A 57,344-nucleotide genomic window follows, 5' to 3' on the forward strand; every position below is an offset into this window, starting at 1 on the left:
AGACTCAGCAACACCAGGAATGGTTTTACCTTGCTTATCTTGAATGACCAGACCTTCAAACAGGTCTCGACCGAGATTAAAAGCGGGCTCTGCGGCTTGCTTGGTTGGATCAATAGAAGTAACTTCAGCTCCATTGTTTAGCGTAATTTCTTGTGTCTCATCGAGGGTCACACCTGCGGGATACGGCGCGGCATAGCTTGATGTTGCCAGTATTGGACTCATCATCGACGCTAATAAAAGCAACTTAGGTAATTTCATCCTTGTCTCACTCTTTTCATCCTGAAAGATGCCAAAAATGTATATTGTATAAATTGTCTACACAATCGAGTTTTAACATTACTGTAACAGGGTGTCAGGTGTTGAGCTGTCTGGTCTCAAAAAGTGAGCTAGGGGAATTTCTTTGAAGATCTGATATCAAGTTGGCATGACGGGAAGTAATTTTGCTTCGATACAAATTAAAATCCCCTTCAAACACAGGCTAGAAGGGGAAGATAGTCAGTCTCTCTTCAAAAGGCACGACGTTAACTGACTAGGAAATGTTTCACGAACTCAGTGATTTTGACCATATCACTTACCGCGATAAACTCTTCTGTCGTGTGTACTTTTGCCATGCCAGTTGAAAGGTTGACCGTTGTGAGACCTTTCTTGTTAAAGTTGTTGGCATCGCTACCGCCGCCAGTGCCTTTTGTGAAGGCGTCAATTCCCAACTCTGAAAACGCTGCTTTTATAGCGTTTACGTGTGGGTGGTTTTCTTCAATAACAAAAGCGTCGTAGGCTCGGCTAGATTCAATTTCGACTTCTGCACCGTGTTTTTTACAGACAGACTCTAATGTTGAGATCATATGATTGACCTGAGCATCTAGTTTATCGCCATTCAGGGAGCGTGCTTCTGCCACGATTTTTAATTCAGGCATAACAATGTTTGTGGCCTGACCGCCGTTAACCATACCGATGTTGGCTGTCGTTTCTTCGTCGATGCGCAGCAGCTTCATTTGGTTGATAGCATCAGCCGCCACCATGATCGCACTGATGCCTTCTTCTGGCGCAAGCCCTGCGTGTGCTGGTCGACCTTTGATTTTTGCCATGATCTTTTGCTGGCCTGGGGCTGCGGTCACAATGGTGCCAATAGGGCCACCCGTATCTAACACGATTGCTTCCGTTGAAGTGACGTGTGACATATCGAAGTATTGTGAACCGAATAAACCGCCTTCTTCATACACGGTGAAAGCAAGTTCTAACGTTTTGTGCTCACGGTTTTCCGCTTGAATACAACGAACGGCTTCCATGATGGCAGCAATACCAGATTTATCATCGCCACCGAGAATCGTATGGCCTTTTGAACGGATAATGCCGTCTTCGATGAGTGGCTCAATGCCAATACCTGGAGTGACCGTATCCATATGACAGCTCATTAGGATAGAGCCGTCTTTTTTGCCGTCTAAACGGGCGTACACGTTAAAACCGTTAGAAATGTGCTCAGGCACTGGAAGCTTGTGCACGGTAAAGCCTAGCTCGCCTAGCTGTTCTGCCAGTGTTTCTGCAATTTGTTTTTCGTTTTTTGATTCGCTGTCGATACGTACTAGTTGGCAAAAGTGTTTAACTAGGCGTTCTTGATTAATGTGTGTCATTAGATGTCTCTTTTTCTGATCGAGCGTGAAGCCTTGTGGCTCGGCTCGATAGGGAACAGAGCACCACTTATGGCACAGTTACTTTTGAATAAAACTGAGGTGAATCAATAAAGGGGTATCCATGACACGATTCTGACCGATGAGTCTTTCGAACTGTATGAAGCGTCACGAAACATTACTTTTGATGTTTTGTAGGACCAAATGAATGAAGCAGATAGAAATAGGGGGCAATAGGCTTTCTATCCCTCTTTTACTTTTTGAGCTACGTTGCCAAGATAAAATGCCAAGGTAACAACTTGTTTACATTTTTTGTGTTGGCGTAAAGCCGAAAATATCAATCTAATATATTGAAAATAAGCAGTTTGTTTGATGTTTACGAAAGTGGATTCGATGTGTCCTCTGTGTGTAACATATATTTTACAATTAGGCGTAAAAATCGCCAAGATAAAGATTTCTCCCCACGTATTCCAATTTCTCAAGACCTGCGCCAAGTTAGAAAAATAAGTCCAAACAAAAGCTACTGAGACAAGGAGAAAGTCATGGTTGATGCATACAACCCACTAGGAACAGACGGATTTGAGTTTGTTGAATATACCGCTGCAGACAACAAAGGCATTCAACAGCTTAAAGATCTGTTTATATCGTTAGGTTTTGCGGAAATCGCAAAGCATCGCTCAAAAGAAGCGTGGTTATATCGACAAGGTGACATTAGCTTTATTGTGAATGCGCAGCCGCATAGCCAAGCTGAGGGATTCGCCAAAGTTCACGGTCCGTCGGTTTGTGGCATGGCATTTCGTGTGAAAGACGCCACCGTTGCTCTGGCGCATGCGTTAGAGAATGGCGGTAAAGAATATAAAACGGAAATTGGGCCGATGGAGCTAAGCATTCCTGCTATTTATGGCATCGGTGAAAGCTTGCTTTATTTTGTCGATCGTTATGGAAAGCAGAGCATTTATGATGTCGATTTTCGTTTTTATGATGATGCTGATGAGCGTTTATCAAAAGCGAATGTTGGTCTTTACGAAATCGACCACTTAACGCACAACGTTAAGCAAGGCAACATGGATGTCTGGTCTGGTTTCTATGAGCGCATTGGTAACTTCCGCGAAATTCGTTATTTCGATATCGAAGGTAAGCTGACAGGTCTTGTCAGCCGTGCGATGACCGCACCTTGCGGCAAAATCCGAATTCCTATCAATGAGTCGTCAGATGATAAATCACAGATTGAAGAGTTTATCCGTGAATACAATGGCGAAGGTATTCAACACATCGCATTGACCACAGACGACATCTACGAAACGGTCAAAACCTTGCGTGAGCGAGGCATGGACTTTATGCCAACACCAGATACTTATTACGAGAAAGTCGATCAGCGTGTTGAAGGCCACGGTGAAGATGTAAGCAAGCTTCGTGATTTGCAGATTCTTATTGATGGTGCGCCAACGAAAGATGGCATCTTGCTACAAATCTTTACTCAAACCGTTATCGGCCCTGTGTTCTTCGAAATCATCCAACGTAAAGGCAATGAAGGCTTTGGCGAGGGTAACTTTAAAGCGTTGTTTGAATCGATAGAAGAAGACCAAATTCGCCGAGGAGTATTGAGCGATGCATAAATGGATCACATTCCCTCAACGGGAGGGAGTGTGCTCTAAACAAGCGCATGCTGACTTCCCGGAAGAGGCAATTTATGAACGTGAGGCAGGTCGAAGTGGCTTCTTCGGCCCCGCAACACATTTTCATCATCAACATGCCCCAACGGGGTGGTCTGAGTGGGAAGGCGAGCTACGTCCACGAGCATTTGATTTTAATCTAGTCGAGAAAGCCAGCCATATTACCCCTTGGGCAGTCCCGCATCTATTACACAACGCGAATTGTAAAGTTCGTGTTTGGCGTATGGATGAAAAAATGGACTTCTTGGTGAGAAACGCGGATGGCGACGAACTGCTATTCATCCACCAAGGTACGGCAGATCTCTACTGTGATTATGGTCATTTGAAAGTGAGCGAAGGGGATTATGTCATGATCCCGCGCTCAACGAGCTGGCGTTTAGAGCCAAGCGAGCCGATGTTCATTCTGATGATCGAAAATACCGATGCGGCTTATACATTGCCCGAAAAAGGCATGGTTGGAAACCACGCGGTGTTTGATCCAGCGGTTTTAGAAACGCCGTCGATCAACGATCAGTTCCGTGCTCAATATTCTGAGAATCAAACACAGGTTCAGGTGAAACGCCACGATAAAGTCAGTGTTATCACTTACCCATTCAACCCGCTGGATGCGATTGGCTGGCATGGTGATTTGGCGGTAGTAAAAGTGAACTGGCGTGATATTCGTCCACTTATGTCACATCGTTACCATTTACCGCCTTCTGCACATACTACATTTGTAGGAGCAGGATTTGTGGTGTGCACCTTCGTTCCTCGTCCAATTGAAAGTGATCCTGGAGCGCTCAAAGTACCGTTCTACCACAACAATGACGATTATGACGAAGTCTTGTTCTACCATGCAGGTGATTTCTTCAGCCGTGACAACATTGAAGCGGGTATGGTGACATTCCATCCAGCAGGATTTACACATGGCCCTCACCCAAAAGCTTTCAAAGCAGGGCGAGAGCATAAGAAGACTTTTACCGACGAAGTCGCGGTCATGATTGATACGCGTCACGCACTTCAGTTTTCGGATGAGCTGGAAAAAGTAGAAAACAAAGAATACGTCTATAGCTGGCAAGAGAAGTAAGAGGCAAGGATGAAATTAGCAACCAAGAAAAATGGCACTCGTGACGGTTTGTTGATGGTCGTGAGCAAAGACTTAACGCGCTGCGTACCTGCGACAGAAATTTTCCACCCTATGAACTTAGCACCGACGATGCAGGTGGCACTTGATAACTGGGATACGCTAGCACCACAACTGGAAGAGCTATACGTTGCACTGAACAATGGCACGGTTGCAGGGTATGAAGAGTTTGAAGCGCACTACTGTGAGTCGCCGCTTCCTCGCGCTTATCAGTGGGCTGATGGCAGTGCTTACGTAAACCACGTTGAGTTGGTTCGAAAAGCTCGCGGCGCTGAAATGCCAGAGAGTTTTTGGACGGACCCGTTGATGTACCAAGGAGGCTCTGATGCCTTTATTGGACCTTGTGACAACATCGAGTTTGCGAGTGATGAATGGGGTATTGATTTCGAAGGTGAAGTTGCTGTGGTAACTGGTGACGTACCAATGGGCGCGAGTGTTGCAGAGGCTCAGGAGTCGATTCGTTTGATCATGCTGGTGAATGATGTCTCACTGCGTGGTCTAATTCCGGCAGAGTTAGCTAAAGGGTTTGGTTTTTTCCAATCTAAACCTTCTTCTGCGTTTTCTCCTGTGGCAGTAACACCTGACGAACTAGGCGATGCGTGGTACGAAAACAAAGTGCATTTACCACTGGTCTCGACCTACAACCACAAGCCGTTTGGTCGCCCAAATGCGGGTATCGATATGACGTTTGATTTTGCAGACTTAATTGTTCATGCGACTAAAACGCGCCCGCTATCTGCTGGGGCAATTATAGGTTCTGGCACGGTATCTAATAAGCAAGGCACCGAACATGGCACTTCGATTGAGGAGGGTGGTGTTGGTTATTCATGTATCGCGGAAGTTCGCATGATTGAAACCATTCGTGATGGTAAGCCGTCGACTAACTTCATGTCGTTTGGAGATTCTATTAGATTGGAAATGTTCGATGCGGATGGCAACAACATATTCGGCTCGATTGACCAACAAGTTAGCCAATATCTCAAGCACTAACAGTGCTGGTTGGGAGACGATATGAGCGATAGCATGATTTTATACGGATACTGGCGATCATCGGCGGCATATCGTGTGCGTATTTGCTTGAATCTTAAAGAGTTATCGTATGATTCAAAATCGGTACACTTGGTGCGCAATGGTGGCGAACAACATAGTGACGAGTACCATGAGTTAAACGCTTCTGAACTGGTTCCTTTGCTGGTGGATGGGGAGGTTCAGTTAACCCAGTCACTGGCGATCATTCAATACTTAGAAGAACACTACCCGGATGTCACTGTGATCCCCGAGCAAACGCCGCTTCGATACCAAGCGCTAGCTTTGGCTCAGGATATTGCAATGGAGATTCATCCCCTGAATAACTTAAGAGTTCTACAGTATTTAGAGGGGGAGTTAGCTTGCGAGCCAGAGCGCAAAGTCGCTTGGATTCATCACTGGATCCACAAAGGTTTTACAGCATTAGAAGAGAAACTTCAGAAGCATCGTAAACTAAATGGTGATTGCAAGTTTAGCCTGACAAGCTCGCCATCTATTGTCGATATTTGTCTGGTACCACAATTTTATAACGCACAACGCTTTGGTGTAGATACTTCTCTTTATCCAACCATTAACGCTGTTGTGCAGTCATGCAATCAACTGCCAGCTTTTATTGATGCGATGCCAGAGAATCAGCCAGACGCTAATAGTTGATTCTTAGCATACATAATGTATTAACAAAATTTAAACGAGCCAATCCAAGTGTGTGATTGGCTCGTTTTTATTGGTGAGCAAAATTTTCTGTTTCTCGCTATCGTCGTGGCGCCTCAAAATTGCGAGGTTTTGTTGCTCTGCATAACATTTCCATTTACGCTTTGAGCAACGAGTTGTTTTGGATGCACTTTATTTATGACCAACATTTTTATCATTGTTGTTCTTCTGGTTTTATTCTTCTTTGTTATTCAAAAGTACGTGATTAAGCACGATGACACGCGTGATTATCCTTATCGCTCGAAAGGCCCTCTGCTCAGAGGTCAAGAGGGTGCGTTCTATAATGCGTTAAGAGCGGCGGTCGGGGAGCATGCCGTAGTATTCGCGAAAGTAAACATGTCCAGTTTGGTTACGCCAAAAGAAATCAAAAATAAGAAGCAGTTTTTTGTCGCGAACAATCGTATATCTCGAAGCTATTTTGATTACGTTATTTGTGACCCAAGGACACTAGAGCCGCGCGTTATCGTTGAATTGGATAATGGGCAGGAGCTAAACAAGGGTAAGATAGAAAGACAAAAGTTATTGATTCATGTTTGTAAGACGGCCAACCTGCCTTTAATCGGCGCTTCGATAAAGCACAGTTATCAAGTTGGGCGATTACGTCGTTTGCTTGCGGCACACATTGATTTGATTGAGCCCGATAAAGAAGTGCGCTTTTGCAAAAAATGCGGCAGTCCGATGATCATTAAAACCGCAAGCCAAGGTGAGTTCAAAGGGAGACGTTTCTTTACTTGTAGCCGTCAGCCGAATTGTACATACACCGAAAATTATAACGTTGTGTTTGAGGCGGACGACTAAACACGACAATTAACCTGCAGAAATAAGGGGCTTTGATTAGAGATGATCAAAGCCTTTTTTGTATCTGTCCTCAAGGCAAGACCTATACTTTGAAAAAGAGTGCAGAATAGGGCAGCCATATGCGATACGGATGGATTTTGTCAGCATTGTTCATCGCATCTAATGTTAGTGCGATACCTAATTTGAAACCACTGGAGTGTGAATTGACAGAGACACCCCAAGATCATTTCTTGTTTTACCGAGAGCAAATGATTTACCACAGTGAGCAGTTTGTCATATTTCAAAACTTCAAAGGCAGGGTGAGCACTCAAGTGGACGTCAAAACAGGAGAGTTGATTCGTACAACCTATATCGGCGAACCATTTAAACCTAAATATCAGATTTTGTTCGGCACTTGCCCTAAGGTATCGCAAACCTTACAGATTTGGATGCTCAGTGAAGTGCCTTACGACAATTAAGTGAGATAATAAAAGTTATATAGATCACACTTTTAAACCCTGCAGGCTCAGTCCTTGTCGATAAAATCATCTGAAAACGCGTGTTGAGTTTACATTTTCGCCAAACGGTTCAAAGTTGGTAAATTTGTGCTTGCACCGTCGTTCGCTTATAGCTAATATCCTCGTCGTTCCAGAGAAATGCGTCCGTAGCTCAGCTGGTTAGAGTATCGCCTTGACATGGCGGGGGTCGGTGGTTCGAGTCCACTCGGACGCACCATTCTGAATTGAATGGTTAGGAACATAAAAATTTGGGTCCGTAGCTCAGTTGGTTAGAGTACTACCTTGACATGGTAGGGGTCGGCGATTCGAGTTCGCCCGGACCCACCAAATTTTAGAAAAGCCCACCTTTTGGTGGGCTTTTTTGTGTCTGTAATTCATTAATACTCAAATAAAACTACTTCTTTTCTTGTCCTTGTTTTTGCTCTGCGTTAGCCCCTTGTTAAAGATAAAAGCGCACTACCTGATCCGCAACACAACCTCAAAACCCTAAATGCCAATGCATAAGGTGCATACGCTTCAAACCCACTAGAGCCGTCTATAAATTGTGTTGCGTGCCACTTGCTGTGGCACTAGAGACACTGACTACTAATCTAAATTATCTGGCGTGTGAAGATTAGTGCCGCATATTGTACATTTGTAGTCACCAGTCGCTTCGCCTTCCATTAATGAGCCAATTATTGCTGCAAATAGACCAGAGAAGAAACCTTTAGCTTTTTTCTCGGTCTTTTCCTGTGCTTTAGAGAAGCTTTCGTACCGATGTAGCGTTACTTCTTTACAATTACAGCAAAACGCTCTTGTCTCTTCAGAACCGTACATTTTTACCAATTGATTTACTCCCTGTAAGTTAATTTCCCCAAGTGGCGTTATGTTCAAGGGTAAGTCACACAAGACTGGTGTGTGACTTACCCTAAACACTAAAACTAACGTAATGTAAAACACCACATGTTATGAATGATTATTTAACGCCTTGTTATCCGAGCTTGCTAACTCTGCTGATTGAATAGTTGTGGCAATAAGCTCTTCAAACAGCTCTAATTGCCCAGCAGGTATCAATTGATTTTGTATAGCTTTTCGTTTGTTTGAGTCAAATAGCCGCTCTGTTAACCAACCAATTAGATACATCAGTGAAAGGCAGCCACCGGCCGTCGCTACATTACCGTCTATAACGAGAGGCAGATCCTGAACATCTCCTCCCATACTTTGTAGAACAGCCTTTGCATCTGGGTTTGTTGTTAATCGCTTGCCTTCTAGTAAACCGAGTTCATGGAGGATGAATGATCCCGCACAAATCGAACCTATTAGCTGCCTATTTGGATCAAGATTCAACGCTGACATAAATTCAGCATCTTTTAAAGCGGCTGGAATACCCCGTTTGCCGCTTGTAATAAGAACGACATCTTGATTCGTCACCTCAGAAAGGTGTCCGTCTGTTTTAACTTTCATACCGAGGTGGGAATGATGTTCAGATTTAGTTCCAAGTATACTTACTGTCCAACTGTCGGTTGTGCGCCCTAGCAAGTCATACATAAGAAAGAAATCGACATCCGTGAAATCATCAAATAAAACAACGCCGATTTTATACATAACATTTATCCTTTTGGACTTACTCGTAAGTCGCAAAATGTGTAGTAGGAGGGGAGGGGCATTCAATACGCAAGCTTCTGCTGAGCACCTTAAACACCAAAGGCGGTGCAAACTAACAATGCCATGTGTACCAAATCCCTATTATAAAACTTTGTTATGTTTGTTTTATGAGCCCGCCCAGAAAAACTCAACCCTAATACCACTTGGGTCGTAACACATTAAATGTTTTGCGGGTCCTGTTTTAACAAGCTCGGGACCAAACTCAATTTCGATTCCCGACGCCATAAATTGATCACGCAACTCATAGAGTTGCTTCTCAGTCTCTACGAGTAAAGCTAAGTGATGCAAACCAATATTCGTTTTTCTGTCAAATGGAGTGGCGGCATCAGCCTTAGCCGCCCATAGCGTAAGCATGATATGCCCATCACTCACAAATATTGCCGGGTAGCCTGGATTTCTTTTTACTTCACTCCAACCTAATTGTTCAGTGAAAAACTTCGCGCTTGCTTCTAGGTTAGATACGGTTAAACCTACGTGGTGTATGCCTTTTGTTAACACAGTCACTTTGTTTCCTTACTCGTTTTAATGGCTATCAAACAAAGATAACTCGATAAAAAGTAAGCATCAATACACATATATTGATTAACTTCGTCAATCTATTCGAATACGGTAATCCAACTGGAAACATAACATTGTAAACAAGAAACCCAATCTTGAACTAAAAATTAAACTTAGAGTTCATTCTTAAGTACTGTATTAATCAAATGCATTAATAGCCATAATATTTAAGCCAGCCTATAGGGCATATCATTCCATTAAACGTTTGAATGTTCTTATTCAAGCTAACGTCTTCCAATTTGTAACAGTGAACAACATTACTAGTCGAAGTAGATGCTGGTGTTGAATACGTCACAGGTTTAGAAGCGTTTGCTTTATGTATTTCATGTGCTCGCTGCTGGTCTATCGCCGCTTGATTCTTATGATTGTTAACTTCTCGCAATCCAGATTCTAGGGGTAGGTGCCAATCCTTACATGTTGTTCCTAAACCATCATTCTGAGACTGATATTCTGATAACGCTACACGAGCTTCATTTACCGACTGATCGATATCGGACTGATCGACTAGCCAAGTAGAAAAAGAATAGTTAATGGCCTCTCGATAGTTTACCGATTGCTCTAAGCTATAAGCATCGGAATGAAAACAGGCCTCTACCACTGCCCATTGAGTCGATAGGTTTGATAATACGTTTTCAGGTATAGGCTGTAGCTGGCTTTGCGTAGACTGGCAACCGGCTAGAAGAAAAGGGACAGGGAGTAGTTTTAGAAAAAATTTTTGGTTCATTTTAATCTTAAAATTAATGCAATCTTTTTCATTATCATAATACAGGACGATTGAAGAAAGTAGCATTTCTATCAGTAAGGGAATGTGGCTAACGCACTGATAAGGTGTGAGTAAAGCGATATCAAAGCCCTCAACACACCTTAACTACGAATACTACCGCATAACAAAGATGCTATGCGGTAACGGTAGTATTCAGGCTTGAACAGTTTGTCGCACGTTGCTCTCGCCTGACAGCACGGAAATTCTCTCAAAATCTCGACTCGGGAAGTCAGGATCTACGTACACAAACATACGACTTATCATTTTTCCTTCAAACTCAAATACACTACAAAAACGCCCTGTGGAAACTTTGTTGTCCGGCCAAGAGGTACCATCACTCATTACGCCGCCTTCCTGTCCTTCAACAATGACCTTGTTTCCAGCAGTCGTTATTTGAAAGCCGTCTATGTCGTGCCAGATACTAATCAACGAGCTACCAATCCTATTGCCAAACTCCACTAAGGCACTCTTTCCTTTCGCTTGCCCAAATTTAGGAAAGAAAAAATCAACATCCTCTGAGAATAGATCCAGATAGCTAGGATCACCGGCATCTATTTTCTCGAAATACTTAACTACTAGCCCAACTAAATCGTCTTTTTCCATAATTATTTCACACCCATATAAGCTTTACGCACAACCTGAACGCTTGCATCTTAAACACAGAGTACATTTAAACTGAAATTGCCAAGAGTTGCGAATCTTATTGAAGTGCTTTGTTAGATGTAATCCGTTTAGCCTACGTATACACCATTGAAGTACTCGACGCGTTCTAACGTCATTCTTAACTTACATTCTTCAATCTGGACACCTTGCCAGGGTGAGGGCGTGGAAGACAGGCCCGTAAACTCACATTCGGCGTCTCTGTATTTTAGCCAAGCTCTTTGGGCCTTTCGAAATGGCTCTACCAGTTCGGTCTGAGACCATGTTTTCCTTAGTGCTTTTTCTTCCTCACCTATTCTAGCGATTGCTTCCTTGTAACTTTCGTTAAGCTCTTTATCTGCAGATTCCATTTTCTTTTCTACACACTGATAACCAGCCATAACGCCACCGCCTTTTACTTTGCAGGGATCTTCAACATCAGCAGAAGCCAAGCAAGGTAAAGAAACCAACGCAAATATCATAAGTAATTTGTTCAAAATTGCCTCCAAGCTCCGAGTGCTTGTTAAACCGTTATCAGCTATTTTTCCTTTTTAATCATGCAGCTTTTTGTCTGTGCCTTCAAAGATAAAATAGAAGGTTAGTGATTCTAGTGCCTAAATAGAAGGTAAAAGAGATTGATACACGGGTTAAATGACGCCTTAATCTGAGTTACTTTTAGTGGGCGTTTTGTATCAATCTTTTCTGTGGAATCATTAGTTTGATGGCGTCTGAGGATGTTAATATGACTCCCATTGAATTTATTATCGCCCTGAAACACCTAGGTTGAATTAAGTGGTGACTATTCCCCTCCAATCATGAAGTTGGTTCAAAGGTAGGGCGATAAATGTTGCGATTCGTAATAAAAATTTATGCCAAGTGCAGTTCGCTATCGCGGCTTATATTGAGTTGGGCAATAACCTCTAATGATGTCTGAGTTTCGTAGCTTGTTGTGTTTTGTATTGCGCCCCGAAACCCTTTTACGCCACAATTTAAAGCTACTTGATTTGAGCCGGCTACGCATAAACTGAATCACGTCGGATTCATTCAAACCAAATTGAAATTCGATAGCCTCAAATGGGGTGCGGTCTTCCCATGCCATTTCTATTATTCTTGACTCAGTTTCCGAGGTCAGTTTCATTTCAAATAACCTATTTTAGAAAAGACATTGTTACGACGGAAATTGAGTCTTGGTTCAAATGTTCTTATATGCGTGCTTAGTGTTTAGCGACTTAACACCTACAAAAACTTCTCAATGAGGACTTCGTCTACGTATTTCCCACGAACTTTTGCATGCTTCTTCGCGGTCCCTACGATTTCGAAGCCTTGTTTGAGATAGGCTGATAACGCTCGCTCATTATCGCTGCGAACGTACGCAAATAGTTTTTCGTAACCCTTTTGTTTGGCTACTTCGAATGTCGATTTGAAAAGCTGTTTAGACACACCTTGGCCACGAACACCGTCACTAACAAACGTACCAATTATGCCAACATGGTCAAAAGCTTTTGTATATTGTGCAAAGGGCTCGATATTTTGGAAACCAATGACTTGTGAGCTATTTTCGGATAAAGCGACTGTAAACACGCCCCGTTCTGGGAAATGAGTAATGAACTCTTTTTCTTCTTCAGGTGTGAAAGGCGTATCTAATACAGTGTATAAACCTTCAATAATGATGGGATTGAGGACGTTTGTAATGCCTTCAGCATCACCTAAAGTTACCTGACGTACAATTAAATTCATGCCACTTAGCTCCTATTAAAATTAGGGCTGTTTTGTACATGAGTTGGAGAATTGCGGCAACAAGTAACGTCATTAAGTCGTAAAGAATATACCTATTACACTTAAGCGGCGGTTAATAGTGCTGATTGTTACTTTAGTATTTCTGATATATCACTTTTTAAGTGACGGCTTAACTTCTACAGAATATTTCCACATCACGATCCCGTTTTCTACAAGATCATAACTCGCGCTTTGACCCTCGGAGTTGAGAACAAATACCGGCAATTCCATCCTTGACGTAGCGCCATCTCGGTTGCATGACATGGTAGCTTCAAGCTGTATACTATTTTTGCTCGGTTCTGAAAGGGTTCCTAAGTACGTGCAGCCGTCGACAAAACTGGTTTTGCTTTTTCCTTTAGAGGATATTTCAAAAGTCGGAAAAATGAATGTTGATTGAGGCTCTGTTACTACCACATTGACTTGATAGTTCGTCGCTGAAAAAGCATTGAAATGAGCTCCAAGCATAAGTAAGAACAAGATTTTTGATTTCATAAACTCTTCTTTATTTCGATATTACTAGTTTGGTTACGGCGCTATTAACGTGACCACTTAATCTAAAACTTTACTGCGGAAGCATTAAAAAGGATACAAAGGTAGAGTAGTTGAATATGGTTAATCGGCCGTAAATAGTTTTATTAAGCGATTTTACATACCTAAAAGAGGTAAGTTCTTTCGCTTTTGATAGGTTAATGCTAATTCTAAACAGGTCTTGATTGAAGCTTCTGGCAAAGGTGCTGATAAAGATAGAATTATTGCTCGATTACCCTGAAACTCAAGTGAGTCACTATACAGTTCGCGGAATGTGTCGACGAGCTTAGTTTGGCAATTAAAGAACAGATAATAACGACTAGGCGTTTTCTGTTTCCAATCCATCCTTACCGGGCTACCTGTTTTCACACTGTAGCTTGGCTCTCCCCATTTTAGAGATTCTTCAACTTCCCCCAGTTTTAATTCAGAAGCGATAGTTAAGACGATATTTCGTAGCTCTTCTATCCGAATACGCACATGTTTTGGATACTCATCAAATCTTGCCTTCACTGCATGGTTCATTGGTATCTCCTATAAATAGCGCTGTTTTGGGGTGAAGCCCAAGCGTACTTTGGCTATGTAGCAATTACGTCATAATGTTATTAATCAATAAATCTAGCACATAGCCAAAATACTAAGCGTAAGGGTTTCCCTCGGTTACGTTTAGGATGCTCTGGGTGAAAACATGATGATTGACATGCCAAGCATAGCGACAGAAACCCCCACTATGTCCCAGAGCGTTGGTCGAACGCCGTCGATACACCACAACCATAGAATTGCGACAAAAATATAGACACCACCGTAAGCAGCATAAACTCTGCCAGTAGCGGTAGGATGTAAAGATAGAAGCCAAGCAAACATAGCAAGGCATAGCGCTGCCGGTACCAAAAGCCAAACTGACTTATCTTCCTTTAACCAGAGATAAGGTAAGTAGCAGCCTAATATTTCTGCAATGGCGGTTATAAAGAAAAGCCCAATGGTTTTGACTTCAGTCACTTAAACATTCCTATCTTTATCTACAAATATATGATGCTGGTTAAATGGGCAATTGCTCGGCTCATTACATTTCGCCCAGCTTAATCTTGGATTGAGCCTCACTCACGGTTTGTTTACCGAATAACAAATCCATCATCGAAATGATTCGTTTGTTGTCTTTACCCCATTTATCTGGATTCGCGCTGTTTGGTGCTTTAAATTCAACTTGTCCTACTTTTTCGTTATTTTTGTAGGCTTTGATCTGAGCATCAGCGATAAATGTTCTAAAATCCCAGCTCCAGCGTGATACGTAAGTAAGTGTTAGCTCAGAGCTAACAGGAGGCGTGCCGTCGCTTACGACTGTGCATTTATGGGCGGTATCCAAACACCAGTCTTGCATCGAATCTAAGAAAACATCTCGCGTGGCGTTGTCTTTTACGATGGTGATTTCCTTGCTCTGATTTTCTTTCGAGATTGTTTCTACCGTATACTTTGGTGCCGCACATGCAGCTAATAGAATAGGCAAGCTTAGAATGATGAGTTTTTTGTGCATCTTATGTCTCTTTTTTTTAAATTTATATATTCAAACAACTTCAAGATACTGAGTTCAACGAGAATAACTAACAAGCATGGCAACTGTTATTAACAAAACCTTTAGAGTAGAAGGGTTTGTTTCGGGAGTATGCCAATGTCTCGATGCAAAATAATTAGTAAGAGATTGCTATTGCGTTATGTTAACTCTTGAACTTATGTCCCTATCAATGTCCAGAATTCTTCGCATTGAAGTTTTTGAAGTGCAATTCTAACGGAATTTTAAATTGCTGCATAATGCTCAATTAAGAGGAACAGGGGAGCTTATCGTTAAACATAACGTGTAGTGCTGTAAATTCGTCCCTAAGACTAAGCTAAAAGGGCCTAATGTTTTAAAATAGCTTCTTGTCTATTCTGTTGTGTGAGTTTTCAATGTTGTCTCATACTAGCCACTTAAAAGAGCGCTGTAAGAACTCGTCTGCATTATCAAGGACGATTTCACCGTGAGCCATAACCAATATATTAGGTTTCCAAGACAGCAATTTATTTAAGTGTTTTCGAGCCTCTTGTTTGCTAAACATAAAACTTAGGCGCCAATCCAAAGGCATTTTTCCATTCGGAGCAAGAATACCGGCCCCTTTAGCCACAAACCGCTGCCAGTAGTTAAAGTCCTGGCCAGAAAAATTCTCGACAAGGTCAGTAACAATTAAGGTCTTTGAAAGTCGATGATAAAACACACACTCTTCCATTAATGGAGAGCCAGAAAATAGTTCTTGTTCAATCTCAGAGTTCCAAGCATTACCGCCTTGGTTAAGTGAAGCGTGAAAGTGTATATCACGGCACTTCTTAATGACTTCATCTGTGCCATAAACTTCTGCGCTAGGATAGGCAAATACCCATTCAGATAAGAACAAGTGGTGTAAATGATTAGGAGCGATTAAGTATTTCACTTGGCCTAGATTGTTGATTTGCTCTCTAATCGAATTTGATAACTTAATTGGACTATGAATCCAAAGGCCACCATCAGAAAGCCTAACAATAGTCATACGAGTGGTGTATGGGAGTCCTAAAAATTGGACGGGATCTCCATCAAATATCCATATCTCATGGGCTAACTTTTTCATGTCTCTCCAACCGTTAACACTGTATTAAGGCGGCATTTAAGTTACTCAAAAGCTGCCTTGCTGCACAATAAACGCTTCGCTAAGCGTAAACCAAAAATATTAGGTTTACCAAACCCTTATTGAGTGCAGATGTATATCTTTGAGTGTTTTTATACTGAACGGACGTAAAGTCGTTTTAAGAGGATCATTTGACTTGATAGAACAAAACCCCGCTATTTTTGAGCAGGGCTTTGCAATTAGATAAAGGGGCTAACCGATGATGAAGAAGAAAATCGCGGTTGCAACAATACCAATCAACGCATAAGGAAACTGTGTGGTTGCGTGTTGCATTGCTGTACAGCCTGAACCTTGTGCAGATAACACGGTTGAGTCACTAAAGAAACAAGAGTGGCTCCCTGCCGCTGATGCTGAAAGCAGCGCTGCAACGGTTAAGTGTAGGGGCACACCAAGCTGTTCGCCCAAAGGTAGAACAATTGGCATCGCTACTGCAAACGTTCCCCAAGACGATGCCGTTGCAAATACCAACGCGCCCGTAATCATAAAGATAATCGCCGGGAAGTAAGACGCTGACAGGTAAGGGCTGACGGTCTCAATGACATACTGCGTGACGCCCAATGAGTCGTTGACCGATTTCAACATGAAACCACCAATAACGGTCGCAAGCGGCAGTAGCATAACCTTAATGCCATCATAAACAGCTTCGAACATGTCGTTCATCGAGATCAGTTTTTGTGCGCCGTAAAAGCTAATAGTAAAGATTAACGCGACGAAAACACCAGCAAGTAGATCGATACCAAAATACCAACTTGCGGCAACAAGTACGATCATTGGTAACAAGAAGTTGACAAGGCCCATGGTTGGGTTGGTATGTGCAGAGACATCGGGACCAAAGTCGACATCTGTTGCACCGTCTGGACGAACTTGACCATTCTTCGCACGCTTTTCTGCCTTTTTCATCGCGCCTAGATCTGGGATCTTTTCCATTGCAACCAGCAAAACAATCACCAGCGTTACCCAGCCGTAAGCCATGTATGGAATAGCTTCAATGTATGCTTTGATACCATCTCCCGCTTCTGCTACTCCGTTTGCTTCTAGCAAAGAACTGAAGAAAATTGCCCAAGTGGAAATTGGTACGAGGATACAGATAGGTGCGGCGGTTGAATCCACAAGATATGAGAGTTTTTCACGCGAGATTTGGTAGCCGTCCGTAACTTTTTTCATTGAGGAAGAAATTGCAATCGCATTCAAATAATCGTCGATAAAGATCAGAATACCTAAAGCAAAGGTCATCAGCATCGATTGCTTACGGCTTTTTACTTTCGTGACTAGCATGTCGGAGAAGCTCAAGATACTGCCGCCTTTCTCCAAAATAGCAATTAGGCCGCCCATCAAACCACAAACGAGGATGATCCAAGCAATAGTTTCATCCATCATTACACTCATGGAAATATCAACAATCTGTTCTACCGCTTCAGTTGGGTTAAGCAGAAGAACACCGGCAATAGCGCCGCTAAAGAGGGCTTCCACAGTTCGGTGTGTTGTCAGCGCAAAGACCAATACCAACGCCGTTGGTAAAAGACTCATCCATCCGTAGGCTTCGCCTTCCTCATGGTTCAAACCGATTGTGGTAAAAAAGACAAACGTCGCAACCGAGATTAAAGAAACAATAATGTGTTGAGAGTTGATTTTAAGAGGCGCATCCAGCGCCTTGGTCTGCGTAGTCATAAAGTTCATTTCCTTTGTTTATGCCGAGTGCAACATCCAGTCGATTTCCAATGGAGTAATCGCTCGCTCAAATTCTGCGAGTTCACTCTGTTTGCAAGCTAGATACAAATCGATAAAATCTCTTGAGATGTATTGAGCCAGCTCACTGTGCTCCAGTCGCTCTAGAGCTTCTGACATACGCAGAGGTAACTCAATTGCATCATCACTGAGAGTCGGTGGACATTGATCTTTGGTGTAGCTTTCACTCGCTAATACTGCGGAAAGTACTACTGCAGCGAGAATGTATGGGTTAACGTCAGCGCCTGCTATACGATGCTCTATACGGCGATTTTTGCTATCGCTGATAGGCACACGCAACGCAACACCGCGGTGGTTTTCTCCCCAATCGGCTTTGGTTGGGACGTAAGCGCCAGGAACAAAGCGACGGTAAGAGTTAACGTTAGGACAGATTAGGGCCATGGCATCGGATGTTTGTGACAGCATCGCTGCCATGGTTTGATAGAAGAAGGCGCTCGCTTGACCGTCTGGTTGGCTAAAGTGGTTGTTACCATCTGTATCAACCAAGCTGAGGTGAATGTGCATGCCATTACCCGCTTGCTCACTAAAAGGTTTCGCCATAAATGTGGCGTCAAATCCGTGCTGATGAGCGACCTGGCGAATCAAGCGTTTTGCGATGATGATTTCATCACATGCTCGAAGCACATCTTTAGAATGGTTGAAGTTGATTTCGAACTGCCCTGGTGCCGATTCAGATAGGGCTCCGGAAGTGTTTAAACCTTGTTCTAATGCAATTCGATTAAGGTCGGCCAAGAAATCAGCGTAGTCATCTAGTCCATCAAGGTCGTAAACCTCGGTATCTTTTTCTCGAGTTTTTTTCGTGGGGTTAATTGCCGTTAATGGTTCGCCATTTTCGCCGCGGGTTTTGTCTATTAAATAGAACTCCAGCTCGAGCGCGACGCAAGGATATTGGTCTTTAGCATGCAGTGTTTGCAATATAGAAGCGAGAATGTTTCGGATGAACAGTGGGTTAGGGTGCTGCCCGGTTTCATCCATCATACTAAGCAGTAGCTGACCAACTTGTTCTTTTGCCGTCGGCATTAAGGTGCCGCTGATTGGATAGCAGAGATTATCTGGTTCTCCGAGATCTTCTCCCAACCCGGCTGTTTCAACGACGTTACCTTTGGTATCTAGGGTGATGGTCGAAAGGGGGAGGGCAACACCTTTATTCAGTTTTTCTAGAGCATCTATCGGGATGCGTTTTCCTCTTGGGGTGGCATTTATATCGGTAAAGATGAGATCGATAAATTCAATATCGGGCCATTTTTGTTTAAAATTTTTTACTTCCTGTAGATACGATTCCATTTTCTTCTCCAAATAGCCTGACGAGTAGAAATTAGAAATAACCAAATTAACAAATAAATTACAGTACTCTGAGCGAGTTGTTTGTTTTTTAGGTTATTTTTAATTTAAACATGCACTTACACTGTGTTTTTGATGTTTAACGGCTGGTTTTTATGTCTTTCTGTTAACTATTTTGTAACAGTTGGTTTTGTTTTGTTCAATATAATGAGCATAAATATTCAGTTTTGAAGCCTAAAAAGTGCGTAAGATCACGTTGTGACGATAATAATGGTCATCTGTGTTGATAATTTTGTACATGGTTTGTAGGGTTTGTGTTAAATAAATTGAACACGGACATATCATGGCAGATACACACAAACCCATCATTGGTGTGGTTAGCTGCGCTAAAGAGTTGGGTGGCTATCAGATACAAGCGGTCAACGACTTTTACCTTCGCGCCATAAAGGATTTTGGAGGACTACCGATTATGTTGGCTCCCGACATGTCGGGCGATGACGTAACCACCATCCTAGACATATGTGATGGTTTTCTTTTTCCTGGCAGCCACTCTAACGTTGCGCCACATCGATACAATGCAACGCACGAAGAGAGCTACAAAGATGAAGCTCGTGATGAGCTCTCATTCACGTTAATTCGTCATGCGGTTGACCAAAACATTCCGTGCCTTGGTATTTGCCGCGGCTTTCAAGAGATGAATGTCGCACTTGGTGGCTCGTTAAACCCAGCCGTTCATGACTCCGGCTTCAATGACCATCGTGAAGCGCCTGTTGAAGATTTCGAACAAAAATACGCGCCAGCACACTCTGTACTAGTTCAAAAGCAGAGCTTATTTGAACAATGGCTGGTGCAAAATCATTGGGAAAATACCACCTTCTTTGAAGTGAACACACTACACAACCAAGGCGTCGATCAGCTTGCTCCTCTATTACAAGTAGAAGCTAAAGCCCCGGATGGCTTGGTAGAAGCATTTAGTCTTCCTAATCAAAAATTTTTCGTTGGCGTGCAGTGGCACCCAGAATGGGAAGCAAAAACCAATCATTTCTCTCAAATTTTGTTCAATGAATTTATGATGGCTACCTCTCGTTAAACGTTTGGAGCTGTATGAATGGACAATCAAGAGATTGGTAAAAATATTGTTCAGTTACGAAAAAAACATGGATTGTCACAAAGGGAACTAGCCGAGCGCGCAGGTATTACCCACAGTGCAATCTCATCCATTGAAAATGGCAAAGTGAGCCCGTCGGTCAGCTCACTACAAAAAATCGTTAATGTATTTTCTTTATCGTTATCAGAGTTTTTCACTTTTGAACAACCTTCGAACGATGAAGTGAAAGTAGTCATCAAGCCGTCAGATCTTGTGGAAATCGGGAGCGAGACGGTGTCCATGAAACTGGTAACGAATGGCGACAAAGATCAAGTCATCGGATTCTTGATCGAGGAATACGCACCTTATGGAACCACTGGTGCGGCAGAAATCAAACACGAAGGCGAAGAGATTGGCACCGTATTAGAGGGCGAAATCACTCTGGAATATAAAGGGCAATCTCATGTCATAACAGCGGGCGAGTCGTACATTATTGATACGACGAAGCCCCATCGATTTACAAATCACACAGACAAGGCTTGTCGAATGATAAGTGCGCATACGCCAACCACATTTTAGTGGGGGCTTGCCTTGTGTGATCACAAGGAGAGCGTATGAAAACCCAAGAGCAATGGATTGAACTAAAAAACAATCTAAACATCGAAAACAGGGCGTACATTAACGGTGAATACAGTGCCGCTTTAACAGGGCAAACCATCCCGGTAGTTAACCCAGCAACAGATGAGATATTCACCGAAATCGCCCGTTGCCAAAATGAAGATGTTGATCTCGCGGTTTCATACGCTCGCCAAGCATTTCAATCCGGTCAGTGGAGCGAGAGCAGCCCAGCTCATCGCAAAGCAGTGCTTAAACAGTTTGCTGACTTGATTGATCAAAACCAAGAAGAATTGGCTCTGCTAGAAACGCTTGATACCGGTAAGCCTATCTCTCACAGCTTCTCTACCGATATTCCTGGTGCGGCGAGTGCATTACGCTGGTACGCAGAAGCAATCGACAAAGTATACGGCGAAGTTGCCCCAACTGAAAAAGATGTACACGCTTTTATTTCTCATCAACCAATTGGTGTGGTTGCTGCGGTTGTACCGTGGAACTTCCCCCTTTGGCTTGCGTGCTGGAAGCTTGGCCCTGCTTTAGCCGCTGGTAACAGCGTGATTCTAAAACCGTCAGAGAAATCTTCTCTCACCGCGATATTCCTAGGTCAACTTGCTTCTCGAGCGGGCTTACCAACAGGCGTTTTCCAAGTCGTTACGGGTTTTGGTCATGAAGCTGGCGACGCGCTGGCGAAACACCAAGACGTAGACTGCATCGCCTTCACAGGCTCGACGCGCATTGCAGGTCAACTGATGGTCAGATCGGGTGAGAGCAACCTAAAGCGTGTGTTTGCAGAAGCGGGCGGCAAGAACGCGAACATCGTGTTTGAAGATTGTGATGATTTAGATCGCGCAGCAGCAGAAACCGCCGCAGGGTGTTTCTACAACCAAGGTGAGGTGTGCGTCGCGGCAACCCGCCTGCTTGTTCACGAAAGCATCAAAGATCAGTTCTTAGAAAAAGTTATTCAAGCGTCGAAAGCGTTCACGCCAAAAGACCCAATGGACCCAAGTTCATCCATGGGAGCGCTTATCGATCAAGATCATAAATCAAAAGTGTTGGAATACATCTCGTTAGGTGAATCAGAAGGTGCAAACGTACGTTGTGGCGGCGATGTCGATGGGCAAGGTGCATTTGTTTCCCCAACCATTTTAGACAACGTCGACAACAAGATGCGTGTCGCTCAAGAGGAAATTTTTGGTCCGGTGCTGTGTGTCATTCCATTCAAAGACGAAGCGCAAGCAATCGAGATCGCTAACGATTCGAAGTACGGCTTAGGCGCGGCACTCTGGAGTAGCAATATCAACCGCGTTCATCGCGTAGCAAAACGACTGCAAGCCGGCTCGGTTTGGGTTAACAACTACAACGAAGGTGACATGACGGTTCCATTTGGTGGATTCAAAATGAGCGGAAACGGTCGAGACAAGTCTCTCCACGCGATTGAAAAATTCACCGAAACCAAAACCACTTGGATTCGCCTCCATCCTTAAGCCTGCTGACGATTACGATAAATAAAGGAATAGTTCTATGAACAAGCATACGGATTCGTTCTACGCGCACTCTGTGCCAAACATGCCGGAATACCCACAGTTGCAAAACGACATCGAGTGCGATGTGTGTGTAGTCGGTGCGGGATTTTCTGGTCTTTCTTCTGCACTACACCTTGCAGAAAAAGGTTTTAAAGTCGTTGTGTTAGAAAGCGCAAAAGTGGGCTTTGGAGCAACTGGTCGTAACGGTGGCCAAGTCGTTAACAGCTACAGCCGAGATGTTGACGTGATTGAAAGCCGTTACGACCAAAACCAAGCCAAAGCTCTGTGCGATATGATTTTTGAAGGCGGCGATATCATCCGTGGCCTGATCGACAAATACGACATCAACTGTGATTACAAGCAAGGCGGCTTGTTCACGGCACTGAACAGTAAACAACTCAAAGGGCTAGAAGAACATAAGAAGAACTGGGAGCGTTACGGCAACGACCAACTGACTCTGCTTGACGCAGGAGAGGTAGAACAAGCGGTAGGCACTAAAGTATACACTGGCGGCTTACTGGATATGCGCGGTGGTCACATTCACCCGCTTAAACTGGCATTGGGTGAAGCTGCTGCGTTTACGTCTCTAGGTGGTCAAATCTTTGAGCAGTCGGCGGTCGTGTCGATTGATAAAGGTATTAACCCAGTAGTGAAAACGGCGAAAGGCAGCGTGAAGAGCAAGTACGTGGTACTGGCAGGTAACGCCTACCTTGGTGGTTTGGCACCAAACATCAGCAACAAAGCGATTCCGTGTGGCACACAAGTGGTGGCGACTCAGCCTTTGAGTGATGAGCAGCTAAAACAAGTGCTGACCAGTGACTACTGCGTTGAGGACTGTAACTACTTGCTGGACTACTTCCGCTTAACCGCCGACAAGCGTTTGTTGTTCGGAGGTGGTGTGGTTTACGGAGCACGTGACCCAGAAAACATCGAAGCACTGATCCGTCCGAAGATGGAAAAAGTCTTCCCACAATTGAAAGGCATCAAGATTGATTACACCTGGACAGGTAACTTCTTGCTTACTTACTCACGCATGCCGCAATTTGGCTCGTTTGCAGACAACATTTACTACCTACAAGGCTACAGCGGTCACGGTGTAACGTGTACTCACCTAGCAGGTAAGTTGCTGGCCGAAGCTCTGACCGGACACGCAGAACGCTTTGACGCGTTTGCTGCACTGAAACATTACTCCTTCCCGGGGGGCCGCCACTTCCAAATTCCGTTTACGGCAATGGGCGCGGCTTACTATAACCTACGTGACAAACTGGCGATTTAAGAGATAAGGAATATCCAATGAGTAAAGTAGTGAAATTTGCAGCCCTTCAACTGACGAAAAGCTGGGATCTGGAAGATAACTTAGCCAAAGCAAAAAAGGCGATTCGTGAAGCAGCACAAAACGGTGCAAACGTGATTCTTCCGCAAGAGCTGTTCGCTGCGCCTTACTTCTGCAAAAAACAAGAAGCAAAGTATTTCGAGCTTGCAGAAGAAACGGAGAATTGTCGTCTTATTAAAGAGATGAGTGCGTTGGCTAAAGAGCTCGGCGTGGTGATTCCTGTCAGCTACTTTGAAAAAGCGGGCAATACGTTTTTTAACTCGCTAGTGATGATTGATGCCGATGGTACGGTACTAGATAACTACCGCAAGTCACACATTCCTGACGGCCCGGGCTACAGCGAGAAGTACTACTTTAGCCCTGGCGATACCGGTTTCAAAGTGTGGCAAACCAAGTTCGGTAAGTTCGGTGCTGGCATTTGCTGGGACCAATGGTTTCCAGAGCTTGCACGCAGCTTGGCTCTGCACGGCGCGGAAGCGATTTTTTACCCAACTGCAATCGGTTCTGAGCCTCAAGATCCGACACTGGATTCACGTGACCACTGGCAACGTACAATGCAAGGTCACTCGGCAGCAAACCTCGTTCCAGTGATTGCGTCAAACCGAGTGGGCACTGAAGTCGATGATGGTATCGAGACCACGTTCTACGGCTCTTCTTTTATCACTGACCACACTGGTGCAAAAATTGCCGAAGCACCGCGTGAAGGTGAAACCATCATTTACGCAGAAATCGACCTCACTACTACAGCGAAAGCGCGTCACGCGTGGGGCTTGTTCCGCGACCGTCGTCCAGACCTTTACACCAGCGTTGGCAAACTAGCCGTTTAAAGAGGCGTTAAAATGAAGTTATCGACAACACCAGCGCAGGATGGCTTCTATTTTCCGGCTGAGTTTCAGCCGGTTAGTGAAGTTTGGCTAGCGTGGCCAGAAAGGAAAGACAATTGGCGTGATGACGCATTACCCGCGCAAGAAACCTTTGCCAGAATCGCGAACTTAATCGCGGAAGTGACCAAGGTGTGCGTGGCGGTATGCTCGCACAACTTTGACCGAGCGCGTCAAATGCTCCATTCAGACGTACGTTTGGTGGAAATCCCATTTAACGATGCGTGGATGCGCGATATTGGGCCGACCGTGCTTGTGAATCAGGCGGGTGAGCGCCGTGGGATTAGTTGGCAATTTAACGCGTGGGGCGGCGAATACAACGGGCTTTACGATAACTGGCAGCAGGACGATCTTGTCGCTGGCTCGGTGTGCGACATCATCGGTATTGATTATTACCGTGCACCGTTTGTACTTGAAGGTGGGGCGATTCATACCGATGGTGAAGGCACCCTTTACACCACAGAGGAGTGCTTACTCAGCCCAGGACGTAATCCGCAGTTGAGCAAAGCGCAAATCGAAGAGCAGTTAAAGGCGTACCTCGGTATCGAAAAAGTCATTTGGTTGCCAAATGGTTTATTCAATGACGAAACAGACGGCCATATCGACAACCTGATGCACGTTATCGCACCGGGTAAAGTGGTACTAAGTTGGACCGATGACCCAAGCGATCCGCAATACGCGTTATCTCGTCAAGCGGAACAAGTACTGAAATCTCAGCACGATGCGAGAGGGCGCGAGATTGAAATTGTCCGTTTGCCATTACCGGGTCCGTTGCATTACAGCGAGCGCGAAGCCAATGGCATTGACGCCAGTTCAGGAATGAGTCGACAAGCTGGCGAACGCCTAAGTGCCTCTTATGCCAACTTTCTTATCGTCAACGAGCATGTGTTCTTGCCGATGCTGGACGAAGAGACCGACGCTATGGCGATCGATATTTTGCAAAACGCGATGCCGGAGTACCAAATCATCGCGATACCGTCGAGAGAGGTTTTACTTGGCGGAGGGAACATTCACTGCATTACGCAGCAGATCCCTGCTTAAACATAAACTCGCCGCTAGCTTAGCGGCGATGATGAGTTGTCAAAAGGAATGACCATGCAACAGATACAAAACCAAACCCTTGTTTCGTTTATGGTAGCGAATCCACAACAGGGCATTGCAGTGACTAATCCGGCGACCGGAGAACTCCTCGGGTACGCACCAGTCTCAACCGAAAACGACATTTTAAATGGCATTGAACGCGCCAGTGTGGCGCAGAAAGAATGGGCGGCACTGCCAGCAAAAATGCGTGCTGGCATGCTCAATCGTTGGTTCCAACTCCTGTTAGAAAACAAAGCCGACCTTGGCCGCTTAATGACGTTAGAGCAAGGTAAGCCGCTGGCTGAAGCTCAAGGTGAAGTGCTTTACGGCGCGAGCTTTATCGAATGGTTTGCTGAAGAAGCGAAACGTACCTACGGTGAGACGATTCCTGCCCCAAGTGCGGACAAGCGTTTGGTGACCATCAAACAGCCAATTGGTGTTGCCTGTGCGATTACACCTTGGAACTTCCCAATTGCGATGATCACGCGCAAAGCAGGTCCAGCTTTAGCGGCAGGCTGTAGCTTTGTCGTAAAACCATCTGAATCTACGCCGCTGTCTGCGTTTGCGGTCGCTGAGCTTGCCTATCAAGCGGGTATCCCACGCGATGTGCTGCAAGTGGTATTGGGGGAAAACTCCCGTCAGGTCGGTGCTATCTTCACTTCGCATCCGTTGATTCGCAAGTTGTCTTTCACTGGCTCTACCCAAGTTGGTAGTGTGCTGATGCAGCAAAGCGCGGCGGACATTAAACGTACCTCAATGGAGCTCGGTGGCAACGCGCCGTTTATCGTATTCGATGATGCCGACATTGATGCAGCCGTGGCGGGTGCGATGGCGTCGAAGTTCCGTAACGCAGGCCAAACGTGTGTTTGTGCGAACCGTTTCTACGTACACAGCAAAGTGTATGACGAGTTCGTTGCTAAGTTTGACGCTGCGGTTCAGCAGCTCAAAGTTGGTAACGGATTGGAAGAGGGGGTCAACATTGGTCCAGTGATCAGCGAGTCAGCGAAGCAAGGCATTCAAGCGTTGATCGATGGTGCTATCGAGCAAGGCGCGAAGCCGGTTTCAGAACTTAAAAAGCTCGATGGTCTATTTATGCAGCCAGTGGTTCTCAAAGACGTTACTCACGACATGAAGATTGTTTCCGAGGAAATCTTTGGCCCTGTCGCGCCAGTGATTCGTTTTGATAGCGACGAACAGCTAGTCGAAATGGCGAACGACACCATCTACGGTCTCGCGTCGTACTTCTACAGCCAAAACATTCACCGTGTTTGGAAAATCGCAGAAGCGCTCGAATACGGCATGGTCGGCATTAACGAAGGTATGATCTCTACTGAAGTGGCTCCTTTCGGTGGTGTTAAGCAGTCCGGTATCGGACGTGAAGGAGCAAAACAAGGTATCGATGAATACATGGACGTGAAATATCTCTGCTTTGGCGGCAACTAATTAAGGACAAAACAATGACAAACCAACAACTACACGAAAGAAGAAGCCAAGTTATCGCTCAAGGCATGGGCGCACTGTACCCACTTTACGTCGAGAAAGCAGAAAACGCTTACGTATGGGATATTGAAGGCAATAAATACATCGACTTTGCAGCAGGCATTGCAGTGACCAATACAGGGCACTCTCATAAGCGCATCAGTGAAGCGGTCAAAGCTCAGTTGGATAACTTTTCGCACACCTGCGCGATGGTTACGCCGTACGCGTCATTCGTTGAGCTGGCTGAAAAGCTGACAGAACTTGCACCAGGTGAGACTAAGAAGAAAGCGATCTTTCTTACTACTGGCGCCGAGGCGGTCGAAAATGCCGTAAAAGTGGCACGCGCTCATACAGGTCGTAGCGGCGTAATAGCGTTTAAAGGCGGCTTTCACGGTCGCACAAACATGACTATGGGGTTAACTGGTAAAGTTGCGCCGTACAAAGCGGGCTTTGGTCCTTTCCCGAACGAAATCTACCACGCGCCGTACCCAAATGCGTTCCATGGCATCAGCGTTGAGCAAAGCTTACAAGCAATCGACGATCTATTTGCTTGCGATATCGAACCTTCACGCGTTGCGGCGATCATCTTCGAGCCAGTACAAGGTGAGGGCGGCTTCTACAAAGCACCTGAAGCGTTTGCACAAGGCTTACGTCAGCTGTGTGATAAGCACGGTATCATGCTGATTGCCGATGAAATCCAAACGGGTTTTGCTCGTACCGGTAAAATGTTTGCAACAGAGTACCTAGGCATTGAACCAGACCTAATGACAATGGCGAAAGGCATTGCTGGTGGTTTCCCAATCTCAGCGGTAGTTGGGAAAGCGGATGTGATGGACTCTGCACTACCCGGTGGTTTAGGTGGCACTTATGCGGGCTCGCCACTTGGTTGTGTTGCAGGTCTTGAAGTGCTGAAAATCATCGAAGAAGAAAACTTGTGCACTAAAGCGATGGGCATTGGTGAAGTGGTCAATGCACGTATGACCAAACTGCAACAATCTGTGCCTGCTATTGGTGAAATCCGTACCACGGGTGCAATGATGGCGATTGAGTTTACTGACCCAGAATCAGGCAAACCACTGCAAGAGATGACCAAAGCGGTGATTTCTAAAGCGCAAGAAAACGGCCTTATTCTGCTTTCTTGTGGAGTAAAAGCGAACGTGATTCGTCTGTTACCGCCGCTGACCATTGAATCTGACGTGCTAAATGAAGGCCTAGATAAGTTGGAAAAAGTGATTCTTGAAGTGGCGTAATTCAAGCGCTTTTAAATAGCAATAACAAATCAAGGAAGCGGTTGGCATCAATCGTTTCCTTTTTGTTTTTTAGCGTATCTGCTGCCTATCTAAAAAGTATTGCTCAAGCTCCAAGTTGTCACTTTTATTACGGATGACTTAACAATTGGGTTCGTTCTTACTTTCCACTTAGTCGCTACTTTGTTCTCCTCGAATGCGGTTTGGTGCTCACATTCTAAATCTCGACATCTGAAAGCCACTTGAGTCTATAATTTTATTGAGCGTCATTCCTCACTTTTTGGACTATAAAAATGAGATAGTATTCATATCCCACTTAGGTTGCTTGACAGATTAGCAGGACGAACTTTGATAACAAAGAATACAAGGTATGCCATTTTACTCGGCTTAGTTCCCATCGCCATATTTGTAGTGGCCTTTCATTCGATAACCAACTTTTACGTCAACTCGGTAAAAGCGTCGAAAATAGATGCTTACGTAGATTATTTAAATCAAAGGTCTGCCTATTTGGACGGAGCAATAGTGAAGCAGATTGCTCAGTTAGATTTTACTTGTAGTGATAGTGATGTAAGAACTTTACGCGACCCACGTTTTTATAACCGTTACATTCGTTTTATTGCGATGACCACAGAAGGCGGAAAAACGTGTTCCACGGTTGGTAGTGAAGTGTCTCGCCCATCTAGTAGTGAACGATTTCAGATGGATGAAAACTTTTTCGCATCACTTATTTTGCCGCAACAGAATGACCAAATAGAGTGGATGGTCATTTATGATAATGAACACGTTGAAGTCTTCTGGGTACTTGATAACAGTTGGGTTAACGAGGTAATAAAAACGCCTTGCAAAGACTGCCTATTTGTAGAGTTTAAGTATGATGAACCAATATTTGGTGATTTAACGATAAGCCGTGGCAAAGCGAATATTGCAGGAGAAGAAAACGCACTGTCAAAAGAGTTTTTCTTTTCAGGAGAGTCTCAAGCCAACATGCTCATCAAGATATACAGCGGTGAAAAACTTAAAAATTATGCTCAGGAAAGAGTACTTTTGTGGGGCGGTCTTGTAAGTGTGCTTGCAGGTCTTGTGACTGCCTTTGCATACATATCTGGTAAAAGCTTGAGAAAATCCATTACAGGTCTAATTGAAAATGGGATTAGTAATACAGAATTTATTCCTTACTACCAGGCGATTGTCGATAGTCGCGATGGTAAGACAGTAGGATATGAAGCTCTGATTCGATGGTCGCGACGTGATGGAATGGTGCCACCAAATATGTTTATTGGTGCTGCAGAAGAAAGTGGCCTGATTATCCCGATGACCAATCAGCTTATTCGTAAAATCATACAAGACTTAAGTGACTTGCCCGAGCATACGTGGGTCAGCATCAATATTGTTTCCTCCCATTTAGAGTCAGGCGTATTAACGAAGTTGCTGTCGGAGTTAAATTGGCCAATCTCGAATAGAATTCATTTTGAGTTGACCGAGAGAATACCAGTAAAAGACACTGAGGCCGCGAAAAAAGAGATTTTGTATTTAACGAATAAAGGCTACAAGTTCAAAATTGACGATTTTGGTACCGGATATGGTGGCTTTTCTTACCTACAAGATTTGGGCATCCGGTGTGTAAAAGTGGATAAGATGTTCATTGATCCAATAGGATCTGACGATCAAAAGTTGAAAGTGCTGGACTCAATTGTGTCTGCAGCGAACAAAGCGGAATGTGAGATGATTGCAGAAGGTGTAGAGAGCCAGGCTCAAGTCGAATATCTGGCTCAGCATGCGATTTACCTTATTCAAGGTTATGTTTACGCTAAACCAGAGCCCCTGACTAACCTTGCAAGCGCTTAACAGCCATAATGTCAAAACGTACCGTTTTAAAGGTGTCAGTTGCCTAGGTTAGCGCTGATTTCTGCTGATGGGGTTACACTTGAGGATTCCTAACACTCTCATTACTTCTAGAGTGTTAGGAATTAACGTTACTTAGGAGGAGAGTGCGGCTCTTTTCGTTTTGATTGACGTAATGAGCTGAGGTAGTAATGACATTACGATCATTCCTAGCATTAAGCTGTATTGCAGAGGAGTGAACGTTTCCCCCAATAGCAGTAGGCCCGAAACAATGCCTGCGACTGGGTTTGCAATACCACCAAAGGTAAAATCTACGACCGACATCCGCTGTAATAACCATACATACATGCCATACCCTAATGCGGTGTTCAGAATAACTACCCACAGTAACCCTAGAATATTCGTCATGGATACGTCCTGAACGACCGTAACATATGGCTCTGGATTGTTTATCGCCAGCACACTTGTTGCGATAGACATAATCACGCCACCCAAAATGAGCTGCCATGTTAGCACTGTCCACCAGTGCATTTTTGTACCTAGTGACTTTGTTACGCTACTTCCTATCACGATGCACATAATGGCGGAGATCATCGCAAGTAAGCCCACGGGTTCGAGAGAAATAGAGCTAGGATCAAATAAGAACCAAGCTAAAGCAATCAAAGTTGCGCCGCTTATCGCTTGAATGCCACTAGGCTGACGTTTGTAGACCGCCCAACCAAACAGCATCGCAAAAACGGGGACCGAAACCATACCAACACCAGAGATGGCAGAAGGAAGCGTCAACGCCATGACAAAAATGAGACCAAAGAAGCAAGCGATGTTGATGGTTCCTAAAACAAGCAGCACTTTCCACTCACTTCTTTTTGGAAACGAGGGCTTTATTGCCAGCAACAAAAGACCCGCAGGCAGTGCCCTTAGAGCACCAAGTAAAACGGGAGGCCAGTCCGGTAGAGTAAACTGAGTAACAGCGTAAGTCGTCCCCCAAAAAAAGGCAGGAATCATCGCAAGTAAAATGTTCATGTTAAATATCTTTATGTAGAGATAATTAAATGTAACGATATCGGCAAGGTGGCTTTTTGTAAAGTATCTTTATGTTAAAATAAAAAATATATGATGTTTGGAGAGAAATAATGGATGCAATTGATAGAGTGGTAGAGCAGTGGGCTAGGGAGAAGCCAGACCTCGACACTGAACCGATGGCAATAATGGGTCGACTAATGCGAATTGCAAAACACATGGAATCTAGGGTCGCCGAGCTACATAAGAAGTACGATCTGAAAATGGGTGAATTTGATGTGTTAGCGACACTGCGTCGAGCTGGTTCACCATATTGTCTTACTCCCTCAGCGTTAATAGAGTCAATGATGCTCACTTCGGGTGCGATGACCAATCGCTTAGATAAACTAGAGAAGAAAGGGTTTATTACCAGAACCCATAGCAAAGAAGACCGACGTAGCGTCACCGTTGAACTAACAGAGCAAGGCTTAACCTTAATTGACAAGCTAATTTTGGAGCATGTAGACGTTCAGCAATCGTTATTGCATGGTTTAGAAGGCAATGAAAAAGAGCAGGTTAACCAGGCGTTAAAATTGCTATTGCCACAATTTGAGTGAGAACGCAGAAGGAGGTAGGGGATATGAAAAGCAAAGAACTAGAACAATACTTAAGTACCTTCATGTGTGCAGAAAGTGATTTCCCATTTGGGCCTGAAGCGCTTGTATACAAAATCAAAGGCAAGATGTTTGCCATCATTGCAGAGAGAAACGGTCGGGAGTATGTCAGCGTAAAAGTAAAACCAGAAGATGGAGAAGTCTTAACGTCGCAGTTTACGGATATTATCCCGGGTTATCACTTAAATAAGCGTCATTGGATAACGGTTTATTTTAACGGTGATGTCGAGGATGGGTTGATTCAAGATTTGTGTGAACGCTCTTATGCTCTTGTCGTTGCCAAGCTGCCGAAAGCACAACGAGCGTTGCTTGGTGAGTAACCGGCAACGCACTGGCCTCTGTTGTCTTGTCGCTCGTTGCTCGTAGCCTTTACGGAAAAATTCGCACCTTTTTCATCCTCGGGCTATATAAGAATAAGAAGGTGGAAAAGGGGAATGATATGCGAGCATTATCTGAATGGCTAAAAGAATATGGTGAGAGTCACCAAAACCCTATCAACCAAAAGATTCACACAATCGCAGTTCCAGGTATTTACCTTTCTGTGGTTGGACTTATTTGGTCGATTCCCCAGATTTCATTATTAGGCTTCGAACTTAATTGGGTTTGGGTAGCGGTGATCCCCACTTGGGTTTTCTATTTTCGTTTGTCTCTGAGCGTATTCATGATGATGATCGGCTACACATTAGCGTGCATTGGCCTTATTTGGTCTCTAGAGGTATTGATGTTGCCCGTTCTGCATATTTCTATGCTTTTGTTTGGCGTATTGTGGATATTGCAATTTATCGGTCACAAGATTGAAGGTAAAAAACCGTCGTTTTTTGAGGATTTACAGTTTCTACTCATCGGCCCGATTTGGGTGTTCAGAAAACACTAGCGATAAGCAAAATCAGGCATCATCCGAATGACACAAGACATATAACGTTCAGAGATTATGTAGCTCTTACTACAGAATACCTCTCCTTCTTATTGCCACGACAAGCATTCACTTTAGATACGCACTATGATTAAAGAGGTGCCAACGCACTTTACGCTATCGAGATGCCTAAACTTACGGCAAGTTTACTTTAGGGGGATGAATGTACGACCGACAATATAAATATGCCTATTGGAGAGAAGAGCGTAAAAAAGGCAAATGGCACTATATATTAAAGTCCTTCTTTATGATTTGTTGTGCATTACTGCTTGGTAAAGTCATCGGTTTGTTCATTTTTGGAGAGCTGCATTCTTTAAGCGACATTTGGGAACAACTCCCTGCGGATGTTTTTATTATGATGCTCGTGGGCTTCCCAATTAGTGTCCTTGGTTGGTACCACGAAGAGTCAAAGTTTTTCCGGGCACTGCGACGCAAAGAAAAGCGGTTAAAAGGCAATCAAAACAAACCGAAATAGAGTAACCTTTGTCTCTGTTTGGATTGCCACTTACCTATCTGATCGATTCTATCCCTTCCAGTCGTTTAGCGTTTAGTTACGTGTTGCAAAAAGCCTTCTTAATACAACAGCCCCCAGTGTTGTGGAAATTGGTACTGTAAGAAACATTAAAAAACGAAGTTGAGCATTAGCGTATAAAGGCTCGCACTGTCATCCTTTGGGGCTGATGAAAACGCGCCAGAGCTATTATTGTAGGCGTTGAACCTTTGCCATTCTGCATTCAGGGAAACGTTGTAATCTAGGTCGTATCTCAACCCGAGTAAGAAACTGTCTCCACTTTTTTTATCCCGACTATTAAACTGCTGACCGTAAACAATATAAGGAGTCAGCTTGTTTAAATTATAACTTGTTGTCGCGTACCAAGATGAGGAAAGATTGCTGGTCTGTCCTTCTACCATAATCACAATGTTATCGAGCTCGTATCTTAACCCTAGAGAGAACAGATCGATCGTGTTGTTTTTTTCTGTTTCAACTAGACGGTCAATGATTGTGGTTCCGCCACCGGGAGTGGACTGCTCAATGTTAGAGAGCGTCGTTGTTTGATCATAATCGCCGTGGAGGTAGGAAAAATTCCAACGATAGCTCTCTCCGCTTAGCGTTAAGTTCATCCCTGCAGTATTGTTTGACTCAATTTCCAATTCAGTACGTTCATTGATGGTTACGTCACTATTGTCTTTAAACCCGACAAACGGCATGGCAGTAAGTACGACTTGCTCATTGAGGTCATGAATCCAGCGTGCAGATAGGCCGTTATAAGCCGTGATACCTAGAATGCTGTCATATACCTCATTCGGTGGGCGGGCTTGGGTAAAAGCGTGGCCGACATAGTTGTACTCAGACATCAAAAACAGTGGCAGTCTTAAGCGTCCTCCTCGTATTTCTATGTTTTGATAGGTATAAGCCAAATACGCCCACTCGAGCTGAGGCGAGCTCCAATGGTCTTGCGGGCGCTTTACGACTTGTGCGGATGCCCGAAATGCCTTGTGAAAATAATCGAGCTGCATGCCGAAAGTGGTATCGCAATCGAAACAAGATTCATCGCCAATAAAGCGGTTAACTAGTAACGTAGTTGGGTTATCGGATTTTGCCCACGAAGTAGAGCCAAAACCACTTAAAGAAAGTTGTTCTGTTAGTTCAATCGTGGCTGAGCTCGGAAAGGTCGCGATACTCAGCGATAACATGGTTAAATATTTTTTCATATCAATTCTCCGAGCTAACCACACATAAAACATGAGCATTACTAGGGACGCTCGATGTTGGGGCATAACCAATTCTATTGGGCTTCTCTTGCATCCATGCTATGAGGTCATCAATGCTGGAGCGTGCAATCACTTTTGGCGGTCTAGCTTTACCTGAAAAAGACAAGCTTGCCCAATGCGCGTTCATTTGCGCTAAATTTTTGTTGAGAAGATAACGATAGAACTCAGCTCTTTCTGTTGATGTCGCAGGCCAGTCAGAGAGTTCAATTCGCTGGCCTTGTAAAAGTTGCGTCTTCCCTCTGTACAACTTTCGCGCTTTATTGACAGTGAGCGGAGAGAATTCGTCATTAAATGAGAAAACGGCGTAGCTCTCTGCAGCGAGAGCTTGGCAATTTAATGAAAGAAGGGCAATCAGAATAAACAGATAGCGTTTTATGTAACGCAAAGGAAAAGCAACGCGAGAATGATTTCTACTCATAGAATCCACCTACATTGCTTGTTCAATTTGATACAACAGTTTTTCTTTGCGCACAGGCTTTGGTACGTAGGCATCCATTCCTGAATCAAAGCAGCGTTGAATATCATCATCAACGACGCTTGCTGTTAATGCGATAATGGGCGTCTTAGCTAATCCTTTACTCGCTTCATAAGCTCTAATTTGCCTAGAAGCTTCAAACCCATCCATTATGGGCATCATGCAATCCATCAAAATAACATCAAACTTTCCATCTTTTTGGAACATTTCGACTGCAATTTGTCCGTTTTCTGCGACTTCGAATTGATAGCCTGCTTTAGATAGCAATAGAGAAGCCACTTTCTGGTTCACTCTATTGTCTTCGACAAGCAAGATACGTTCGGAGCGAATAGGCGTTACCGTTGCTTCTGGTTGCTCTGAACTCGCAGGTAGTTTATGAGTTGTATCGAGAGTAGTGTTCTCTTGGTGTGGTTCAGCAGGCGTCGTGTTGGAAACACGTAACCCAATTGCCTTATCTAACTTCTCTTTAAGCAATCCTGCTTTAAACGGTTTGGGCACATAGTCATCCATTCCAACGTCAAAGCATTTTTGTATATCGTCATCGACCACACTTGCCGTTAGAGCAATAATCGGAATTCTGAAAGCGCGTTTTTCTTTTACTTCTATTTGACGAATTATTTGGGTGGCTTCAAATCCATCCATTACGGGCATCATGCAGTCCATTAAAATTAGGCTGTATTGATTCTGTTGAAATTTCTCAACCGCTTCTTGTCCGTTTACTGCGACATCAAAGTCGAAGCCAGCTTTTGTGACGTGTAGCCCCGCGATTTTTTGATTGACCGTATTGTCATCAACGACCAAAATTTTCGGCAAAGATTTAACATGTTGCGCTGAAATGCTCTCTTGTTGTGCGTGCGAGAAATTTGCCGCACAACTTTCAAGTGCTTTAATTAAGCGCTGCCCTAGTAGTGGCTGAGTGACCAAGGCGCTGATACTGCTTCTAAAGTCGAATTGTGGGCTATGAAGGTGCTTGATGAGGCAGACACGAATGTTTCGTTTACAAAGGCTTTCTATCTCATCGATATGCATCGCTGCTGCATTTGGTGATGCTTCTACATGAATAACGATAACGCGCTCGTTATCAATCCACGTTGGCAACGCACTTAAGGTATCTACTGACTGCGTTATATTGATGTTGAAAAAACTTAACTCGTTACGCAGTTTTTGTTCTAGTTGAGTACTGCTGCATACAATCCATATATCGTTGTGATTCAGAGCGTGATAAGCGTTAAACTCTTGCGTCACAACAGGAGCAGTTAGTTCAAAGAAGAAGCGACTGCCTTTACCTTTCTCGGATTCAAGTTGAATTTCTCCACCCATTAGCTCAACTAATTGCGTGCTAATGGCAAGCCCAAGTCCAGTTCCCCCAAATTGTCGGGTAGTAGAGTTATCCTCTTGGGCAAATGGAGCAAATATTTTCTTTTGCTGCTGGGCATCAATACCAATCCCAGAATCTTTAACGGAAAACTCGATGACCGCTTCACCATTTTTTATTTCGCGGGTGATGACCGATAGCTCAACACTGCCTTGTTCGGTAAATTTTACCGCGTTAGACATGAAGTTCATGACAACTTGGCGTATACGATGGTCATCCAACATTACGTGGTAAGGCGTGTTACGGCTAATGTTGACTTGCACATCGATGCCTTTTTCCTTTGCTTTCGGTGAAATGATAGAAGCAATGTCATAGATAGACTCTCGAACACAAGTTGAATGTGGGCTAATGAGCAACATCCCAGATTCAATTTTTGAGAAGTCTAGAACGTCATTAATTAAACTCAAAAGCAGTTGGGAGGAGGTTTCAATCGTATCGACGTAATCGCGTTGTGTGGCAGTCAGGGAAGTATCGGATAAGACTTCAGAGATACCAATAACGCCATTTAGCGGCGTGCGGATCTCGTGGGACATGTTGGCCAAAAAGCTACTTTTGGCTTTACTCGCCTTAATTGCATCATCTTTTGCTTGTTCTGCATCTTCTTTAGCTTGTGTGAGCTTTAGTCTGGACAACATCCGCTCATCACTAAGCTTTTTTACCTCTCGAGCAAACTTACTCAGCTCGTCTTTACCCTTTATTAGTTGAGCAAGAGGTGAATTTTCAGTGTTACTTTGTTCATTGCTTTCGTTACTGAGAAATTTGAGGACTAGATTCAAGTTTCCAGTAACTTTTCGCACCAATCTTAGCGTTAAACTTACGACCAACAGCGTTAAAAGGCTCATCATTGCGATAAAGGTAAAGCGGTGCTGTGTCGTCGTGTTGATTGTCTTTGATATATCATCACTCAGCTGCTGTTCCATTTTGTCGTCAACACTTTGTAATAACGATAAGCGTTTGTTGAGTGCAGATAACCCCGCATCAATCTCATCCGGGGTTAATGATTTGAGTTGAGCTGGTTGCAATAAATAAGCACGAAACTCTTGGCTTTTGATAAAGACTTCACCCGTAAACGTCTCAATGAGCAGATCTACTTGTTGTTGATTGGCATTTAGCGTCACAAAACGCTCTAGAAATAGTTGTTGGTTCTGGATTAAAGATTGGATAGAAGCCTGTGTTGTGAGGTCATACTCGTTATTTTCCTCTGAAGATCGAATCAAATATTCGCTTAATCTATGCTCTTCAGTGGACCAAAACATCAACCATTCAAGTTGCATCAAAGAAGAAAGGTGAGTGTTTGTTTCATAACTCACATTTCTAAAATAGACTTTGTCTAAGCTCATGAGGATTTCTTTGAACGTATCAGCGCGCCACTCTGCCGCATCTAACTTTTCTTCTTGATTTTGCGAAGAGAGCATCGAGAGGGTTGCTTCCTCAAAGCTTGTCAACTGGTTTAGTATCTCAGCGTTTTCACCGAATACTGGTGCTGCAGTGTCGCGTAACAATTGAGATATCTGCTGAGTTTTTAGTTGCTTATCTATTACATCAGGGTTATTCGGTAGGTGATAAAGCGAAGATACGCGGTCGATGTAGACAGAGAATAACTGTGCTTTTTGTAGTTCCTGAGCCTGGATAGAAAGGCTTTGTACATGTTTACCCGCGAGGACAAGCAACAATAAAATTGGCAGCAAAACCAACCCAAATAGCTTTTGTTTTACCGACAGGTTGTTCCAAGAAAAGATTCCTACCACGCGCATTTCCATATCCAAGAAGTTGATATGAAAAGTGTAGTTTATTTATCTCAGATGTTAGATTTTAAGAGAAAATTCATATTAATGAGGTGGGGGAAGTGTGACCGATATTGCATTACGAGTACTAACGCGCTAAGCGGCAATAGTTAACAAAACGGCGTTCTAAGCAAAGTGATTGACGCTTTGAGCGCCACTCCCTCGTTGGTATTCAAATGCAATCAATTCCTCAGCAGGTACAGGCCTACCTAAGAAAAAGCCTTGTACGACGTCACAGTGGAGAGACTCCATTCGTGTGAGTTGAGTTTGAGTTTCTACGCCTTCGGCTACTACTTTCATTCTTAGGTTGTGAGCCATGGATACAATCGCGCGAACTAATGAATCGTCTTGATCGCTTTTTCGGATTTGAGCGATAAATGAACGATCAATCTTGAGCCCGTCAAAAGCCATATGTTGTAGGTAGGCAAGGGCTGAATACCCCGTACCAAAGTCATCTAGCCAAACTTCCACTCCGATACTTTGTAGTTTTTTAAGCACATATTGAGCTTTCTCTGTATCATCAATAAAAAGTGACTCTGTCACTTCAACATGAATGGTTTGAGGGGCGACATCATGTCGTCGTAAATACTTAGAAAATAATTGACTTAAATCTTGGCGATAGATTTGTCTTGGGGACAAGTTTAATGCAATGTGAAAATCAGTACCGAAATGTTCTGCCCACATTGCCCGCTGAGCAACTGCCGTCTCAATGATATGTTCTCCAAGCTCCAATATTAAATCACTTTGTTCTGCGATCGGGATAAACGATTCTGGACTGATATAACCTTTCTCGGGATGATTCCACCTAACCAATGCTTCGACCCCAATTAGGCGATAGGTTTTTAGATCAAATTGTGGTTGATACCACAGCTCGAATTGAGACAAATCACGTACTGAACGACGCAGTTCTCGTTCTATGTATAAACGTTGTTTAATCGTTTCATCAAACGTGGAATCGTATATCGTCATAATGTCTTTACCGCGTCTTTTAGATTCCTGCGCCGCAAGAGAGGAAAGCTGTAAAAGAGACTCAGCGTTTGAACCAAATTCTGGATACACAGCAATTCCGAGGCTTGCCGTAATTTGAATATCGTTCTCTTCCAAACTAAAGGGAGAGAGTAGTTGGCGATGAATATCGTTCGCTTTTTCTCTAGCTTCATGATTGTCCGAGCACGGAAAGGCCAGTACAAATTCATCCGCACCTACTCGACTTACGATGGTAGAAAGGCGGTAAAGCGGCTTAAAATAACTCGGCAAACGGCCTTGAAGCTCTGAGGCAAGATGGCCTAGCAATTTATCCCCAATGTTATGTCCATAGTTATCGTTAATGTGCTTAAAGTCATCCAAGTCAATAAACACAACCGCGAGTGAGGGGGATTTGTGGTCAGTTATTTGCGTTTGAATATCAATGAGTAACTTTTCTCGGTTTGGCAGGGAAGTCAGAATATCGTGGTACGCCATGAACTCAACTCGGCTGGTGTATCGGTTCACTTTGTTTGACATTTTGTTGTACGCCGAAATAAGTTCTCCCACTTCATCTTTGCTTTGTATGTCGGTGACTGGCAGCGCTTGGGTATTTGACTCTGAAAATTGATCTTTTAGTTGCTTGAGTGGTTTAGTTAACGACCGCCCCAAAGCATAAGCGATGATGCTACCGAATAGAACGGATATCCCACTGATCGTTAGCAGCAAGTTAAACATCTTCTGTTTATCGTTTGAGGTAATCGCTTGGACTTGTTCAATGTTCTGTTCTTTCTCTTCCAGTAGATGTATCAAGTTAAGCTCAAGATACACCGCCCCAAGAGTAATGTTTGATTGCTGAATCGGCGCTGCGATCTCCAACTGATGCTTGGAAAAGGAAACGAGAGTTCTAGATTCTTCTATTGCTTTCAAAATAAAAGGAGAGCGGTAATGAGGTTGGGCAAACATCCTTAGCTGAGTAGTGCCGTCGTGAAAGATTAGCCCTTCATTGTCAACAACATGTATTTTCGAGACATCTGGCTGGCTCAATGTTGCCTTAATTTGCTCATACGCTTGACTGATATTGTCTGTATAGAGTGGATCAAAAAGCTGTTTTGATAATAGCTCTGCATAAACCAACCCTTTTTGCTTAACGTAAGATTCTGTTTTTTCTTGAGAGTTGTTCGTGATCTGTTGAGTTAAGCTATTTGAATACGCATCGTAACCGTGCATGTATAACGCAAGATTTATCACCACAACAAACAAGACAACGAACATTGTCGAGCAAATGTATTTGGTTTCGAGTGAGAGCTTTTGAAACATCAATCCACCTTCGGTAACAAGTGAACTGACTTGCGCACTGTACTTAAGGAGGCTCGCATTTCTGGAGTAAGCGCGCTGAATTTTTTGGTGTTCTGAAACTTTTTAAGTGCGAGAGAGCCTTCGTGAGTTGTATCCATATCAAGCAGTATGGACGTGATTTTAAGCTGTTGCTCTAGGCTCATGCTTGGAGAAGCGAGAATTAAATCCCTGGGTATTTCAACAGAACGAGAAAAAATCGCTAGTTTGTCTTTCATGTTCTCTGGCAAATCTTTGGGATTGTTCCAGTTGAAGTTACTGAATGCTCCTGCTGCAACTCTCTGTTTATATACCCATACAGATAGGTTGATTTCATTTGACTGAGCGAGTTGCTCATCAAGGAATAAATAACCAATACTGTCTTTGGCCGGTTTGTCATCAGGAGAGGGAAGGTATTGCAGTTTTTCTCCGTGGTTCAGCAATGTAATCGCAGGTAGGTAATAGCTGCTGGTAGACGTGCGCTTTTCGAAAACAAGCGTTTTTCCGCGCAGGTCAGAAAATGACTCAATGCCACTCTCTTTATTAGTAAAGAACACCGTATGATATTTTTGCAGGCCTTTTTTCCATCGTATAGCGAGGACTTGGCTATTAGACTCCTTTTCTAAGGTCATCGCATTAAAGGGGGTCGCCGTTGCAATTTGAACGGTGCCATTTTCAAGCGCAACCGCGAGCTGACGATAGTTTTTAAATACCTTTACCGCCCCTTTTGCGTAACCATATTCAGCCATATTTTCAGTTACATACTGAGTAAGGGGCGTCGCTTTTTTGATTTTGCTTTGGGCTTTATTGGACACAATGCCAAATGTGAATGTTTTCTCAATATTTTCTTGTGCACTGACGACAAAAGGTGAACTCAGCAAAGTGAGTAATAACAGAGTGCAGGCAGGTTTCATCCGGCTTCAACTTCCTTCTGGTGCATGTCAGTAATATTTAGTATTTATCAATGTGCCGAAATCAATCTTAAAAACAGTATGATGTACAAATTTCGTTGTGTGCGCACTTTTTATAATGTGACTTGGTCACTTATTCCGTTCAAATAGTACCGAATTTGACGTTTATGTACAGGATGAATGTATCACCGTGAGTCTGAATTCACTGGATTCTTGGTCAAGCGCTGTATTGGCTGTGAGCTAATGCGCCTTATGTATCGCTATTTTGTACTAAGAAAATTTTTCCAATTGTTTTTGATACTTTTTCTCGAGAGCTTCATTGCCTGCTGCACGTTCAAGTTGAATCATGAGTTGCAAAGAGGGCTTCTTCACGCCATACATTTGATTGAATCTCATTAATCGAATTCTAGCTTCAGTATAATCACCGCTATCAATTTCTATTTTAGCGAGTTGCAAAATCGATTTTGGTCTATGGGGATCATGATCGATAGCTCTAGTAAAGTAGTATCTCGCTTTGTCTTTATCTTGTGATTTTAGCGCACAAAAAGCTGCATTCTCATAGCTCGCTGGAATAAGGTAGTAATAAGGCTGCTCAATGGCTCGATTAAACATCTGATCGGCTTTTTCGAAGTCACCTCGCTTGCAAAGAAAAGTACCGTAGTTATTGAGCACATTTCCGTTTTTAGTATGTTGGCGTAGAGAGCGTTTATACATCTGTTCGGCTTTAATATCTTCACCAACCGTTTCGTAGTAGTGAGCCATAGATAATTGCGCGCGATAGTATTGAGGTGCGTGGTTTAAGGCTTGTTGTAAGTTATCATGCGCGCGAATCATGTTACCGCCGTCTAAATAACCTAAGCCAAGTGCGATACGTGATTCTGCCATTGCCACAGGATCGGCTTTAACGACAGGGCTTCCATCTTCTTTCACCGTCACGCAACCCACGAGTGCAAACTGAGACAATAATATTAGTGCACCGAGCTTTGCTGTTTTCATTCTTTATTCCTACATCCCTGAATCTTTCTGCATGATATGAATTACTTAGCAAAAACCTATTGAGGAAAAAACACTATGCGATCAGGTTTGCAAACTGTTATGAAAAAGCCGCCATATGGCGGCTTGGTTCACATATTACATTTCGGTAATGATGAGTGCTTTGTTTGCTTATTTTGAAGCTAATCGTCTTTAGTGAAAGCATCTTCACTGAAGTGATCGAGGTCGTACGGTGTTTGCTGATAAACACAGTAGTTCAGCCAGTTTAAAAAGAGGAGGTGTCCATGGCTTCTCCAGCTTGCAATTGGTGGGTTATCTGGGTTGTTGTTTGGGTAATAGTTGACAGGAATAGCGGGCTCCATACCTTCGCTCAAATCTCGGATATATTCATTATGTAAGGTGTGAGAATCATACTCAGGGTGTCCTGTGACAAAGACATTGCGTTTGTCTTTTGTGGTGGCCAAGTACACACCTGCGACATCCGATGTCGCTAAAATGTCTAAGTCAGTATGCTCTTCTAGAAAGTGAGGCGAAAAATCTGCGTAACGCGAGTGAGGAGCCAAAAACGTGTCATCAAATCCGCGTAAGATAGGGTGAAACTGATGATGGATTTGATGATGATACACGCCTGAAAGTTTTTCTTTACGCGTTTTTTTAGGTAGATCGTAGAGTAGCTTTAACCCTGCTTGCGCAGCCCAGCAAACATAAAGAGTGGATGTCACATGATCTTTTGCCCACTCCATGATGGTTTTGAGATGATCCCAATAAATGACATCTTCAAATTGCACCAAACCTAATGGAGCCCCAGTAATGATCATGCCATCGAAGTTTTTATCTCGCACCATTTCAAATTGGCGATAAAACGTGTCTAAATGTTCAGTTGGCGTATTTTTACTCGGGCGGTTATCAATGCGCAGTAATTCGACGTTAACCTGTAGTGGGCTGTTTGAGAGTAGACGCAGAAACTGAGTTTCAGTCTCTATTTTTTTTGGCATCAGATTAAGGATCAGCACTCTTAAAGGACGTATTTCCTGACTCGCTGCACGCGTTTCACTCATCACGAAGATGTTTTCTGTCCTTAATACATCGGTAGCTGGTAATTGATCTGGAATTCTAATTGGCACGACTTTCTCTCCCTAAGCATAGTCAATCTAGACGTCTATACTTCTAAAGCTAACTTAATTAAGTTTAGATGTCGATACGAAATCCGACTTTTCAATCTACTCTTTACATTATGGTAAACCGTACTCGGGGTTGTCACACAATTGTGACTAAAGCAGAGTTTCTGATGAGATAGGTTTGAAACGCAGTGTGTACTATTTGCTGGTAATTATGCGATCACGTTAATATGTGAAGGTGACTTCGTAGTAAGGAAGTCTCAAATTAATGAGCCATACTAAAAACAATCAGCTCACCATTTTGCATTAATGTGCATATTTGGAAAAATCGTCAGTGGAGGACATTATGTTCGGTATTTTCAAGAGAAAGACAAAGATTCAGGGCATCGCTCAAGAAGTTCCTTGCGTGCTACTGCATTCGTTTGGTGATAAAGACATTTATACGCCGGAAGAGATTGATCAAGCTCTTCAAAAGCTGGGTTATGATAAGAGCAAGGATATCAGTCATTATCAGTATGCGTATGGAATGTTTGCCGATGAAGCCTCTTACGAGCTCCTAGAACTAACGGATGAGCTAGGTAATTATGGTCATTTCCAACGTGAAGTAGGTAAGATGCTACTCAATACACCTGAGCCGATTGATATGCATATCTACTTTGAAATTTCTCGTCAGCACCAAAACGTCAGCCTTTCACCTGGTCATCAAAAAGTAAGCGAAAGTGATGGTGTGTAAACATCGTTAGTGGTATTCCATCGTGAGATGAGTTGGGTATAATGCGCGGCCTAATTATCCGGACATGTTGTCGGTTACATTTCTGTTGAGCGTTAATGCCTTATGTTCAAAATGCTTGTCTCTATGCCACCAATGTTGGCGCTGTCGATAGCGATTGTATGTGAAGTGATTGCCACTTCTTATATTCCCAAAACAGAGCAATTTACGAAAGTAATGCCGAGCACAGTCGTTTTGATTGGTTACGGCATCGCTTTCTTCTTGCTTTCCATCACAGTGCAAACAATGCCTGTCGGGGTTGTTTATGCCATATGGAGTGGTGCTGGGATCGTTTTGGTTGCGACGGTTGGTTACTTTGTTTACGGACAGCGTCTAGACTTACCGGCCCTAGTTGGTATTGGGTTTATCATCGCTGGTGTGTTGATCGTAAATTTATTATCCAAAACAGTAGGGTACGAATAACGCCACTCTACTTGTTAAGTGAATAAGAAGCCGCAGCGAGAAATTGCTGCGGCTTTTTAGTGCAAATTCAATCGCTAATGGCGAGTATTGATATGACGTCTTATTGTTGTATTCATCACGGTCGCATTATGTGATTGAAAAACAGGCATTATTTAGCGCATTGAAAATACAAAGTTATGTTTCTTCAAACTTTAGGAAAGGGCAGTAGATAAATCACTCCGATAGATGTTAACGTGGCGACTCATCTTTACTGCTTTTTCATTCCCTACATATTTCTGCAAAGTTCTTATTGTGTAGTGTGTCGAAGAACCATAGAATCCGCGCGCTTTAATTTATGTTATTAGCGTTATCAATGATAAAAGTGCAGTCCATTATCATTGTTTTTATCACTTATAGATGGGCACATCTGACAATACTTACATGAACAAATACAAAAAGCCTGCATTCAAGGCCGAATTTCTTTTGCCTCGTTACTGGGGAACGTTAATTATCATTAGCGTGATGTACTCACTTAGCCTCCTTCCTTTTAAAGTTCAACTAGCTTTGGGACGCAACATTGGTCGTTTAGCTATGCGACTCATGAGAAAACGTCAAGTTACGATCAGACGCAATCTTGAGCTTTGCTTCCCTCATATGGAAGAATGCCAACGCGAAGCAATTCTAAAAGACAACATCGACAATACTGGCATCGCACTTTTTGAGACCGCAATGGCATGGTTTTGGTCAGATAAACGGGTAAACAAACACGTCACGATAAAAGGCATGGAGCATCTAGAGGCTTTAGAGAAGTCAGGCAAAGGTGCATTAATGTTGGCCGTACACTCAATGAATCTAGAGTTAGGTGCTCGAGCTTTTGGCATTAAAAAGTCTGGAACCGGTGTTTATCGCCCAAACAATAATCCGTGCTTTGATTATTTTCAGTATAAGGGACGCTCTCGCTCTAATCGTACACTGATTGATCGTAAAAACGTCAAAGCCATGCTTGAAGCACTTAAAACGGGTGAGCGGGTTTGGTATGCACCGGACCACGATTATGGTAACCGACGCTCGACATTTGCACCGTTATTTGCCGTTAAAAATGCTTGTACTACGACAGGCACAAGTTTGTTGGTTGATTCTACAGATTGCGCCATTGTGCCTTTTACGATGGTAAGAGGAAAAGACGGACACTATACCCTAACCATTAGTGCGCCCGTCGAAGGTTTCCCGAAAGAGGATCATCAACGTGCCGCCGCATTCGTGAATCAAATAGTTGAAACATCAATCATGGCAAGTCCGAGCCAGTATATGTGGCTTCATCGTCGGTTTAAAACTAGACCAGAGGGTGAGGACTGTTTGTACAAGCCTAGGCTCATCCCTAGCTTGGCATAACACATAGAGAGCCTACAAAAAGCCCAAGGAACATAAGAACCTTGGGCTTTTACTTTCTATTCTTTTCGCTTTATAAGTAGCGATCTTTTAGGTGAGCTTGAAAGTGTTTAGCATTCAGTGTTTCACCCGTGGCTTGTTTTACCAACTCATCAGTGGTGAATAAGCTACCTTTACTCCAGATGTTTTCCGAGAGCCAATTGAATATCGGAGCTAAGTCGCCAGAACGAATAACCGCATCTACATCGACGGTTTGTTTCATTGCTGCCATAAATTGTGCAGCGTACATCGCACCGAGCGTGTAGGACGGGAAATAGCCAAAACTTCCGTCTGTCCAATGGATATCTTGCATACAGCCATTTTTGAAGTTTCCTTCGGTTGATAGCCCCAAGTACGCTTTCATCTTTTCGTTCCAGAGTTCTGGTACATCTGTATGTTTGATGACGCCGTTCATGAGATCTCGCTCAATTTCATATCGAAGAATAACGTGAGCAGGATATGTTAGTTCGTCAGCATCTACGCGAATAAAGCCTTTTTCTACGCGAGTGTAAATTTTGGCTAAATTGTCTTTTTCGAATTCACTACCAGAAAAATGGTTAGAAGCCAGTCGAGCGAGGTGATCGATAAACGCGCTGCTTCGTCCTATTTGCATTTCAAAGAAGAGTGATTGTGATTCATGAATACCCATAGAGCGAGCTTCTCCCGCGGGTGTTCCTGATAAATCTTTTGGTAGCCCTTGCTCGTATCGAGCATGGCCAGTTTCGTGGACAATCCCCATCAATGATTGGACAAACTCGTTTTCATTATAACGTGTCGTAATACGCACATCTGTCGGTACACCGCCACAAAATGGGTGGGTACTCTCATCAAGTCGACCGTGTTCAAAATCGAATTGAAGTAGCTTCATGACTTCCAAACCGAGCGCTTTTTGCTTTTCCGCAGGGTAGTGTGCAGTTGGCAATAAGATGTTGTCTGATTGTTGTTTTTCAAGCGCTTCATCGATCAAAGTAGGAAGCCAGGTTTTCACGTCAGCAAAAAGAATGTCTAACGACGCAGACGTTGTGCCAGGTTCATAAACATCGAGCATGGCATCATAAGGAGTCGTGCCATTTGCTTCGGCTCTAATTTGCGCTTCTTCCTGCGATAGCTTTACTACTTCAGCCCAGTTCTTTTCAAAACCAGCCCAGTCATTTTCTCCACGTTGCGTACGCCATGCATGTTCACATTTGGAGCCAGCAAGAGATTGAGCTTGAACTAATGATTCTGGTAGTAAGTTAGCTTGCTGCCACCCACGCTTCATTTCTCTTAGGATAGATTTTTCTTTTGTAGACAGCGTCTCTTCTTCTGCCTGAGCGAAAAGCTCTCCCAAGTGCGGTTGAGTCATTAAAGAATGGATATGTACATCGAGCTCTGCCGTGGCATTCGATCGTGCTTCAGCGCCACCAGGTGGCATGACCGCTGCTTGATCCCAATCTATGATGGCAGATAGATGCTCAAAATTTGCCACTTTTTTGGAATGTTCAACGAGTTTTGTAAATGCGTTCATGTGACTACTCTTATTCTTTTGTTCTTTCCCTAAACACCCGATAACGGGTCCTTCATATGGTGTTGCACTAAGCAACCTACGTTAATTTATTAATAATTAACTCCAACCCATTGTCCATAAACTCACCCAGTTGTATAGCTCTCTTAAAAAAGAAGCTTGCGAATCTTGTGGATTGGCGGTATTGATGAAGGATTGACAATTAATTATCACGATAATATGGATATTTTGAATTTCGAGGCATTTATTATTGCCATTACGATTTTAACGTTAACGCCAGGTTTAGATACTGCACTTGTTATCCGTAACACTAGCCGCTCGGGCCTAAAAGATGGATGTACAACCAGTCTAGGGATTTGCTTTGGCTTATTCGTACATGCTTTTTTTTCTGCGGTTGGTATCTCGGCGATTCTTGCGCAATCAGCAGAGTTGTTCCAAATCGTAAAAATGATTGGCGCGGCTTATCTTATCTGGCTTGGTTTGAGCAGTTTAAAAGCGCTAATGTCGTCGAAAGATGGATTGACCGTGACCGAGCAGATTCACGAAGTGTTTAATGGTAAGCGCTCTTTTAGAGAGGGCTTTCTTTCTAACGTCTTGAACCCGAAAACGGCGGTCTTCTATTTGGCTTTCTTGCCACAGTTTGTGAATCCAGAAGGTTCACCCTTGCTTCAATCAATGATGATGGCATCTGTACACTTTGCTATTGCGATGGTTTGGCAGTGTGGTTTAGCTGGCGCGCTTAACTCGGCTAAAAATCTACTAAAGAATGCAAGCTTTATGAAGTGGATGGAAGGCGCGACGGGCGCAGTATTAGTCGCACTTGGTGTGAAGTTATTGATTGAAAAACCCGTTTAATGCGTAATATTTATCGATTGTTGGTACTACTCGCTGTATTTATTGTGGGGGTAGGTGCCGCTGTTGCTTGGCATACGTGGCCACAAGTACAGTTTGCGCAACGCGGCATGATCTGGTCTTGGCACTGGGGCTACTTCGAGCCTTTTGCTAATGGAATACAACAAACGCGAACTCAAGACACTAAACAGTTATTGCTCAGGCGTGTGTATTTGCATGACGCTATTGTCGTTTTTGTTTCGACAACTATGGACAATAAATTTGAGGTCGACGTTGTAAAAGAGCAAACCTGTGAACCTAAAACGACGACTTGGGCTTCGGTCTCTGTCAATCATCAACGTGTCAGGCATGTACCTATGGTGTGCGATGCGTTTGGGCAAGGCTACTTTTATCGCTACATCGGGAAACATCTGGAATCGATTGAGGTTGGTGTCGGCGACTCGTTTGTAACAGAAGCATTTTTAGACTGGCCGCTATCAGAGTTGAAAGCGGATCAATTCAAGCAAAAAAATGCGAAGTTTTTTGAAGAACGTGGAGAAAACGTTGAGCATCAATGGTTGAGAGATTAACCATTTAACCGAAGATAAATAAAGCCCGCTAAATAATAGCGGGCTTTGTGTTTTTACCATTTCTAATGTGTTTTGCTCTCTGTGACTGACAGTTTATGACCGCAAACCTGCCGTTTCACTAAGCTTTCACTGCTTCAACTTCACCTGATTGCGATGTTGAGCTAAAGAACAGTTTGGTTTCTGCCAGTACGACGTGACGCAGTGCGATCAAACCAATTAGGTTAGGAATTGCCATCAGACCGTTTACGATATCAGCCAGTAGCCAAATCATATCGAGGTGAAGGAATGCACCAGATGCCACCAAGCCAACGAAAATCAGTTTGTATGGAAGCACAGCTTTAGTTCCGAACAGGAACACAACGCAACGCTCACCGTAGTAGTTCCAACCAAGAATGGTGGTAAAAGCGAAGAACATCAAACCGATTGAGACGAGCATAGGACCAAATGTATCTGCATTTAAACCCACCGCAAAAGCATGAGTCGTCATCGCGGCACCTGCAAAGTCACTTTGCCATGCACCGGTCAGGATTAGAGCAAGGCCTGTCATGGTACAAATAATGATGGTATCGAAAAAGGTACCCGTCATTGAAATTAGGCCTTGTTTAACACAAGAGTCTGTCTTCGCTGCTGCTGCTGCCATAGGCGCGCTACCCAAACCTGATTCATTTGAGAACACACCGCGAGCGATACCTGATTGGATTGCCAACATGATGCTTGCACCTAGAAAACCACCAGTCGCTGCTGTTGATGTAAAGGCTGAAACCAGCACTAATTCAACGGCATTGAACAATTGGTCTGCATTCATGATGATCACGCTTAAACACGCCAACACATAAAATACAGCCATGGTAGGAACCACTTTTCCTGCAACGTTAGCAATGGATTTGATGCCACCCAAAGTTACGAAAGCAACCAAAAGAGTTAGTACAAAGGCAGATAGCTCACGGTTAACACCAAGAGATATCTCACTTGCATCCAGAATCGCGTTTACTTGTGGAAACGTACCGATACCAAAACAAGCAACACCCAAAGCAAACACTGCAAACATGATCGCGAGAGCTTTTGAGCCAACACCGTATTGCAAGTAATACATTGGGCCACCAATCATTTGGCCTTTATCATCGACTCTTCGGTACTTAACCGCCAACAAACATTCGGCGTATTTAGTCGCCATTCCGAAAAGGGCAGCGAGCCACATCCAGAATAGAGCGCCTGGTCCACCGAGTTTGATTGCTGTGGCAACACCAACAATGTTACCAGTACCAATTGTTGCTGAGAGTGCAGTACAAAGAGCTGCAAAGCTAGAAACGTCACCTTGAGTATTAGATGACTTATCTTTACTGAATACCATCGCTAGCGCTGTTGGGAGGTGTTTAAACTGGATCAAGCCAAGGCTAAAAGTGAAGTAAACACCTGTACCCACTAGCAAAATAAGCAGCGGTGGACCCCAGACAAAATTATCGATGGTTTGTAGTAAAGATTGTAGGTTGTTCATGATTTCCCCTTAATAAAACAACTAATAAGGAGAAGAGGGAAAGGACGAGATCAACGATCTCTAAAAGAACTAAGCTATTGGTTGTAGGCGGGAAGGCCAAGCAAAATAGTTAGGTTGTAACTTTCCACTCCTCTGTCCTTTTGCCTGAGAGTTTCACCTTGCGTGAGTGCAAGACTTGCTCCTTCGGCGACCGATTTAACGGTTCTCTCCAGAGGTTCCTCCAACTACAGTCCCCGCTACCTAGGTAGCACCTGAAATAGTTAATTCTTCGGCGAGTTATGCTAATCAAATGTTAAAATTTGATTAATAACCACTCTCCTGCAGTCTTCATCGGAACAATTACTCAATTAAATGAGTAAAGGTTAGTTAATGATGCTGGTCATCATTAACGTGTGAACTCTATCATGTTTTTGGTCTATTTCAACACCCTATGTCAATTTATTTTTAATGAAATAACCTCATCAATTTTCATGAAGGTATGTTTGCCAATCTTTTTGTGCGAGTCACGGCATAAATAAAATTTATTGGGTTAGGGAATGGAACCCCAAAACACTTCAGAACGATAAATGTGTTTCGATTGTTACGACATAAGTTATTCAATTAAGGACACAAAATTGATTAAAATCGGAGCACTTATTTTAAAATCTACGCTAAGTTGACCTTATGGTACGTATAAATGGGTTACAATGAACCTTTGTGAAACAGTCTACGGACCTAGGCAGTTTTTCATGAGTGGACAAGGAGGCGGTATGACCAGATTATTAGCCATTGCGGTGTTGATTGCAGTAGCATTTGTGCTGTTTCGTTATCGAACCAATGAAAAAGTCCAAAAAGCGACCGTTATAACATTAATTGGCGCATTTCTGATTTATACAGCATCAATTATGTTTGCGGAATTGATCCGCTAGCAAAGTAAAAGAGTCCTTGGAGTAGTATACGGTGAGTTCTCAGAACAAAATGGAAGAGCAAGACGACGTAGTTGTCATTGAAGAGCGTGACAAACGTACGCATATCTATATCGCAATCGCTGCGGTGTTAGGCTTGGCATTTGGTGGCCTTGTTGGAGCGGTTGTCACTGCGAACAAGTGGGAATCGACTTACCACGTATTAGAAGAAAAGTATCAAGCACTAACGCAAGATAAAACCCAGTTGGCATCTCAAGTAAAAGTGCGTGAAGAGGCGCTTGACCAAGAGATACAAAACCAAGTTAGTGAGTTACTCGCCGCGAAAGATGAAGCTCATCAGAAAGCACTTAAGAAGTTGCAAAAGCAATTGACTGAGGTCGAGAAGGTTAACTTGTCACTAGAGTCTCAATTGAAGCAGCAGGCAGATAAGATCAACACGACGAAGTCAGAAAATGAGAAGTTGAGTCGTCAAGCGGATATGCAAGCGACTATGTTTGAGCGGTCCCGCGAAGTATTCCAGAAAGAGCTAAAAATTTCGCAAGAATTAGAGTCTCTCGAGAAAGAACGGTCGAAATTATTACCTAAGATTGAGAAACTCAAGAAAGAGTGTGACGTATTTTTAGAAGGCAAATCTTGGGACGTGAAGTCGGACGCGTGTGATAAACATGACGAAGCTAATTCACGACTAAGTCAGGTCGATCAAATGATTGAAGTCTATAAAATGGACCTCAAACAAATCAAAGCAATAACGGAAGATATCGGCCTTTAAGTCTTTTGTATCCGATTTTTGAAAAGCAAAAGGAGCTCTTTAAGAGCTCCTTTTTCGTTGTTAGCTATGACTTTAAGGCTGCTCGTATATTAGATTCGTGAGGCGTCATAGCCTGAGGCGAGCAGGAGCTCTCGTTCGTGTTTAATCAGCTGAGCTCGATCTTCAATTAGTTCATTGAGTGCTTGAGATGGCTTACCTGCTAATGCTTTGAACGAAGCAAAAGATTCCGCGGTGTCGATTTTATCAATCATCTGACTGATGACATTACGAGCCTCACACGGGTTACTCGTCGTTGTAAAGTATTCTACTTGCTTTGCTGCCGATTTCATCTCAGTTAATAGCTCAAGCGGGCTACTTTCTTTGGCTACTGCCATGTAGTTATCCAGCACGCGCTTTGCATAAAGCAGTTCTTTGAGGGGGATATCTCTTCCGCTCTCGATTAGGGATTCGCTAAGGATCATACTTGAGCTCATGGGCATTCCTTCTTATTACTACGCCGCTTTTAATGTTTCCTTGAGTCTAATTTATTGAAGTCACATTGGGAATGGGTAAAAAGCATTTTTAACGCATTTTTATTCATTTATGAAAACACGAATGCGATGCTTATCTGGATCGATAGCCATAAAATTTAACCCATACACTGATGTCGCTGGTGGTTGAACAAACTCAACACCTAGGTCTTTCCAGCGCTTGTAAATGCGCTCTAACGTATGCCTGTTGGGCACTGATAAAGACAGCTCGGTGCCACCACCTCTAATTCCGCTGTGGGGCGAAAGATTATCTCTTTGCTTGAGTGTCAACGTTAAGCCTTCGGTCAGTGGAATAGCGGCGAAGGTTGGAGACAACAGCGTGACTTTGCGTTCGAACAGTTTCGAATAAAAAACTTGGCTTATGTGGATGTCCTCAACGTAGAGAACGAATGAATTGATAGTCAGCATGGTTTGTTCCTTAATCAATTAGAAATAGTAGGGGCAATCTAACGGAAAGGAACGACAGGAGTTGTCAGTAGAACATTCTCGAAGGTAAGTGACAGAATAAGAAAAAGGAGCCGTTTAGCTCCTTTTTATCAGCGGAATCATTGGTATTAATGAGTGTGTTTGGAAGAATACCAGTTGTTTTGATACGCTTTAGATGCAAATAATGCGTTTGCTTTTGCACGCTCGATAATAGACTCGTCCACCTCTAGCGGCTTCATGGTTTGGTCTTTAAAGTCGTACGTCAGGGTCGATACCTTTTCACCAGGGGAAAGCACAACGAGATTGTCGCGCGTTAAATAACCAAAGTTTTTGTCGTATTGCATCATTGCGCGCTCATCTTCGCGAGCTAGTGGCTTCGTTAAATCACGACCAATCATCGGTGTTTTAGCATCTACCCCAATTAGAGATAACAGTGTAGGCGGCATGTCGATGTTGTTTGCTATGCGGTCATCTTTACGTGGTTGAATGCCTTTACCAAGGATCAATGCTGGAATGTGAAAGTGCTTAACCGGAACAAGGTTAGCGCCAGAAACACGTGCATCATGATCTGCAATTACAATGAAAATGGTATCATCCCAATAAGATGACTTTTTCGCCTTTTCAAAGAAAGTGCCCAAAGCGTAATCGGAATATTTTACGGCGTTGTTACGCGTCATATGTTCTGAATCGTATGGCTCAATTTTGCCTTTCGGATACTCATAAGGGCTATGATTACTTGACGTAAAAACTAAGCTAAAGAAAGGTTTGTCGCTTTTTGAAAGGCGTTCAAACTCTTCGTTTGCTTTGTTATATAGATCTTCATCACTAACACCCCAAGAGCCAACAAAGCTTGGGTTGTTATAATCATCTTCTTCTACTATTTGATCAAAACCGTTACCAAAGAAGAAAGTTTTCATGTTGTCAAAGTTGGCTTCACCGCCGTAAATAAATTGCGTGTGATAGCCTTGAGCTTTCAGTAAGTCCGCGATGGTAAAGAAACCCGTTTGGCTTTTACTCAGCTTCACTACCGCGCGAGAGGGAGATGGAGGAAAGCCCGTGGTTACGGCTTCAATTCCACGAACAGAACGAGTACCAGTGGCGTACATTTGTGTGAACTGCCAACCTTCCTTCATGAGTTCATCAAGGTTTGGTGTTAGAGGCAAACCACCCAAAGCACCGACAAATTGGGCGCCTAAGCTTTCTTGTAGCAAAATCACTAAGTTTTTATGTTTACCCTGGTAAGTCGCGGGGTTACTGTTCATGGTTGGGAGTAATGAAGGGGTGAAGTCGGACTTTGTTGATGAAGTGCGAACTAATTCCAACATCTTTTGAGTGTCCATTTTTCCGTAGAACTGCTCCGCGCTCTTTTCTGACTTCATGCTATTAACCGCAAACAACAATGAGTAAGATGAGTTCAGTGCTAAGTCGTTAAGCAGTGGATCGTTAGAAAAGGCGACCATAGCAGGATTTAGCGGGCGGTGACCTAAAGATGAGCGAGCACCTGCAACCCCAAAAAGAACAACGAAAAGTGCCAATAGTGGTCGCCATTTCCAGTTGACCTGCTGCGCCTTATCGGTCAGTTTCTTACTCCACTTCCAACCTAAAGTGATGGTTAAAACTGTACCTAACGCACCAATAAACAGTTCTAATTTGTAGCCAGTCCAGAGCATACTCAAGACTTCTTTTGGGTAGATTAAGTATTCCACAAACAGGCGGTTTGGACGTAGGTCGTATTCCTGAATGAATGGCGCTGTTGCGAGCTCCATGTATACAAGCACCCAAAGCCCTAAAACCATCCATATGCGTAATATTCGCTTCCAACACTCTCCCATCTTACCGGTTAATGGCATGAAGGTTGAAAACAGTGCTGGAAGAATAAATAACCAGCAAAGCGTTGCAATATCTACGCGCAAACCTTGACCTAGGATATAAATTAAGTCGTTTAGAGAGTCAATACGGTCAATCTGCCAAAAAGCTAGCAAAACTCTTGAGATAGACAGAAATAGAAGCGAAAACAAAGAAAAGGCAGCAATTGGCTGCAAAGGCCCCCACACAGAGCTCTTTGATAAGTTTTTCATATTTATTCGAATAGTTTAATTGTTATGTTGTGTTGTTTTTAGCAAAGCAAGCGTGAAATAAACGTGAATTATAATGTGGGTTTATGGTCGAGTAGTGTAAGTGTTGGTATGTCTATGTAAGGGGGAGGGGCGTTTGTGTAAAAAAGAGCCAGTTGATAACACCAACTGGCTCTAGAGGTTGATAAAGGCATGATTACATTGCGGCTTTCTTCGCTTCTTCGACCCATGCGTCGAACTTTTTCTGGTTCGCTTTGATCCAGCCATTTACATGAGACTCGATGTCCGCTGAGCTGTTCTTACCTTGGCTCATCATCATATTCTGAGCACTAACATCATTGATATTTAGTTTGATGATTTCAAACAGCTTTGCAGCAGCAGGGTTGTTTTCTGTAAACTCTTTATTGGCAACGATGCGCATAGAGTTCATCTCGAAGCCGTAGTTCTTACCGTTCTCTAGTGTTGTATCAATGTCCTTACGCTCACCAGGAAGTGAAGAGAATGGCACTTCTAACCACACAACATCTTTCCCCGGAACTAAAACGCCACTTACCCAGTACGGTGTCCAAGTGTAGTAAAGAATCGGATCGCCTTTTTTGTAACGTGAGATTGTATCAGCGATAATCGCCGCGTAGTTACCTTGGTTGTGTGTTACTGTGTCACGAAGTTTGAAAGCATCCAACTGATGCTCAACAACCATTTCACAACCCCAACCTGGGTTACAACCAGTTAAGTCCGCTTTGCCATCGCCGTTTGCATCGAATAGCTTCGCCAATTTTGGATCTTTTAACTGACCAATGTTAGTGATGTTATATTTTTCCGCGGTTTTCTTATCGATCAAATAACCTTGCGCAGCACCACTTACGTATTGGCCTTTACGGAAGAACTTATCATCACCGCCAGACATCGTGTACTTATCGGCGTGAAGAGGGAACCAACCAACCGCTAAGAAAGTAGCATCACCTTTAGCAATAGAGGTGTAGCCTACGTTGTAGTCCACTTCTTTGGTCGGTTTAACATCGTAACCAAGCTCTTCAAGTGCGCGGTTTACGATCAACGTTTGAAATGTTTCTTCTGCAACGGTTGATTGAACAGGCTGAACAGTGACACCTTCACCCGGTAGTTCACTTGCCACACCATAAGTTGAAAATGCGATAGTACTTAGAGCTCCAACAGAGAGCGCTTTCTTCCATGAATTATTCATTGATGTTTCTCCTAAGTTTTAGATCGTCTTGGTTCGTCTTTGTTTTCAGTTTTAATAGGTATGAAACAGGACCTGTGTGATACCAGCGAAGTTTAGTGTTGCCCGCATTAACCCCTAACACCTGGGTGATACGGTCTAACAAAATCGCAAGAATAACGATGCCTAAGCCACCAACGGCAGCAAGACCCATATCAAGTCGGCCAATACCACGAAGCACCATTTGGCCTAAGCCGCCAACAGCAATCATTGAAGCAATCACTACCATAGAAAGTGACAGCATTAAGGTTTGGTTTACACCTGCCATGATAGTTGGTAACGCCAACGGTAACTGGATGCGATAAAGCATCTGTTTTTTGTTTGCCCCGAAAGAGTGGCCAGCTTCGATAAGCTCTTCAGGTACTTGCTGAATACCCAAAATAGTCAGGCGCACAACGGGAGGCAGGGCGAAAATGATCGTTACTACTACGCCAGGAACGTTACCAATACCAAACAACATAACAATTGGCACAAGGTAAACGAACGCGGGAGTCGTTTGCATTGCATCTAATATTGGCCTAACAAATTTGGCAGCGGTTTGGCTCCTTGCCAACCATATCCCCATTGGTAGCCCTATAAGCAAACAGAAGAAAACGGCGGTTAACACCAGAGCTAGCGTTGTCATCGCTTGTGACCACGCACCAATTAGGCCGATGAAAACAAGGGATACAAGAGTAGAAAAACCAAGTTTTACATTGGAAAACTGCCACGCTAGCAAAAATAAAATGAGTACCATTATAGGCGCAGGTGTAGACACCAAAGCAGTTTCAAACGACGTTAGAATAAAGTCGATTGGAACTCGTATTGCTTGGAAAACAGGTCGACCATGTTCCACCAGCCAGTTCAAACCGGATTCTACCCAGCTATCGAGGGGTAAAACCGCATCTTGGAATGGGTTCATAATA

At 43.5% G+C, this 57,344-nt stretch carries 58 protein-coding genes, 2 tRNA genes and 1 riboswitch (2 of these 61 running past the window's edge); of the genes, 28 read left to right on the top strand and 32 right to left on the bottom strand.

Annotated features, from left to right (window positions below; all coding sequences use genetic code 11):
* Together R7044_RS05255 and R7044_RS05260 are read right to left on the bottom strand one after the other, a co-directional pair.
* Window positions 1–258, bottom strand: the 5' end (the start) of a protein-coding gene (locus tag R7044_RS05255; RefSeq protein WP_225455395.1) for a peptide ABC transporter substrate-binding protein. 1,353 nt of this gene lie to the left of the window's left edge; only the first 258 of its 1,611 coding nucleotides appear in the window; the start codon lies at window positions 256–258; the stop codon falls past the left edge of the window.
* Window positions 259–521: 263 nt separating this feature from the next.
* Complete coding sequence (locus R7044_RS05260) at window positions 522–1,628, bottom strand: M20/M25/M40 family metallo-hydrolase (protein WP_086046697.1); 1,107 nt, start codon at window positions 1,626–1,628, stop codon at window positions 522–524.
* A gap of 539 nt (window positions 1,629–2,167) precedes the next feature.
* Here R7044_RS05260 and hppD point away from each other — a divergent pair.
* The 8 genes from hppD (at window position 2,168) to R7044_RS05300 (ending at window position 7,780) form a co-directional block, all read left to right on the top strand.
* On the top strand, window positions 2,168–3,241 hold the full coding sequence (hppD, locus tag R7044_RS05265; protein WP_005377835.1) for a 4-hydroxyphenylpyruvate dioxygenase: 1,074 nt from the start codon (window positions 2,168–2,170) through the stop codon (window positions 3,239–3,241).
* Complete coding sequence (locus R7044_RS05270; RefSeq protein ID WP_005377834.1) at window positions 3,234–4,364, top strand: homogentisate 1,2-dioxygenase; 1,131 nt, start codon at window positions 3,234–3,236, stop codon at window positions 4,362–4,364. Before hppD ends, R7044_RS05270 begins: the two co-directional genes overlap by 8 nt.
* 9 nt (window positions 4,365–4,373) lie before the next feature.
* Window positions 4,374–5,411, top strand: a complete 1,038-nt coding sequence (locus R7044_RS05275; protein WP_025766743.1) for a fumarylacetoacetate hydrolase family protein — start codon at window positions 4,374–4,376, stop codon at window positions 5,409–5,411.
* A 21-nt stretch (window positions 5,412–5,432) separates the two neighbouring features.
* Window positions 5,433–6,101, top strand: a complete 669-nt coding sequence (gene maiA, locus R7044_RS05280; RefSeq protein ID WP_005377832.1) for a maleylacetoacetate isomerase — start codon at window positions 5,433–5,435, stop codon at window positions 6,099–6,101.
* Window positions 6,102–6,296: 195 nt separating this feature from the next.
* Window positions 6,297–6,956 carry a DUF2726 domain-containing protein gene (locus R7044_RS05285; protein ID WP_005377831.1) on the top strand — a complete coding sequence of 220 codons (660 nt, stop codon included), beginning with the start codon at window positions 6,297–6,299 and terminating at the stop codon, window positions 6,954–6,956.
* 119 nt (window positions 6,957–7,075) lie between these two features.
* The gene (locus R7044_RS05290) at window positions 7,076–7,414 is read left to right on the top strand and encodes a hypothetical protein (RefSeq protein ID WP_053350401.1); all 339 of its coding nucleotides are present in this window, start codon (window positions 7,076–7,078) and stop codon (window positions 7,412–7,414) included.
* Between the two features lie 179 nt (window positions 7,415–7,593).
* Window positions 7,594–7,670 (top strand) — tRNA-Val (locus R7044_RS05295).
* A 33-nt stretch (window positions 7,671–7,703) separates the two neighbouring features.
* Window positions 7,704–7,780, top strand: a tRNA-Val gene (locus R7044_RS05300).
* A gap of 258 nt (window positions 7,781–8,038) precedes the next feature.
* Here the strand turns inward: R7044_RS05300 and R7044_RS05305 are convergent.
* From R7044_RS05305 to R7044_RS05375, 15 genes are all read right to left on the bottom strand, one after another.
* On the bottom strand, window positions 8,039–8,269 hold the full coding sequence (locus R7044_RS05305) for a hypothetical protein (protein WP_005377829.1): 231 nt from the start codon (window positions 8,267–8,269) through the stop codon (window positions 8,039–8,041).
* Window positions 8,270–8,398: 129 nt separating this feature from the next.
* Window positions 8,399–9,037, bottom strand: a complete 639-nt coding sequence (locus tag R7044_RS05310; RefSeq protein ID WP_005377828.1) for a DJ-1/PfpI family protein — start codon at window positions 9,035–9,037, stop codon at window positions 8,399–8,401.
* Between the two features lie 165 nt (window positions 9,038–9,202).
* Window positions 9,203–9,601 (bottom strand): VOC family protein, encoded by a 399-nt coding sequence (locus tag R7044_RS05315; protein WP_005377827.1) that lies wholly within the window; start codon window positions 9,599–9,601, stop codon window positions 9,203–9,205.
* A gap of 205 nt (window positions 9,602–9,806) precedes the next feature.
* Entirely contained in the window at window positions 9,807–10,379 is a 573-nt protein-coding gene (locus R7044_RS05320) for a hypothetical protein (protein WP_225455396.1), read from the bottom strand.
* 192 nt (window positions 10,380–10,571) lie between these two features.
* The gene (locus tag R7044_RS05325; RefSeq protein WP_005377826.1) at window positions 10,572–11,021 is read right to left on the bottom strand and encodes a nuclear transport factor 2 family protein; all 450 of its coding nucleotides are present in this window, start codon (window positions 11,019–11,021) and stop codon (window positions 10,572–10,574) included.
* A 128-nt stretch (window positions 11,022–11,149) separates the two neighbouring features.
* A complete protein-coding gene (locus R7044_RS05330; protein ID WP_042522523.1) occupies window positions 11,150–11,539 on the bottom strand; it encodes a lysozyme inhibitor LprI family protein in 390 nt (129 codons plus the stop codon).
* A 404-nt stretch (window positions 11,540–11,943) separates the two neighbouring features.
* Window positions 11,944–12,195 carry a TIGR03643 family protein gene (locus R7044_RS05335; protein WP_005377824.1) on the bottom strand — a complete coding sequence of 84 codons (252 nt, stop codon included), beginning with the start codon at window positions 12,193–12,195 and terminating at the stop codon, window positions 11,944–11,946.
* A 98-nt stretch (window positions 12,196–12,293) separates the two neighbouring features.
* Window positions 12,294–12,794, bottom strand: a complete 501-nt coding sequence (locus R7044_RS05340) for a GNAT family N-acetyltransferase (RefSeq protein WP_025766738.1) — start codon at window positions 12,792–12,794, stop codon at window positions 12,294–12,296.
* A 150-nt stretch (window positions 12,795–12,944) separates the two neighbouring features.
* A complete protein-coding gene (locus tag R7044_RS05345) occupies window positions 12,945–13,325 on the bottom strand; it encodes a hypothetical protein (RefSeq protein WP_158156250.1) in 381 nt (126 codons plus the stop codon).
* 153 nt (window positions 13,326–13,478) lie between these two features.
* Window positions 13,479–13,883 carry a DUF1801 domain-containing protein gene (locus R7044_RS05350; protein ID WP_017633973.1) on the bottom strand — a complete coding sequence of 135 codons (405 nt, stop codon included), beginning with the start codon at window positions 13,881–13,883 and terminating at the stop codon, window positions 13,479–13,481.
* Between the two features lie 141 nt (window positions 13,884–14,024).
* On the bottom strand, window positions 14,025–14,357 hold the full coding sequence (locus tag R7044_RS05355) for a YnfA family protein (RefSeq protein ID WP_005377819.1): 333 nt from the start codon (window positions 14,355–14,357) through the stop codon (window positions 14,025–14,027).
* A gap of 64 nt (window positions 14,358–14,421) precedes the next feature.
* The gene (locus R7044_RS05360) at window positions 14,422–14,889 is read right to left on the bottom strand and encodes an Sbal_3080 family lipoprotein (protein WP_005385757.1); all 468 of its coding nucleotides are present in this window, start codon (window positions 14,887–14,889) and stop codon (window positions 14,422–14,424) included.
* 418 nt (window positions 14,890–15,307) lie between these two features.
* A complete protein-coding gene (locus tag R7044_RS05365; protein WP_149191835.1) occupies window positions 15,308–15,991 on the bottom strand; it encodes a DUF4336 domain-containing protein in 684 nt (227 codons plus the stop codon).
* A gap of 249 nt (window positions 15,992–16,240) precedes the next feature.
* Window positions 16,241–17,716 (bottom strand): Na+/H+ antiporter NhaC family protein, encoded by a 1,476-nt coding sequence (locus R7044_RS05370; protein ID WP_005377816.1) that lies wholly within the window; start codon window positions 17,714–17,716, stop codon window positions 16,241–16,243.
* A gap of 18 nt (window positions 17,717–17,734) precedes the next feature.
* Entirely contained in the window at window positions 17,735–19,078 is a 1,344-nt protein-coding gene (locus tag R7044_RS05375) for a glutamine synthetase family protein (RefSeq protein WP_053306915.1), read from the bottom strand.
* 340 nt (window positions 19,079–19,418) lie between these two features.
* On the opposite strand from R7044_RS05375, the gene R7044_RS05380 reads away from it, so the two are divergent.
* From R7044_RS05380 to R7044_RS05420, 9 genes are all read left to right on the top strand, one after another.
* Complete coding sequence (locus R7044_RS05380) at window positions 19,419–20,165, top strand: gamma-glutamyl-gamma-aminobutyrate hydrolase family protein (protein ID WP_225455397.1); 747 nt, start codon at window positions 19,419–19,421, stop codon at window positions 20,163–20,165.
* An 18-nt stretch (window positions 20,166–20,183) separates the two neighbouring features.
* Window positions 20,184–20,741: an HTH-type transcriptional regulator PuuR gene (gene puuR, locus R7044_RS05385; RefSeq protein WP_005377813.1), complete on the top strand. Its 558-nt coding sequence runs from the start codon at window positions 20,184–20,186 to the stop codon at window positions 20,739–20,741.
* A gap of 35 nt (window positions 20,742–20,776) precedes the next feature.
* A complete protein-coding gene (locus tag R7044_RS05390) occupies window positions 20,777–22,261 on the top strand; it encodes an aldehyde dehydrogenase (RefSeq protein ID WP_054577889.1) in 1,485 nt (494 codons plus the stop codon).
* 37 nt (window positions 22,262–22,298) lie between these two features.
* On the top strand, window positions 22,299–23,576 hold the full coding sequence (locus tag R7044_RS05395; protein ID WP_225455398.1) for an NAD(P)/FAD-dependent oxidoreductase: 1,278 nt from the start codon (window positions 22,299–22,301) through the stop codon (window positions 23,574–23,576).
* Between the two features lie 17 nt (window positions 23,577–23,593).
* Entirely contained in the window at window positions 23,594–24,460 is an 867-nt protein-coding gene (gene aguB / locus R7044_RS05400; RefSeq protein ID WP_132936616.1) for an N-carbamoylputrescine amidase, read from the top strand.
* A 12-nt stretch (window positions 24,461–24,472) separates the two neighbouring features.
* Window positions 24,473–25,555, top strand: coding sequence for an agmatine deiminase (aguA, locus tag R7044_RS05405; protein ID WP_042522530.1), 1,083 nt, complete (start codon window positions 24,473–24,475; stop codon window positions 25,553–25,555).
* A 54-nt stretch (window positions 25,556–25,609) separates the two neighbouring features.
* On the top strand, window positions 25,610–27,037 hold the full coding sequence (locus R7044_RS05410) for an NAD-dependent succinate-semialdehyde dehydrogenase (RefSeq protein ID WP_165935343.1): 1,428 nt from the start codon (window positions 25,610–25,612) through the stop codon (window positions 27,035–27,037).
* 14 nt (window positions 27,038–27,051) lie between these two features.
* On the top strand, window positions 27,052–28,323 hold the full coding sequence (gabT, locus tag R7044_RS05415) for a 4-aminobutyrate--2-oxoglutarate transaminase (RefSeq protein ID WP_053350393.1): 1,272 nt from the start codon (window positions 27,052–27,054) through the stop codon (window positions 28,321–28,323).
* A gap of 345 nt (window positions 28,324–28,668) precedes the next feature.
* Entirely contained in the window at window positions 28,669–30,165 is a 1,497-nt protein-coding gene (locus R7044_RS05420) for an EAL domain-containing protein (RefSeq protein ID WP_031777195.1), read from the top strand.
* 132 nt (window positions 30,166–30,297) lie between these two features.
* On the opposite strand, the gene R7044_RS05425 is transcribed toward R7044_RS05420, so the two are convergent.
* Window positions 30,298–31,185, bottom strand: coding sequence for a DMT family transporter (locus tag R7044_RS05425; RefSeq protein WP_017820923.1), 888 nt, complete (start codon window positions 31,183–31,185; stop codon window positions 30,298–30,300).
* Window positions 31,186–31,295: 110 nt separating this feature from the next.
* On the opposite strand from R7044_RS05425, the gene R7044_RS05430 reads away from it, so the two are divergent.
* From R7044_RS05430 to R7044_RS05445, 4 genes are all read left to right on the top strand, one after another.
* Window positions 31,296–31,778, top strand: a complete 483-nt coding sequence (locus tag R7044_RS05430) for a MarR family winged helix-turn-helix transcriptional regulator (RefSeq protein WP_017633984.1) — start codon at window positions 31,296–31,298, stop codon at window positions 31,776–31,778.
* Between the two features lie 23 nt (window positions 31,779–31,801).
* A complete protein-coding gene (locus R7044_RS05435) occupies window positions 31,802–32,155 on the top strand; it encodes an MmcQ/YjbR family DNA-binding protein (protein ID WP_017633985.1) in 354 nt (117 codons plus the stop codon).
* Between the two features lie 119 nt (window positions 32,156–32,274).
* Window positions 32,275–32,709 (top strand): DUF962 domain-containing protein, encoded by a 435-nt coding sequence (locus R7044_RS05440; protein ID WP_005377800.1) that lies wholly within the window; start codon window positions 32,275–32,277, stop codon window positions 32,707–32,709.
* A gap of 202 nt (window positions 32,710–32,911) precedes the next feature.
* Entirely contained in the window at window positions 32,912–33,223 is a 312-nt protein-coding gene (locus R7044_RS05445) for a hypothetical protein (protein ID WP_005377799.1), read from the top strand.
* Window positions 33,224–33,369: 146 nt separating this feature from the next.
* On the opposite strand, the gene R7044_RS05450 is transcribed toward R7044_RS05445, so the two are convergent.
* From R7044_RS05450 to metA, 7 genes are all read right to left on the bottom strand, one after another.
* Window positions 33,370–34,461 carry a hypothetical protein gene (locus tag R7044_RS05450; RefSeq protein ID WP_053306908.1) on the bottom strand — a complete coding sequence of 364 codons (1,092 nt, stop codon included), beginning with the start codon at window positions 34,459–34,461 and terminating at the stop codon, window positions 33,370–33,372.
* Between the two features lies 1 nt (window position 34,462).
* Complete coding sequence (locus R7044_RS05455) at window positions 34,463–34,939, bottom strand: hypothetical protein (RefSeq protein WP_017633987.1); 477 nt, start codon at window positions 34,937–34,939, stop codon at window positions 34,463–34,465.
* A 9-nt stretch (window positions 34,940–34,948) separates the two neighbouring features.
* Window positions 34,949–38,125, bottom strand: coding sequence for a response regulator (locus tag R7044_RS05460; protein WP_225455399.1), 3,177 nt, complete (start codon window positions 38,123–38,125; stop codon window positions 34,949–34,951).
* Window positions 38,126–38,281: 156 nt separating this feature from the next.
* The gene (locus tag R7044_RS05465; protein WP_213874441.1) at window positions 38,282–40,438 is read right to left on the bottom strand and encodes a GGDEF domain-containing phosphodiesterase; all 2,157 of its coding nucleotides are present in this window, start codon (window positions 40,436–40,438) and stop codon (window positions 38,282–38,284) included.
* A complete protein-coding gene (locus tag R7044_RS05470; protein WP_225455400.1) occupies window positions 40,438–41,367 on the bottom strand; it encodes a phosphate/phosphite/phosphonate ABC transporter substrate-binding protein in 930 nt (309 codons plus the stop codon). The genes R7044_RS05465 and R7044_RS05470 overlap by 1 nt, the downstream gene beginning before the upstream one ends.
* Window positions 41,368–41,634: 267 nt before the next feature.
* A complete protein-coding gene (pilW, locus tag R7044_RS05475) occupies window positions 41,635–42,360 on the bottom strand; it encodes a type IV pilus biogenesis/stability protein PilW (protein ID WP_017820928.1) in 726 nt (241 codons plus the stop codon).
* A 179-nt stretch (window positions 42,361–42,539) separates the two neighbouring features.
* Entirely contained in the window at window positions 42,540–43,481 is a 942-nt protein-coding gene (gene metA, locus R7044_RS05480) for a homoserine O-acetyltransferase MetA (RefSeq protein WP_005377792.1), read from the bottom strand.
* A gap of 340 nt (window positions 43,482–43,821) precedes the next feature.
* Here metA and R7044_RS05485 point away from each other — a divergent pair, with 340 nt between their 5' ends.
* From R7044_RS05485 to R7044_RS05495, 3 genes are all read left to right on the top strand, one after another.
* The gene (locus tag R7044_RS05485; protein ID WP_053303128.1) at window positions 43,822–44,208 is read left to right on the top strand and encodes a hypothetical protein; all 387 of its coding nucleotides are present in this window, start codon (window positions 43,822–43,824) and stop codon (window positions 44,206–44,208) included.
* A gap of 123 nt (window positions 44,209–44,331) precedes the next feature.
* Window positions 44,332–44,667: a DMT family transporter gene (locus R7044_RS05490; protein WP_213966591.1), complete on the top strand. Its 336-nt coding sequence runs from the start codon at window positions 44,332–44,334 to the stop codon at window positions 44,665–44,667.
* Between the two features lie 420 nt (window positions 44,668–45,087).
* A complete protein-coding gene (locus R7044_RS05495) occupies window positions 45,088–46,038 on the top strand; it encodes an LpxL/LpxP family Kdo(2)-lipid IV(A) lauroyl/palmitoleoyl acyltransferase (protein ID WP_213966580.1) in 951 nt (316 codons plus the stop codon).
* Between the two features lie 70 nt (window positions 46,039–46,108).
* Here the strand turns inward: R7044_RS05495 and R7044_RS05500 are convergent, their stop codons facing one another.
* A complete protein-coding gene (locus tag R7044_RS05500; protein WP_005377788.1) occupies window positions 46,109–47,581 on the bottom strand; it encodes a carboxypeptidase M32 in 1,473 nt (490 codons plus the stop codon).
* A 216-nt stretch (window positions 47,582–47,797) separates the two neighbouring features.
* Here R7044_RS05500 and R7044_RS05505 point away from each other — a divergent pair, with 216 nt between their 5' ends.
* Both R7044_RS05505 and R7044_RS05510 read left to right on the top strand, forming a co-directional pair.
* Complete coding sequence (locus tag R7044_RS05505) at window positions 47,798–48,433, top strand: LysE family translocator (protein ID WP_017820932.1); 636 nt, start codon at window positions 47,798–47,800, stop codon at window positions 48,431–48,433.
* Complete coding sequence (locus R7044_RS05510) at window positions 48,433–48,999, top strand: threonine transporter RhtB (protein ID WP_130546072.1); 567 nt, start codon at window positions 48,433–48,435, stop codon at window positions 48,997–48,999. The genes R7044_RS05505 and R7044_RS05510 overlap by 1 nt, the downstream gene beginning before the upstream one ends.
* A gap of 118 nt (window positions 49,000–49,117) precedes the next feature.
* Here the strand turns inward: R7044_RS05510 and R7044_RS05515 are convergent, their stop codons facing one another.
* A complete protein-coding gene (locus R7044_RS05515; RefSeq protein WP_213896010.1) occupies window positions 49,118–50,494 on the bottom strand; it encodes an alanine/glycine:cation symporter family protein in 1,377 nt (458 codons plus the stop codon).
* Between the two features lie 122 nt (window positions 50,495–50,616).
* Window positions 50,617–50,716, bottom strand: a riboswitch (glycine riboswitch).
* A gap of 527 nt (window positions 50,717–51,243) precedes the next feature.
* On the opposite strand from R7044_RS05515, the gene R7044_RS05520 reads away from it, so the two are divergent.
* Both R7044_RS05520 and R7044_RS05525 read left to right on the top strand, forming a co-directional pair.
* Window positions 51,244–51,402, top strand: coding sequence for a hypothetical protein (locus R7044_RS05520; RefSeq protein WP_005377784.1), 159 nt, complete (start codon window positions 51,244–51,246; stop codon window positions 51,400–51,402).
* Between the two features lie 31 nt (window positions 51,403–51,433).
* Window positions 51,434–52,168: a chromosome partitioning protein ParA gene (locus R7044_RS05525; RefSeq protein WP_031780983.1), complete on the top strand. Its 735-nt coding sequence runs from the start codon at window positions 51,434–51,436 to the stop codon at window positions 52,166–52,168.
* An 89-nt stretch (window positions 52,169–52,257) separates the two neighbouring features.
* On the opposite strand, the gene R7044_RS05530 is transcribed toward R7044_RS05525, so the two are convergent.
* The 5 genes from R7044_RS05530 to proW all read right to left on the bottom strand — a co-directional run.
* A complete protein-coding gene (locus R7044_RS05530) occupies window positions 52,258–52,641 on the bottom strand; it encodes a hypothetical protein (protein WP_005377782.1) in 384 nt (127 codons plus the stop codon).
* Window positions 52,642–52,740: 99 nt separating this feature from the next.
* Window positions 52,741–53,106, bottom strand: a complete 366-nt coding sequence (locus tag R7044_RS05535) for a VOC family protein (protein WP_005385707.1) — start codon at window positions 53,104–53,106, stop codon at window positions 52,741–52,743.
* A 146-nt stretch (window positions 53,107–53,252) separates the two neighbouring features.
* Entirely contained in the window at window positions 53,253–55,202 is a 1,950-nt protein-coding gene (locus R7044_RS05540) for an LTA synthase family protein (protein ID WP_005385705.1), read from the bottom strand.
* A 193-nt stretch (window positions 55,203–55,395) separates the two neighbouring features.
* On the bottom strand, window positions 55,396–56,403 hold the full coding sequence (gene proX / locus R7044_RS05545; protein WP_005385703.1) for a glycine betaine/L-proline ABC transporter substrate-binding protein ProX: 1,008 nt from the start codon (window positions 56,401–56,403) through the stop codon (window positions 55,396–55,398).
* Window positions 56,396–57,344 carry the 3' portion of a glycine betaine/L-proline ABC transporter permease ProW gene (gene proW, locus R7044_RS05550; protein ID WP_225455401.1) on the bottom strand. Its footprint extends 137 nt past the window's final position, so only the last 949 of its 1,086 coding nucleotides appear in the window; its start codon lies beyond the right edge, outside the window — the gene reads right to left on this strand; its stop codon occupies window positions 56,396–56,398. The genes proX and proW overlap by 8 nt, the downstream gene beginning before the upstream one ends.

Source organism: Vibrio sp. 1402 (assembly GCF_033340275.1).

Excerpts from the sequence above, each read along its gene's own strand:
- R7044_RS05260 (WP_086046697.1), bottom strand. The coding sequence starts at position 1,628 with ATGACACACATTAATCAAGAACGCCTAGTTAAACACTTTTGCCAACTA.
- hppD (WP_005377835.1), top strand. The coding sequence starts at position 2,168 with ATGGTTGATGCATACAACCCACTAGGAACAGACGGATTTGAGTTTGTT.
- R7044_RS05270 (WP_005377834.1), top strand. The coding sequence starts at position 3,234 with ATGCATAAATGGATCACATTCCCTCAACGGGAGGGAGTGTGCTCTAAA.
- R7044_RS05275 (WP_025766743.1), top strand. The coding sequence starts at position 4,374 with ATGAAATTAGCAACCAAGAAAAATGGCACTCGTGACGGTTTGTTGATG.
- maiA (WP_005377832.1), top strand. The coding sequence starts at position 5,433 with ATGAGCGATAGCATGATTTTATACGGATACTGGCGATCATCGGCGGCA.
- R7044_RS05285 (WP_005377831.1), top strand. The coding sequence starts at position 6,297 with ATGACCAACATTTTTATCATTGTTGTTCTTCTGGTTTTATTCTTCTTT.
- R7044_RS05290 (WP_053350401.1), top strand. The coding sequence starts at position 7,076 with ATGCGATACGGATGGATTTTGTCAGCATTGTTCATCGCATCTAATGTT.
- R7044_RS05305 (WP_005377829.1), bottom strand. The coding sequence starts at position 8,269 with ATGTACGGTTCTGAAGAGACAAGAGCGTTTTGCTGTAATTGTAAAGAA.
- R7044_RS05310 (WP_005377828.1), bottom strand. The coding sequence starts at position 9,037 with ATGTATAAAATCGGCGTTGTTTTATTTGATGATTTCACGGATGTCGAT.
- R7044_RS05320 (WP_225455396.1), bottom strand. The coding sequence starts at position 10,379 with ATGAACCAAAAATTTTTTCTAAAACTACTCCCTGTCCCTTTTCTTCTA.
- R7044_RS05325 (WP_005377826.1), bottom strand. The coding sequence starts at position 11,021 with ATGGAAAAAGACGATTTAGTTGGGCTAGTAGTTAAGTATTTCGAGAAA.
- R7044_RS05330 (WP_042522523.1), bottom strand. The coding sequence starts at position 11,539 with ATGATATTTGCGTTGGTTTCTTTACCTTGCTTGGCTTCTGCTGATGTT.
- R7044_RS05335 (WP_005377824.1), bottom strand. The coding sequence starts at position 12,195 with ATGAAACTGACCTCGGAAACTGAGTCAAGAATAATAGAAATGGCATGG.
- R7044_RS05340 (WP_025766738.1), bottom strand. The coding sequence starts at position 12,794 with ATGAATTTAATTGTACGTCAGGTAACTTTAGGTGATGCTGAAGGCATT.
- R7044_RS05345 (WP_158156250.1), bottom strand. The coding sequence starts at position 13,325 with ATGAAATCAAAAATCTTGTTCTTACTTATGCTTGGAGCTCATTTCAAT.
- R7044_RS05350 (WP_017633973.1), bottom strand. The coding sequence starts at position 13,883 with ATGAACCATGCAGTGAAGGCAAGATTTGATGAGTATCCAAAACATGTG.
- R7044_RS05360 (WP_005385757.1), bottom strand. The coding sequence starts at position 14,889 with ATGCACAAAAAACTCATCATTCTAAGCTTGCCTATTCTATTAGCTGCA.
- R7044_RS05365 (WP_149191835.1), bottom strand. The coding sequence starts at position 15,991 with ATGAAAAAGTTAGCCCATGAGATATGGATATTTGATGGAGATCCCGTC.
- R7044_RS05370 (WP_005377816.1), bottom strand. The coding sequence starts at position 17,716 with ATGACTACGCAGACCAAGGCGCTGGATGCGCCTCTTAAAATCAACTCT.
- R7044_RS05375 (WP_053306915.1), bottom strand. The coding sequence starts at position 19,078 with ATGGAATCGTATCTACAGGAAGTAAAAAATTTTAAACAAAAATGGCCC.
- R7044_RS05380 (WP_225455397.1), top strand. The coding sequence starts at position 19,419 with ATGGCAGATACACACAAACCCATCATTGGTGTGGTTAGCTGCGCTAAA.
- puuR (WP_005377813.1), top strand. The coding sequence starts at position 20,184 with ATGGACAATCAAGAGATTGGTAAAAATATTGTTCAGTTACGAAAAAAA.
- R7044_RS05390 (WP_054577889.1), top strand. The coding sequence starts at position 20,777 with ATGAAAACCCAAGAGCAATGGATTGAACTAAAAAACAATCTAAACATC.
- R7044_RS05395 (WP_225455398.1), top strand. The coding sequence starts at position 22,299 with ATGAACAAGCATACGGATTCGTTCTACGCGCACTCTGTGCCAAACATG.
- aguB (WP_132936616.1), top strand. The coding sequence starts at position 23,594 with ATGAGTAAAGTAGTGAAATTTGCAGCCCTTCAACTGACGAAAAGCTGG.
- aguA (WP_042522530.1), top strand. The coding sequence starts at position 24,473 with ATGAAGTTATCGACAACACCAGCGCAGGATGGCTTCTATTTTCCGGCT.
- R7044_RS05410 (WP_165935343.1), top strand. The coding sequence starts at position 25,610 with ATGCAACAGATACAAAACCAAACCCTTGTTTCGTTTATGGTAGCGAAT.
- gabT (WP_053350393.1), top strand. The coding sequence starts at position 27,052 with ATGACAAACCAACAACTACACGAAAGAAGAAGCCAAGTTATCGCTCAA.
- R7044_RS05425 (WP_017820923.1), bottom strand. The coding sequence starts at position 31,185 with ATGAACATTTTACTTGCGATGATTCCTGCCTTTTTTTGGGGGACGACT.
- R7044_RS05430 (WP_017633984.1), top strand. The coding sequence starts at position 31,296 with ATGGATGCAATTGATAGAGTGGTAGAGCAGTGGGCTAGGGAGAAGCCA.
- R7044_RS05435 (WP_017633985.1), top strand. The coding sequence starts at position 31,802 with ATGAAAAGCAAAGAACTAGAACAATACTTAAGTACCTTCATGTGTGCA.
- R7044_RS05440 (WP_005377800.1), top strand. The coding sequence starts at position 32,275 with ATGCGAGCATTATCTGAATGGCTAAAAGAATATGGTGAGAGTCACCAA.
- R7044_RS05445 (WP_005377799.1), top strand. The coding sequence starts at position 32,912 with ATGTACGACCGACAATATAAATATGCCTATTGGAGAGAAGAGCGTAAA.
- R7044_RS05450 (WP_053306908.1), bottom strand. The coding sequence starts at position 34,461 with ATGAAAAAATATTTAACCATGTTATCGCTGAGTATCGCGACCTTTCCG.
- R7044_RS05455 (WP_017633987.1), bottom strand. The coding sequence starts at position 34,939 with ATGAGTAGAAATCATTCTCGCGTTGCTTTTCCTTTGCGTTACATAAAA.
- R7044_RS05460 (WP_225455399.1), bottom strand. The coding sequence starts at position 38,125 with ATGCGCGTGGTAGGAATCTTTTCTTGGAACAACCTGTCGGTAAAACAA.
- R7044_RS05465 (WP_213874441.1), bottom strand. The coding sequence starts at position 40,438 with ATGTTTCAAAAGCTCTCACTCGAAACCAAATACATTTGCTCGACAATG.
- R7044_RS05470 (WP_225455400.1), bottom strand. The coding sequence starts at position 41,367 with ATGAAACCTGCCTGCACTCTGTTATTACTCACTTTGCTGAGTTCACCT.
- pilW (WP_017820928.1), bottom strand. The coding sequence starts at position 42,360 with ATGAAAACAGCAAAGCTCGGTGCACTAATATTATTGTCTCAGTTTGCA.
- R7044_RS05485 (WP_053303128.1), top strand. The coding sequence starts at position 43,822 with ATGTTCGGTATTTTCAAGAGAAAGACAAAGATTCAGGGCATCGCTCAA.
- R7044_RS05490 (WP_213966591.1), top strand. The coding sequence starts at position 44,332 with ATGCCACCAATGTTGGCGCTGTCGATAGCGATTGTATGTGAAGTGATT.
- R7044_RS05495 (WP_213966580.1), top strand. The coding sequence starts at position 45,088 with ATGAACAAATACAAAAAGCCTGCATTCAAGGCCGAATTTCTTTTGCCT.
- R7044_RS05500 (WP_005377788.1), bottom strand. The coding sequence starts at position 47,581 with ATGAACGCATTTACAAAACTCGTTGAACATTCCAAAAAAGTGGCAAAT.
- R7044_RS05505 (WP_017820932.1), top strand. The coding sequence starts at position 47,798 with ATGGATATTTTGAATTTCGAGGCATTTATTATTGCCATTACGATTTTA.
- R7044_RS05510 (WP_130546072.1), top strand. The coding sequence starts at position 48,433 with ATGCGTAATATTTATCGATTGTTGGTACTACTCGCTGTATTTATTGTG.
- R7044_RS05515 (WP_213896010.1), bottom strand. The coding sequence starts at position 50,494 with ATGAACAACCTACAATCTTTACTACAAACCATCGATAATTTTGTCTGG.
- R7044_RS05520 (WP_005377784.1), top strand. The coding sequence starts at position 51,244 with ATGACCAGATTATTAGCCATTGCGGTGTTGATTGCAGTAGCATTTGTG.
- R7044_RS05530 (WP_005377782.1), bottom strand. The coding sequence starts at position 52,641 with ATGAGCTCAAGTATGATCCTTAGCGAATCCCTAATCGAGAGCGGAAGA.
- R7044_RS05535 (WP_005385707.1), bottom strand. The coding sequence starts at position 53,106 with ATGCTGACTATCAATTCATTCGTTCTCTACGTTGAGGACATCCACATA.
- R7044_RS05540 (WP_005385705.1), bottom strand. The coding sequence starts at position 55,202 with ATGAAAAACTTATCAAAGAGCTCTGTGTGGGGGCCTTTGCAGCCAATT.
- proX (WP_005385703.1), bottom strand. The coding sequence starts at position 56,403 with ATGAATAATTCATGGAAGAAAGCGCTCTCTGTTGGAGCTCTAAGTACT.